At 41.2% G+C, this 57,671-nt stretch carries 44 protein-coding genes, 5 pseudogenes and 1 riboswitch (2 of these 50 cut by a window edge); of the genes and pseudogenes, 12 read left to right on the top strand and 37 right to left on the bottom strand.

Annotation, left to right across the window (positions count from 1 at the left end):
• The 3 genes from CU635_RS00730 to fdhF all read right to left on the bottom strand — a co-directional run.
• Positions 1–908 carry the 5' portion of an L-lactate MFS transporter gene (locus CU635_RS00730; RefSeq protein WP_101575256.1) on the bottom strand. Its footprint begins 355 nt before the window's first position, so 908 of the gene's 1,263 nt are visible here — the first part of the coding sequence; it begins with the start codon at positions 906–908; its stop codon lies off the left edge, out of view.
• A gap of 69 nt (positions 909–977) precedes the next feature.
• On the bottom strand, positions 978–1,520 hold the full coding sequence (locus CU635_RS00725; protein WP_101575255.1) for a helical membrane plugin domain-containing protein: 543 nt from the start codon (positions 1,518–1,520) through the stop codon (positions 978–980).
• Complete coding sequence (gene fdhF, locus CU635_RS00720; RefSeq protein ID WP_101575254.1) at positions 1,513–4,470, bottom strand: formate dehydrogenase subunit alpha; 2,958 nt, start codon at positions 4,468–4,470, stop codon at positions 1,513–1,515. The genes CU635_RS00725 and fdhF overlap by 8 nt, the downstream gene beginning before the upstream one ends.
• Before the next feature lie 346 nt (positions 4,471–4,816).
• On the opposite strand from fdhF, the gene CU635_RS23690 reads away from it, so the two are divergent.
• Complete coding sequence (locus CU635_RS23690) at positions 4,817–4,927, top strand: hypothetical protein (RefSeq protein ID WP_245917230.1); 111 nt, start codon at positions 4,817–4,819, stop codon at positions 4,925–4,927.
• 38 nt (positions 4,928–4,965) lie between these two features.
• On the opposite strand, the gene CU635_RS00715 is transcribed toward CU635_RS23690, so the two are convergent.
• The 4 genes from CU635_RS00715 to CU635_RS00700 form a co-directional block, all read right to left on the bottom strand.
• Complete coding sequence (locus tag CU635_RS00715; RefSeq protein ID WP_101575253.1) at positions 4,966–5,445, bottom strand: DinB family protein; 480 nt, start codon at positions 5,443–5,445, stop codon at positions 4,966–4,968.
• A gap of 95 nt (positions 5,446–5,540) precedes the next feature.
• Positions 5,541–6,308 carry a 3-hydroxyacyl-CoA dehydrogenase gene (locus CU635_RS00710; protein WP_101575252.1) on the bottom strand — a complete coding sequence of 256 codons (768 nt, stop codon included), beginning with the start codon at positions 6,306–6,308 and terminating at the stop codon, positions 5,541–5,543.
• 1,347 nt (positions 6,309–7,655) lie between these two features.
• Positions 7,656–8,330, bottom strand: coding sequence for a beta-phosphoglucomutase (gene pgmB, locus CU635_RS00705; RefSeq protein ID WP_101575251.1), 675 nt, complete (start codon positions 8,328–8,330; stop codon positions 7,656–7,658).
• Entirely contained in the window at positions 8,323–10,635 is a 2,313-nt protein-coding gene (locus tag CU635_RS00700; RefSeq protein ID WP_101575250.1) for a glycoside hydrolase family 65 protein, read from the bottom strand. Before CU635_RS00700 ends, pgmB begins: the two co-directional genes overlap by 8 nt.
• A gap of 595 nt (positions 10,636–11,230) precedes the next feature.
• Positions 11,231–11,416, top strand: a riboswitch (cobalamin riboswitch).
• 129 nt (positions 11,417–11,545) lie between these two features.
• Here CU635_RS00700 and CU635_RS00695 point away from each other — a divergent pair.
• Entirely contained in the window at positions 11,546–13,810 is a 2,265-nt protein-coding gene (locus CU635_RS00695; RefSeq protein ID WP_101575249.1) for a ribonucleoside-diphosphate reductase subunit alpha, read from the top strand.
• 18 nt (positions 13,811–13,828) lie between these two features.
• A pseudogene (locus CU635_RS00690) lies at positions 13,829–14,868 on the top strand (ribonucleotide-diphosphate reductase subunit beta).
• Positions 14,869–14,912: 44 nt separating this feature from the next.
• Here CU635_RS00690 and CU635_RS00685 read toward each other — a convergent pair.
• The 7 genes from CU635_RS00685 to CU635_RS00655 form a co-directional block, all read right to left on the bottom strand.
• Positions 14,913–17,633 carry a P-loop NTPase family protein gene (locus tag CU635_RS00685; RefSeq protein ID WP_245917229.1) on the bottom strand — a complete coding sequence of 907 codons (2,721 nt, stop codon included), beginning with the start codon at positions 17,631–17,633 and terminating at the stop codon, positions 14,913–14,915.
• A gap of 396 nt (positions 17,634–18,029) precedes the next feature.
• Positions 18,030–19,187 carry an MFS transporter gene (locus CU635_RS00680; protein ID WP_245917237.1) on the bottom strand — a complete coding sequence of 386 codons (1,158 nt, stop codon included), beginning with the start codon at positions 19,185–19,187 and terminating at the stop codon, positions 18,030–18,032.
• 366 nt (positions 19,188–19,553) lie between these two features.
• Positions 19,554–20,477 (bottom strand): oligopeptide ABC transporter permease, encoded by a 924-nt coding sequence (opp4C, locus tag CU635_RS00675; RefSeq protein WP_101575246.1) that lies wholly within the window; start codon positions 20,475–20,477, stop codon positions 19,554–19,556.
• 10 nt (positions 20,478–20,487) lie between these two features.
• On the bottom strand, positions 20,488–21,453 hold the full coding sequence (locus CU635_RS00670; protein ID WP_101575245.1) for an ABC transporter permease: 966 nt from the start codon (positions 21,451–21,453) through the stop codon (positions 20,488–20,490).
• Positions 21,454–21,658: 205 nt separating this feature from the next.
• Positions 21,659–23,434 (bottom strand): peptide-binding protein, encoded by a 1,776-nt coding sequence (locus CU635_RS00665; protein WP_308314942.1) that lies wholly within the window; start codon positions 23,432–23,434, stop codon positions 21,659–21,661.
• Positions 23,435–23,516: 82 nt separating this feature from the next.
• Complete coding sequence (locus CU635_RS00660; RefSeq protein ID WP_101575244.1) at positions 23,517–24,524, bottom strand: ABC transporter ATP-binding protein; 1,008 nt, start codon at positions 24,522–24,524, stop codon at positions 23,517–23,519.
• Positions 24,525–24,539: 15 nt separating this feature from the next.
• Positions 24,540–25,511 (bottom strand): ABC transporter ATP-binding protein, encoded by a 972-nt coding sequence (locus CU635_RS00655; RefSeq protein WP_101575243.1) that lies wholly within the window; start codon positions 25,509–25,511, stop codon positions 24,540–24,542.
• A 705-nt stretch (positions 25,512–26,216) separates the two neighbouring features.
• Here CU635_RS00655 and CU635_RS00650 point away from each other — a divergent pair.
• Positions 26,217–27,887, top strand: a complete 1,671-nt coding sequence (locus CU635_RS00650) for a glutamine--tRNA ligase/YqeY domain fusion protein (RefSeq protein WP_101575242.1) — start codon at positions 26,217–26,219, stop codon at positions 27,885–27,887.
• A 61-nt stretch (positions 27,888–27,948) separates the two neighbouring features.
• On the opposite strand, the gene CU635_RS00645 is transcribed toward CU635_RS00650, so the two are convergent.
• Positions 27,949–28,800, bottom strand: a complete 852-nt coding sequence (locus CU635_RS00645) for a VOC family protein (RefSeq protein ID WP_101575241.1) — start codon at positions 28,798–28,800, stop codon at positions 27,949–27,951.
• 216 nt (positions 28,801–29,016) lie between these two features.
• Between CU635_RS00645 and CU635_RS00640 the strand changes: the two genes are divergently transcribed.
• The 3 genes from CU635_RS00640 to hepT all read left to right on the top strand — a co-directional run bounded on the left by CU635_RS00640 (position 29,017) and on the right by hepT (position 30,314).
• Entirely contained in the window at positions 29,017–29,349 is a 333-nt protein-coding gene (locus CU635_RS00640; protein ID WP_101575240.1) for a winged helix-turn-helix transcriptional regulator, read from the top strand.
• A gap of 160 nt (positions 29,350–29,509) precedes the next feature.
• Entirely contained in the window at positions 29,510–29,914 is a 405-nt protein-coding gene (mntA, locus tag CU635_RS00635; protein WP_101575239.1) for a type VII toxin-antitoxin system MntA family adenylyltransferase antitoxin, read from the top strand.
• Complete coding sequence (gene hepT, locus CU635_RS00630; protein ID WP_101575238.1) at positions 29,904–30,314, top strand: type VII toxin-antitoxin system HepT family RNase toxin; 411 nt, start codon at positions 29,904–29,906, stop codon at positions 30,312–30,314. The genes mntA and hepT overlap by 11 nt, the downstream gene beginning before the upstream one ends.
• A gap of 144 nt (positions 30,315–30,458) precedes the next feature.
• Here hepT and CU635_RS00625 read toward each other — a convergent pair whose 3' ends face one another.
• Both CU635_RS00625 and CU635_RS00620 read right to left on the bottom strand, forming a co-directional pair.
• Positions 30,459–31,112, bottom strand: coding sequence for an exonuclease domain-containing protein (locus CU635_RS00625; RefSeq protein WP_373270898.1), 654 nt, complete (start codon positions 31,110–31,112; stop codon positions 30,459–30,461).
• Between the two features lie 207 nt (positions 31,113–31,319).
• Positions 31,320–32,714 (bottom strand): tetratricopeptide repeat protein, encoded by a 1,395-nt coding sequence (locus tag CU635_RS00620; protein ID WP_101575237.1) that lies wholly within the window; start codon positions 32,712–32,714, stop codon positions 31,320–31,322.
• 111 nt (positions 32,715–32,825) lie between these two features.
• On the opposite strand from CU635_RS00620, the pseudogene CU635_RS00615 reads away from it, so the two are divergent.
• A pseudogene (locus tag CU635_RS00615) lies at positions 32,826–33,085 on the top strand (NAD(P)-binding domain-containing protein); the annotation flags it as partial.
• A pseudogene (locus tag CU635_RS23685) lies at positions 33,069–33,342 on the top strand (gluconate kinase); the annotation flags it as partial. The pseudogenes CU635_RS00615 and CU635_RS23685, both read left to right, overlap by 17 nt.
• Positions 33,343–33,416: 74 nt before the next feature.
• On the opposite strand, the gene CU635_RS00605 reads toward CU635_RS23685, so the two are convergent.
• The 9 genes from CU635_RS00605 to bacA all read right to left on the bottom strand — a co-directional run bounded on the left by CU635_RS00605 (position 33,417) and on the right by bacA (position 42,332).
• Positions 33,417–34,097: an ABC transporter ATP-binding protein gene (locus tag CU635_RS00605; RefSeq protein WP_101575236.1), complete on the bottom strand. Its 681-nt coding sequence runs from the start codon at positions 34,095–34,097 to the stop codon at positions 33,417–33,419.
• Positions 34,098–34,117: 20 nt separating this feature from the next.
• The gene (locus tag CU635_RS00600; RefSeq protein ID WP_101575235.1) at positions 34,118–34,969 is read right to left on the bottom strand and encodes a hypothetical protein; all 852 of its coding nucleotides are present in this window, start codon (positions 34,967–34,969) and stop codon (positions 34,118–34,120) included.
• The gene (locus tag CU635_RS00595) at positions 34,956–35,741 is read right to left on the bottom strand and encodes a hypothetical protein (protein WP_101575234.1); all 786 of its coding nucleotides are present in this window, start codon (positions 35,739–35,741) and stop codon (positions 34,956–34,958) included. The genes CU635_RS00600 and CU635_RS00595 overlap by 14 nt, the downstream gene beginning before the upstream one ends.
• Before the next feature lie 2 nt (positions 35,742–35,743).
• Positions 35,744–36,880, bottom strand: coding sequence for a hypothetical protein (locus CU635_RS00590; protein WP_101575233.1), 1,137 nt, complete (start codon positions 36,878–36,880; stop codon positions 35,744–35,746).
• 86 nt (positions 36,881–36,966) lie between these two features.
• Positions 36,967–38,022 (bottom strand): sigma-E factor regulatory protein RseB domain-containing protein, encoded by a 1,056-nt coding sequence (locus CU635_RS00585; protein WP_101575232.1) that lies wholly within the window; start codon positions 38,020–38,022, stop codon positions 36,967–36,969.
• On the bottom strand, positions 38,015–38,605 hold the full coding sequence (locus CU635_RS00580; RefSeq protein ID WP_101575231.1) for a sigma-70 family RNA polymerase sigma factor: 591 nt from the start codon (positions 38,603–38,605) through the stop codon (positions 38,015–38,017). The genes CU635_RS00585 and CU635_RS00580 overlap by 8 nt, the downstream gene beginning before the upstream one ends.
• 262 nt (positions 38,606–38,867) lie before the next feature.
• On the bottom strand, positions 38,868–40,127 hold the full coding sequence (locus tag CU635_RS00575; protein ID WP_101575230.1) for an MFS transporter: 1,260 nt from the start codon (positions 40,125–40,127) through the stop codon (positions 38,868–38,870).
• Positions 40,128–40,514: 387 nt separating this feature from the next.
• Entirely contained in the window at positions 40,515–41,345 is an 831-nt protein-coding gene (locus CU635_RS00570) for a formate/nitrite transporter family protein (protein ID WP_101575229.1), read from the bottom strand.
• A gap of 189 nt (positions 41,346–41,534) precedes the next feature.
• A complete protein-coding gene (bacA, locus tag CU635_RS00565) occupies positions 41,535–42,332 on the bottom strand; it encodes an undecaprenyl-diphosphate phosphatase (protein WP_101575228.1) in 798 nt (265 codons plus the stop codon).
• 295 nt (positions 42,333–42,627) lie between these two features.
• Here bacA and CU635_RS00560 point away from each other — a divergent pair, with 295 nt between their 5' ends.
• The 3 genes from CU635_RS00560 to CU635_RS00550 all read left to right on the top strand — a co-directional run bounded on the left by CU635_RS00560 (position 42,628) and on the right by CU635_RS00550 (position 45,842).
• Positions 42,628–42,930, top strand: coding sequence for a hypothetical protein (locus CU635_RS00560; RefSeq protein WP_101575227.1), 303 nt, complete (start codon positions 42,628–42,630; stop codon positions 42,928–42,930).
• Between the two features lie 880 nt (positions 42,931–43,810).
• Positions 43,811–44,581 carry a 2-phosphosulfolactate phosphatase gene (locus CU635_RS00555; RefSeq protein WP_101575226.1) on the top strand — a complete coding sequence of 257 codons (771 nt, stop codon included), beginning with the start codon at positions 43,811–43,813 and terminating at the stop codon, positions 44,579–44,581.
• Between the two features lie 328 nt (positions 44,582–44,909).
• Positions 44,910–45,842 carry an MFS transporter gene (locus CU635_RS00550; RefSeq protein WP_101575225.1) on the top strand — a complete coding sequence of 311 codons (933 nt, stop codon included), beginning with the start codon at positions 44,910–44,912 and terminating at the stop codon, positions 45,840–45,842.
• A 417-nt stretch (positions 45,843–46,259) separates the two neighbouring features.
• On the opposite strand, the gene CU635_RS00545 is transcribed toward CU635_RS00550, so the two are convergent.
• The 11 genes and pseudogenes from CU635_RS00545 to CU635_RS00500 all read right to left on the bottom strand — a co-directional run.
• Positions 46,260–47,657, bottom strand: a complete 1,398-nt coding sequence (locus tag CU635_RS00545) for a M20/M25/M40 family metallo-hydrolase (RefSeq protein WP_101575224.1) — start codon at positions 47,655–47,657, stop codon at positions 46,260–46,262.
• A gap of 425 nt (positions 47,658–48,082) precedes the next feature.
• A pseudogene (locus CU635_RS00540) lies at positions 48,083–49,494 on the bottom strand (M20/M25/M40 family metallo-hydrolase).
• Entirely contained in the window at positions 49,494–49,715 is a 222-nt protein-coding gene (locus CU635_RS00535) for a hypothetical protein (RefSeq protein ID WP_101575223.1), read from the bottom strand. Before CU635_RS00535 ends, CU635_RS00540 begins: the two are co-directional and overlap by 1 nt.
• A gap of 18 nt (positions 49,716–49,733) precedes the next feature.
• Complete coding sequence (locus tag CU635_RS23680) at positions 49,734–50,183, bottom strand: MFS transporter (protein WP_245917235.1); 450 nt, start codon at positions 50,181–50,183, stop codon at positions 49,734–49,736.
• Between the two features lie 114 nt (positions 50,184–50,297).
• Positions 50,298–51,011 carry an MFS transporter gene (locus tag CU635_RS23675; RefSeq protein WP_245917226.1) on the bottom strand — a complete coding sequence of 238 codons (714 nt, stop codon included), beginning with the start codon at positions 51,009–51,011 and terminating at the stop codon, positions 50,298–50,300.
• Positions 51,012–51,291: 280 nt separating this feature from the next.
• Positions 51,292–52,404: pseudogene (gene menC / locus CU635_RS00525) on the bottom strand (o-succinylbenzoate synthase); the annotation flags it as partial.
• A 10-nt stretch (positions 52,405–52,414) separates the two neighbouring features.
• Positions 52,415–53,089 (bottom strand): GNAT family N-acetyltransferase, encoded by a 675-nt coding sequence (locus CU635_RS00520; RefSeq protein ID WP_308303532.1) that lies wholly within the window; start codon positions 53,087–53,089, stop codon positions 52,415–52,417.
• A 280-nt stretch (positions 53,090–53,369) separates the two neighbouring features.
• Positions 53,370–54,371 carry a proline racemase family protein gene (locus tag CU635_RS00515; protein WP_101575222.1) on the bottom strand — a complete coding sequence of 334 codons (1,002 nt, stop codon included), beginning with the start codon at positions 54,369–54,371 and terminating at the stop codon, positions 53,370–53,372.
• 227 nt (positions 54,372–54,598) lie between these two features.
• Positions 54,599–55,684, bottom strand: coding sequence for a dipeptidase (locus CU635_RS00510; protein WP_101575221.1), 1,086 nt, complete (start codon positions 55,682–55,684; stop codon positions 54,599–54,601).
• 5 nt (positions 55,685–55,689) lie between these two features.
• Positions 55,690–57,462 carry a hydantoinase B/oxoprolinase family protein gene (locus CU635_RS00505; RefSeq protein WP_101575220.1) on the bottom strand — a complete coding sequence of 591 codons (1,773 nt, stop codon included), beginning with the start codon at positions 57,460–57,462 and terminating at the stop codon, positions 55,690–55,692.
• A protein-coding gene (locus CU635_RS00500) for a hydantoinase/oxoprolinase family protein (protein ID WP_101575219.1) crosses the window boundary here: on the bottom strand, positions 57,459–57,671 show its 3' portion. The gene runs 1,839 nt beyond the window's last position; only the last 213 of its 2,052 coding nucleotides appear in the window; its start codon lies off the right edge, out of view; the stop codon is at positions 57,459–57,461. The genes CU635_RS00505 and CU635_RS00500 overlap by 4 nt, the downstream gene beginning before the upstream one ends.

The following is a 57,671-nucleotide window of genomic DNA, read 5'->3' as shown; positions in this document are numbered from 1 at the left end:
AACGCCACTGTTTGAATCGCAAAAAAGGCTGTATAAACATTTGGACGGCCGATATAGTCTGAAATGGACGCCCAGCCGATTCGGCCGAATCCGTTAAACAAGCCCATAATTCCAACCATTGTCGCCGCGCCAGCCGCACTTAAACCGGCAATGTCCTGTGCCATCGGCGAGGCGACAGAGATTATCGCAATCCCGCATGTAACATTGATAAACAGCATCGCCCAAAGCGCCCAAAAACGAACTGTTTTTACGGCTTCGTTGGCTGTCAGTTGGGAAAGGTCTCCCTCTCTTTGTTCGTTCGTTTCCTCTTCCGCCATTCCCTCAGGCAGCCATCCTGGTGGCGGTGGAGCGAGGTACAGGGACGAGGAAATCATCACGACAAAATATACGGCACCAAGAACATAAAAGGTGTTGGCAATCCCGATATTCGTAATCAGGTCCGCAATAATCGGACTGGCGATTAACGAGGCAAACCCGAAACCCATAATGGCAAGTCCAGTTGCAAAGCCGCGACGGTCAGGAAAACATTTTACCAGTGAAGATACCGGGGTAATATAACCAATTCCAAGCCCAATTCCGCCGAGAACCCCGTAAAAAAAGTATAAGAGATAAAGAGATTCAATGCTTTCTGCAAATCCGGCACCAATTAAACCCACCCCAAAGCAAATTGACGAAATCATTCCTGATTTACGCGGGCCATGCCTTTCGACAAAATGACCCATAAAGGCCGCAGACAGGCCGAGGAACAAAATAGCAATACTGAATGTCAATGAAATCTCGCTCAATCCCCAGCCATGCTGATCACGAAGTGGGTTTGTGAAGACGCTCCAGGAGTACACCGAACCGATTGAAATGTGAATGCCGACCGCCGCTGCGGCGATAAGCCAGCGGTTTTTCGTTTTCGCCATTGTTCCTTCCATCTCCTTTTTAAAAAAATCAAAGGGCAGACGCCAAATAGCTATCCCTAAATCCGCATATCACTCAAGGGTTTCTCCATATTTTTGCTGCTGGGCTGGCGAAGCACCGTCAGTATTGCGCTCGAACTCCTCCGTATCCTGGCCCATACCCTTCAGAAAGTTAAGCAATAGTGTAACAGCCCGGTTGATTTCCGGGTCCTTCAATGCTCCAACAAGGTCAAAATAACTTGTTTTTTCTTCTGTGTTTGCATGTTTCGCTACTCTAGCGATCCCGGCATCAACTTTTAATAAAAAAGGCTCCAGCTGTTGGACGTTAATCATCCCGAGAGTTCCGACCATTAACAGCAGGTTTTTGATGGCATTGGTGTTTTCAGGCTTGTCGGCTGCTTTCACAAGAATATTCAGGACCCTGTCTCCCTGCCCTAAAAGGCCGTTTAAGACAGAAAGAATCCCCCTTTCATGCATGTGGTGTAGGACTTGAAGCGACTGAAGGATCGCCTCCTTGTTGTCGATCAGCGCATCTTCAACCTCACGAAGATCCTTTTTACGCTTCTCTTGTTCATTTACTTCAATGCGATGGATTTTTTTGATCGCTTTAGCCATGCTGCTTCCGCTCCTTTTTCACAAGATCGCCCGGGAAAATATAATCGCTGCGGGCCCATTTCTTTTGAACCTGGACACCGATTTGCGGCTGCGGATTTCCATACCTGTGATTGATTTTTGGCAGCGGATTAATACCCTCTTCTTTTAATATTTCAAGCTTGGCTTGTACTTCTTTGTACGCAGGAGTATCTGTATCCTTATCCCCGTAGCTGCTCGTTAATAGATTGATAGCTGCTTCGCCTGCATCATTCATAGGAAGGTAAACTTCTTTTCCCCTAACCCTGTCGGTAATATGGCATTGCACTTTTACATTTCCATATGGCGACGACAGGCGGACGAGCGTGCCATCCTTCAAGCCTCTTTCCGCTGCTAATTCAGGAGAAATCTCCAAAAACACGCGCGGTGTTTTTTCCGAAATTCCCGCTGATTTATATGTCATATTGCCTTCATGAAAATGTTCAAGCAATCGGCCATTATTGACATGCAAGTCATACTCTTCACCAAAATCAAGCGGCTTCGACCAATTGACCGAAAAAAGCTGTGCTTTCCCATCAGGGAACGGAAATCCATCAAGAAATAGGACCGGCGTATCCGTTCCGTCTTCAGCAACCGGCCATTGCAAGCTATTATAACCTTGAAGACGTTCGTAGCTGACACCGGCAAATAGCGGTGCAAGCTGGGCTGCTTCGGCCATGATTTCGCTTGGATGTTCATATTTCCAGCCAGCCCCTAGTGAATTGGCAATGTCCATAACGATTTGCCAGTCCGGTTTGGAATCTCCAAGTGGGTCAAAAACCTGGTACAGCCGCTGGATCCGCCGTTCAGTATTGGTAAAAGTCCCGTCCTTTTCAAGGCTGGGGCTTGCCGGAAGAACGACATCGGCAAACTCGGCAGTGCGCGATAAGAAAATATCCTGGACTACAAAGAAATCGAGCTTTTGATAAGCTTCATGAACATAATTGATGTTCGAATCAACAATGCCCATCTCTTCCCCCTTCACATATAATGCTTTAAGTGTGCCTGCATGGATGCCGGCGACCATTTCATGGTTGTTGAGGCCAGGGTGTGCTGGCAGCTTTACGCCCCATCCTCGCTCATATTTTTCACGAACCTCTTTATCGGTTACTTTTTCATATGATGGGAAACGGTCCGGCATACTGCCAAAATCGCTTGCGCCCTGAACATTGTTATGTCCGCGCAGCGGGTATGAACCGGTACCGGGACGGCCGTAGTTGCCAGTCACTAACAACAAGTTTGAAATAGCCGTACTTGTATCACTGCCGCCAAGATGCTGGGTAACACCCATAGCCCAAAGCGCGCATACACTATTCGCGTTATGGATCATCTCGGCTATCTCAATCAAGTTTTCTTTTGAGATTCCCGTAATGTCTTCTGCGTATTCCAGAGTATAAACTTCAAGGTTCTTCCTATACTCTTCCATACCATTGACTTTCAATCTTATAAAATCTTCATCAGCCCAGCCCTGGTCGATAATATACTTTGTAACAGCTGACAGCCAAACAATATCAGTACCGGCGCCTGGATGGACAAATAAGTCAGCACGATCAGCCATTTCATGCTTGCGTAAATCTGCAACGATCAGCTTTTGTCCCTTTAACTTATGGGAGCTTTTTACTCTTGTTGATAAAACGGGATGGGATTCCGACGTATTCGATCCGATAATTAGTACAAGCTCAGACATTTCAATATCCTTAATTGAGCCAGAGTCACCCCCGTAGCCGACTGTTCGGAACAACCCCATCGTTGCCGGCGTTTGGCAATATCTTGAACAGTTATCAATATTATTGGTCCCAATAACTCCCCTTGCAAGCTTCTGCATTAAGTAGGACTCTTCATTTGTACATTTGGATGAACTGATAAAGCCCAGCGCGTCAGGGCCGTCTTGTTCCTTCATTTCCGTGAATTTACGGGCGATTAAGCTCAAAGCTTCCTCCCACTCTGCTTCGCGAAAAGAATCACCCTCCCTGATCAGCGGCTTTGTAAGCCTTTCTTCACTGTTAACGTAATCCCACCCAAATTTCCCTTTAACGCAGGTGGAGATTCCGTTCGCTGGTGCTTCTGCCTGCGGTTCAACCTTGAGAATTTTCCTCCCCTTTGTCCAAACGTCAAAGCTGCAGCCCACCCCGCAATACGTGCAAACAGTTTTCGTTTTCTTAATCCGTTCTTCCCGCATCGCCGCTTCCATGTCGGAAACCGCGAGGATCGAGCCGTAACCAGTTTCAATATTCTTCGTGATTTCGATCATCGGGCGCAACGTATCCTTATCAAGGCCTGTCATATACCCGGCTTCACCAACCATACCTTTTTCCATCATCGCATTGCATGGACAAACCGTTGAACAATGCCCGCATGACACACAGGATGATTCATTAATTGGCACATCATTGTCCCAAATGACACGGGGACGCTTTCGCTCCCAATCAATTGTCAACGTTTCAGTAACCTGAACATCCTGACAGGCTTCAACACAGCGTCCGCACAAGATACATTGATCTGGATCATATCGGTAAAATGGATGGGATTGGTCGACCTGGTATGGCTTTTGATCAAAAGGTATGCTCTGGTGGTTGATTTTCATTTCTTTAACGGTGTTATGTACTTCACATCCCCCGTTGTTATAATCACAGACTGTACAATAAAGCTCATGGTTGACTAAAATCCTGTCCATACCGATCACCTGTGCTTCGCGCACCTCCGGGGAAACGGTATCAATCACATCGCCATCGCTCATTACAGTGGAACAGGACCTAACTAATTCACCATTTACTTCAACAATGCATGTATCGCACGTTTCAATCGGTCCGAGACTCGGATGATAACAAACACTGGGAATCTCAATAGAGCTGTCGGACAGGAATTGCAGAACGGTCTGCTCTGCCTTTGTTGTTACGTCTGCACCGTTGATTTTCACATTAATGGTGTCTGACACATTGCCTCATCCTTTCTCTCTACTAATCTTTCAAAAAAAGAGTTACTCAGATTTCCACTACCCTAACGTTTTTATGATCAAACCTAATAAAATCAGACATGGTGAAAATGCTGATAACTTTAAAAATAGTTCGGACAGTAATAAAAGACGGTTGGTTTTCAAATGAAATAGATACAAGAAGAGGAAACTCTGAAGATTCGAGGTGCTAGCTAGCGCTGGATTGGCGATTCAGCCATTTTGAAGAATGCTAGCACTTTTGTAGTGCCGTTTTCTGCCGAATTCTTCTATGTTTGTTCCGGTCGAAACGCGGGAATATAAGTAATAATAAACTAGGAGGTAGACCTTCATGAAAAGATTAATTAAAACCGCCATTAAATGGGCGCCTGTCATTTATCCAATTGTTAAGAAAATCATAAATAGCCGCAAAACAAAAGGATCTTCACCTTCCCCAAGATAGTTACAGCAAAAGCAGCCGGAGTCCGGCTGCTTTTGGTATCAATCGTTCACAGGTTTTTCCATCAGGCCTCTGCCAATCAGATTAGCTGAAACCGGTCGCAAATCCAGATCTCTTGCCCAAACAGACAGCTGGCCAACATGGTGGATTTCATGGGCGATAATATGGCGCAAAACCTCTCCGCGTGTAAACTCGTCGTCCAGCCATGGTGCAGAACATCGCAAGTTCTCCATGTCACTCGTCCACTTTTGTAAAAATGCGAAAATCTCAGGATGATAGCGTTCCGATAGCTCTCTTACTCTTTGAAGTGATTCAAAACCCTTAAAATCAATCTCGATATCCGATTTCGCCTCGAGCGCTCGAATCCAGCTATATTCTACATCAATAATGTGAAGGAGCGTCTCATGAAAACTGCCAGCTCCCCCTGTGCGCTGCTTTATGTATTCTTCTTGCGGCAACTGCTCGCACCAGTCAAACCACTCATCTCTCACTTGCCAGTTATAGCGAAACAATGTAAGCATAATCTGATCACTCCTTCTTTAATTTGCTTTCTAACCGCTTTTCAGAACAACGCAAATTCTCTTTTAAAAGCACTATCCCTTGGTTACGTCGCCCTTTATTTGGGCTGCATACGGATGCCGCCGTCGAGGCGAATCGTTTCTCCGTTCAGCATTGGATTTTCCAGAATGCTTTCGACCAGCATGGCGTATTCATGCGGCTCGCCAAGCCTGGAAGGAAACGGCACTATTTTACCAAGTGATAACCGTGCTTGCTCTGGAAGAGTATCGAACATAGGTGTATGAAATAAGCCAGGAGCAATCGCCATAACGCGAATTCCAAAGGCGGCCAGCTCTCTGGCAATCGGTAAGGTCATCGCGACAATTCCGCCTTTTGAGGCACTGTACGCCGCCTGGCCAATTTGCCCTTCGAAGGCGGCTACTGAAGCAGTATTGATGATTACTCCTCTTTCACCCGCTTTGTTTTGTTCATTATTGACCATTTTTTCGGCCGCAAGCCTGATAACGTTGAAGCTTCCCACCAGATTGATTGAGATTACCCGCGAAAATGTATCGAGCCGATGGACTCCTTGTCGGCCAAGTATTTTTTCGCCGGTTGCGATCCCTGCACAATTAATGACGGTGTTTATAGATCCAAATACAGAAATGCCTTGCTGCAAGGCAGAAGCAATGTTCTGTTCATTCGTGACATCGGTTTTGACAAAAAGGACCCGCTTTCCCAACTCCGACTCAAGGCGCTTCCCACGTTCTTCGGAAAGATCAAGAATTAAAGCCTTACCTCCTTTTTGAACGATGTTTCGAACAGTGGCTTCCCCCAGTCCTGATGCGCCGCCCGATACAACCGCAATCGTTTCCTTGATCTCCATCCCGTTCCACTCCTCATCAATACTTTCTTTTTAGCTAAGAATTTCCCCAGTGATATCATTACTCCTATATTTTCAATTATTCAGATAATTTTTGCAAAAGTTATCATAATTCTCAATTATTTTTTTTGCTTGATGTGTCACTCGGTCAGGGTTTAATGCGGGTTGATTCCGACTGGGCAAGAATTAAAAAGTGAAAGCCTGTCTGAACACACAGGTTTCGTTCGGACTGAGCATGGCCAAAAAAGCAATAGCCTGTCTGAACACGGGTCTCATTCGGATTGGGCATGGACAATAAAGCAATAGCCTGTCTGAACGCGGGTCTCGTTCGGACTTGGCGAGGACAAAAAAGCAATAGCCTGTCTGAACACGGGTCTCGTTCGGACTTGGCGAGGACAAAAAAGCAATAGCCTGTCTGAACACGGGTCTCATTCGGACTGAGCATGGCCAAAAAAGCAAAAGCCTGTCTGAACGCGGGTCTCATTCGGACTGAGCACGGCCAAAAAAGCGTAAGCCTGTCTGAACACGGGTCTCGTTCGGACTGAGCATGGACGAAAAAGCAATAGCCTGTCTGAACACGGGTCTCATTCGGACTGGGCATGGACAAAAAAGCAATAGCCTGTCTGAACACGGGTCTCGTTCGGACTTGGCGAGGACAAAAAAGCAATAGCCTGTCTGAACACGGGTCTCGTTCGGACTGGGCATGGACAATAAAGCAAAAGCCTGTCTGAACACGGGTCTCATTCGGACTGGGCATGGACAAAAAAGCAATAGCCTGTCTGAACACGGGTCTCGTTCGGACTGAGCATGGACAAATAAGTGTAAGCCTGTCTGAACACGGGTCTCATTCGGACTGAGCATGGCCAAAAAAGCAATAGCCTGTCTGAACGCGGGTCTCATTCGGACTGAGCACGGCCAAAAAAGCGTAAGCCTGTCTGAACACGGGTCTCGTTCGGACTGGGCATGGACAATAAAGCAAAAGCCTGTCTGAACACGGGTCTCGTTCGGACTTGGCGAGGACAATAAAGCAAAAGCCTGTCTGAACACGGGTCTCGTTCGGACTGGGCGAGGATAAAAAAGCAAAAGCCTGTCTTAACACGGGTCTCATTCGGACTGAGCACGGCCAAAAAAGCGTAAGCCTGTCTGAACACGGGTCTCATTCGGACTGAGCACGGCCAAAAAAGCGTAAGCCTGTCTGAACACTGGTCTCGTTCGGACTGGGCATGGACAAAAAAGCAATAGCCTGTCTGAACGCGGGTCCCGTTCGGACTGGGCAAAGGCTAATAAAGCGAAACGAGTCAACCATATAAAACAACCACCTGGAATATTAGCTCCAGGTGGTTTCGTGCGCTATTCTTTCAATCGATATCTTTTCGCCACTTCTGTAAATGATAGTTCAGAAGTGTCATTATAGACGAGATCGGCTTTCTCAAACTGTTCCTTAGGACCGATCGCAATGGCAAACATTCCCGCCGCTTTTATTGCTTCCACGCCTGCTGTTGCATCTTCAATTCCAATACAGGCGGATGGTTCGGCTTCCAGCAGCTTTGCAGCAGTTATAAAGATTTCCGGATCGGGTTTTCCGTGACATATTGTTCTTGCATCGACAATGATATCAAATTGTTCCCTGATACCGAGAGCTTCAAGGACGGTCATCGCATTTTTGCTGGCTGACGCAATTCCGAGCTTTACGCCTGCCGCGTTGATATCGGCAACAAATTTCCAGATCCCTGGCAACAAATCCGCAGGTGTAATCCTGTTAATCAAGTTTAAATAATGTTCGTTTTTTTTAGCAGCCAGTTGATCTTTTTCCTCGCTTGAAAATCGGGCTTGTTTCCCGCCGTGAGTAAGAATTTTTTCAAGCGAATCCATGCGGGAAATCCCTTTCAATTCTTCGTTGAACTGGCGCGAGAACGGAATTCCAAGCTGATCGGCGAGCGCTTTCCAGGCTAAGTAATGGTACTCTGCGGTATCGGTAATGACTCCATCAAGATCGAAAATAACAGCTTCAAGCGGTTTATTCATGGCGACCTCCTTTGCCGTTAAGCGGTACATTAAGTTTCCCATTGGCGAAAATTGTTTTCGGTTCGCCATAGAGCGACAGCTGCAGCTCTGAGCCCCGCTGTGAAATAATCACTTCGTCTTTTGTTACTTCTACTTTGATTTCATGGCTTCGATAAATAATGTTAAAGCTGTAGCGATCCCACGCGTTTGGAATGAATGGGGCAAATGACAATGTTTCATTCGCCGTCCTCATCCCGGCAAAGCCTTGCACAATTGCCAGCCACGAGCCCGTCATGCTTGTAATATGAAGGCCGTCTTCCGTATCGTTATTATAATTATCGAGATCAAGGCGGGCGGTGCGATTGTACATTTCGTAAGCTTTTTTCTCCATTCCAAGTTCAGCCGCCAACACAGCATGGATACTTGGAGATAAGGAGGATTCATGGACGGTCATCGGCTCGTAAAATTCGAAATTGCGCCGTTTCTCTTCATTCGAAAACTCATGGTTAAGAAAATAAAGCCCTTGCAGAACATCCGCCTGTTTAATAAAGCAGCTGCGCAGAATTTTGTCCCAGGACCAGTTCTGATTAATCGGCCTATCGCTAGGCTCTAGCTGATCTACGGTCATTAAGTCCTTATCTAAAAAAGTATCATGCTGCACAAACACATCAAGCTCTTCATCATACGGAAGGTACATGTTCGCTGCGATGTGCTTCCATTCGAGCATTTCTGTCTCGCTAATGTTCAACTCCTGCAGCTTTGCCAGATGACTATTTTTCCGTAAAAAATCGATCACTTCAAGAGCGTAGCTAAGCGTCCACATCGCAATCCGGTTCGTATACCAGTTATTGTTTATATTATTCTCGTATTCGTTTGGTCCGGTAACACCATGAATCATATAAAGCTGTTTCTTTTTATTAAAATGAACCCGATCGGCCCAAAAGCGTGCGATACCAATCAGGACGTCCACTCCGAATTCCTGAAGATATTCGCGGTCACCTGTATAATTAACATAATTGTAAATGGCGTAAGCAATCGCACCGTTGCGATGTATTTCTTCAAATGTGATCTCCCATTCGTTATGGCATTCAATGCCATTGAAGGTCACCATCGGATACAAAGCGCCTTTAATGCCCTGCTTCCGGGCATTGCCATAGGCACCATCAAGCTGGTTATGGCGATAGATACAGAGATTACGAGCGACACTGGCGTCTGCCGTGGACAAATAAAGCGGAATAGCATAAGCTTCAGTATCCCAATAAGTTGCCCCGCCGTATTTTTCACCAGTGAAACCTTTTGGACCAATATTTAAACGGGAATCCTCTCCGTAATAGGTTGAAAATAGCTGGAACAAATTAAAACGGATTCCTTGCTGGGCCTCGTCATCACCGGAAATTTCAACATCTGCCCGGCTCCATCTCTTTAACCATTCCTGCCGATGCTCTTCAAGCAATCCGTCAAACCCCTTTTGATAAGAGTGTTCCAAAATCATTTGACCTTTGTGAACTAAGTTTGCAGCTTCATGGTCTCTATCAGTAGTAACCGCTACATACTTATAAACATGGATCGTTTTTCCTTGTGCAGCTCTTGCCTCGATCACATTATCCACGTATTCCGTGTCCATATTGGCAACCATTTTTGTCATTTCCCCCTGGACTGCCAGCTTCATGGCGACTGCAACCTGGAATGTTGGAGTTCCAAAAGGATTGTCTTTTGTTTTCATAACGAGATGGCCCTGGAAATCTTGCACATCCTTGCTTATCTCTATCCAAAAGTCCTCATCATAATTGGCGTCTTCATTGCGAACATCACCGTCCAGGTAAGGGATAAGCTTCATACTCCCTTCATAGTTGAGAGCGGTTACAGAGTAGCGAATAACAGCCAGTTCCGGTTCTGCAACAGATAAAAATCTCACCGTTTCAACCAGCGTCTCTTTTCCATTATCGACAACCGTGAATGTCCTTGTCAAAACACCATGCTGCATATCCAGCTCGCGGTAATATTCTTTTATTTTCGCTTTATTGAGGTCAACCTCTTCCCCATCAAGAAACAGGCGAATGCCAATAAAGTTCGTGGAGTTGATCACTTTGCCAAAATATTCAGGATAGCCGTTTTTCCACCAGCCGACACGGGTTTTATCAGGAAACCAAACACCGGCAATATAAGAGCCTTGATGGTGATCACCGGAAAAAGATTCCTCAAAGTTCCCTCTCATGCCCATATGGCCGTTTCCAAGACTCATGACGCTTTCAGCTAAACGAAAGTTTTCTTTGTGCAACTCCGTTTCGATGATTTTCCAGCTATTAATTTCGAATAATCTTTTCATGGCTCTATCTCCCTTTTTCAAGTTGAGCAAACGTTTGCACTAATTATAGCACGATTTCATTCCACTGGTCGGATCAACCATGGTTTTTGCGCGAAAAAAATTGCGTACTTCCCATTTATAAACGTTGACTCATTATTCGCAGAGGTTTTTTTCAAAAACTATTGCATATTAAGATAATATAATGTATAATATAGAAATTCGCCCTTCTTGAATTAATGATTGAAGAAATGATATGTATGAAAAAATAGGCGTTCTACTTTTGTTTTATAGTAATACTTATTCACACTGGATCGGCTTCGGAGCCGTAAGGACGTTAGAGAGGTAGGGCTTTCGTCGTTTAGGTTAAAAACCATCAAGTGGAATATCACCGCGGCAAATGATATCATTTAAATAAATTTTTATGTGGAAATTCAAGTTGAATCTAAAAAGCGGTCCAGGAGTTGCTGGATCGCTTTTTCTATGTAGGTTTAGACAGCTGTTTTATAATTTTTTAAAAAAATTGAGAAAATTCATTTGCGAATTTTGTCTTTTCAATTTATAATGTGATTTACATCACTATATATAGTGATTTATAACGCTAACAGTTCAATATTTTGTGTTTTCCAATGAAAAGGGTGTCGAAAGCTTCGACATAATAGGGAATCCGGTGTGAGTCCGGAGCTGTCCCCGCAACTGTAAATGCTGATGAAATAAGTGTATCCACTGTGAGAGCTCTCATGGGAAGGAACTTAAAGTAGAGTGAAGCATGAGCCAGGAGACCTGCCTTTTTTATACGTACTATCTTCTTCGGGAGTTGAGAGGATAGAGCGAGGAAAAGGTCATTTCGATAACCTGAATTCTTCTTCGTTCTATCCGCTCATCTTTACCGATGGGCGGTTTTTTTTATTGACTAGAAGGGAGAAATATAATCATGACTTTACAACTGCCAACAGCTTATTCTGATTTAGACTCGGGAAATTTGCAGGAGGTGCATCAGTTTATTCAGCAAATAACTGCGCCATACCCGGGTCTCCATGCAGCTGAATTTGCTGAAAAAATCTCAACATTGCTGTCATCAAAACAAAACATTCATAAGGACAAACTTGCCAATGACATGATTTTGGCGGCATTAGAACGAATTTCTGCTGGTGAACCGGACTGGACGTATGTTGCGGCAAGAATATATTTAGAAAGGCTTTACGAAAAAGCGTCTATCTCGAGGGGCTATCGTTCAAGCGAAAAATACGGAAGCTTTTACGACCTGATTCTAAAGCTCACAAAGCTTGGAATTTACAGCAGCAAACTAATGCAAGCTTATACAGAGCAGGAAATTAAGACTTTAGGCAGTCTTATCAATGCTGAACAGGATCTTTTGTTTACATATATCGGCCTCGTTACCCTGTCTGAAAGATACTTGGCTAAATCCCATGCAGGTGAAATTCACGAACTCCCCCAGGAACGTTTCTTAATCATTGCGATGACGCTGATGATGAATGAACCAAAAGAAAAACGATTTGACTTGATCAAGGAAGCATACTGGGCGATGTCCAATCTGCTGATGACTGTGGCGACACCGACCCTTGCCAATGCCGGCAAAAGCTACGGACAGCTATCGAGCTGCTTTATTGATACCGTTGAGGACAGTCTGCGCGGGATTTATGATTCCAACACCGATATTGCCAATCTATCGAAAAACGGCGGCGGCATCGGCGTTTACCTGGGTAAAATCAGAGCGCGCGGCAGCGACATAAAAGGCTTCAAGGGCGTTTCCTCGGGGACGATTCCGTGGATGAAACAATTAAACAACACAGCCGTAAGTGTTGACCAGCTTGGGCAGAGACAGGGAGCAATTGCCGTTTATCTTGATGTTTGGCACAAGGATATTTTTTCTTTCCTTGAATCTCGCTTGAACAATGGTGACGAACGGCTGCGCACCCACGATTTATTCACAGGTGTCTGTATACCCGACTTGTTTATGGAGCTCGTCCGCGAACGCGGGGATTGGCATCTATTCGATCCACATGAGGTTCGGACCGTAATGGGTTACTCACTTGAAGATTATTTTGATGAAGAACCAGGCAGCGGCACATTTAGAAAAAAATATTTCGAATGCGTCAACCACCAGGATTTGACAAGACATACCGTTCCCACTATCGAGGTTTTTAAAGCCATCATGATTTCGCAGCTTGAAACAGGGACTCCATACATGTTTTATCGGGACACAGTGAACCGGGCTAACAGCAACTATCATCAAGGCATGATTTACTGCAGCAATCTATGCACAGAAATCACGCAAAACCAGAGCCCGACCACGGTAACTGAAGAAAAAACGGAGGATGGAAAAATCATTACCGTTAAGGAACCTGGCGATTTTGTCGTCTGCAACCTGTCGTCGATTTCACTAGCGAAAGCGGTTCAGGAAGGCGTTTTGGAAAGGCTTATTGCCATTCAGGTAAGAATGCTCGATAACGTGATTGATTTAAATGACATTCCAGTTCTGCAGGCAAACCTGACGAATCAAAAATACAGGGGAATTGGGCTCGGCACCTTTGGCTGGCATCACTTGCTTGCATTGAAAGGAATTGCCTGGGAGACAGATAAAGCTGTCCAATATTGTGATGAACTTTATGAGGAAATCGCTTATTTGACGATTAAAGCCAGTATTGAAATTGCGAGGGAAAAGGCGGCTTATCCTTTGTTCCCGGGGTCAAGCTGGGAAACCGGAGCATATTTTGAAAAGCGGGGTTATCATTCAGCCAGGTGGCAGGAACTAAGAGCAGAGATCAATAAATATGGTATTCGCAACGGTTATTTGCTGGCAGTTGCGCCGAATTCATCAACGGCGATCATTGCCGGTTCAACATCGGGAATTGACCCGATTTTTCGCAAGGAGTATTCAGAAGAAAAGAAAGATTACAAGATTCCCGTGACAGCGCCAGATCTAAATCCACACACTAATTGGTACTACAAATCTGTATATTTGATCGACCAAAAATGGAGCATCCTGCAAAACGCGAAGCGCCAGCGGCACATCGACCAGTCAATATCGTTCAACATATATGTGCGCAACGACATTAAAGCAAAAGAACTGCTTGAGCTGCACATGCTTGCATGGGAACAAGGACTGAAAACGACCTATTATGTGCGCTCGACCTCAAGCGCTGTTATCGAAGAATGTGAAAGCTGCCATAGCTAATGAAGGAGTGTTAAGGATATGGAATCAATCAAGCAAAGGGCTCTCGTTGATCGGGAAGCGCCCAATCGCTCAACAGGGATCGTCAATGGACAAAGCTCAAATATTCTGAACTGGGATGACGTCCGCTTCCCATGGGCTTATCCGAAATATAAGGTAATGCTCGCGAATTTCTGGACGCCCTTTGAGATTAATATGAGCAAAGATATTAAACAGTTTCAAGCTCTTAATGACATTGAAAAGGAAGCATTTTTAAAAATCATTGGCTTATTGGCATTGTTGGACAGCATTCAATCCGACTACGCGAGCAAAGCCGCCGATTATTTAACGGATTCTTCTCTAAACGCGTTAATGATCATGCTCGCCCAGCAGGAAGTGATCCATAACCATTCCTATTCATACGTCTTGTCCAGTATTGTACCAAAGAAAAAGCAGGATGAAGTGTTTGAATTTTGGAGAACCGAACCAACCTTGCAAAAGCGAAATGATTTTATCACGGACGGCTATCGCAATTTTACACAAGAGTCGACAGTTGAGAATTTCCTGAAATCGATTATATATGATGTGATCCTTGAAGGATTATTCTTTTATTCCGGTTTCGCCTTTTTTTATAACCTTGCCCGTAACCAGAAGATGGTTGCTACTTCGACGATGATTAACTATATCAATCGTGATGAACAAATCCATGTCGGATTATTTGAAAAAATATATAAAGAAGTACTCAATGAAAATCCGCAGCACCGAACAGAAGATCTCGACAATTTTGCGATCGAAATCAAAGAGCCGCAGAATTGGAAATCGAGTGGGGAAGACAAGTGATTGGTGATAAAATCGATGGCATTACGATGAGTGATCTTGAACAATACATTCAATATATGGCGAACAAACGCTGCAATCAACTCGGCCATGGACGACTCGTTTTTCCCAATGCACCAATAAAAAATCCGATGCGCTGGATTATCGCCTATCAGGAAGTTGATCTCGGCAAAACAGATTTTTTCGAACAGCGTTCGCGCCAGTATACGAAGACTTCAGATGCGAATGGCTTTGATGATCTTTAAAATTAAACAGAACCGCCCGTGATCATTCCCGGGCGGTTCTGTTTTTAACGATGGCTTAGCTGTTTCCCCGCCATTTCCATCCACTCTAGCTGTCGCAGCCTTACCTCGAACATCCTTAATGGATCGCGGTACAATTCTGGATTCGTTCTGATCTGGTCCAGTGAAGCCTGCTTTTCCACGATTTCGCTTTGCGTCTCCTCGACGGTCTGCTTCAAAACACGGAACGGGTTTCGGAAGAATATTGTAACATCGCGCTGAAGCGTCCGTTCAAACATTTCAAATGGCTGCATAAAATTATTGATAATTAACGTTTTTGCTTCTTCATAATCTTCGTTTTCTACGAACTGTGTGTATTTATTATAGAGCATTACCTTGTTTTGCTGGATGGCACCGAACAATTTTCCCGCACTCTTTAATAGAAACTGGGAAGGTGTGAATCGAAGCAAAATATTTACTGTATCGACAGGCACTCCACTCGTCATCCGGTCCGCATCACGGCGCCAATCATCAAGCACTTTGAAATCACACTCAAGCTTGATCCGCTCTTCTTCAAACATCGAATTGAAGCCATCACTCATATCGGCTAAAAACGCCTGGCTTTCGCCAAACTCGTTCTTTGAAAACTCAATCCATTCCTCAAGCTCCTGATTGAATTTCGGCAACATCGTTTCAGAGAGATACTCCCGAATTCTCCTATTCATCTCATCATTCAGTTTAACATGGAGGCTGCCATAGTCACTATCCTCTTCAATGATATCTGAACAGCCCTGGAGAAGCTTTGGAATTTGATCTTCAAGTTCATTTTTTATCTTCTGTTTTCTACCGCGGTAAGATTTTTGAATAATATTAATCTTTTCTTTTTCGACATCACTAAGCTGATTGATCGCACCGTTTAACTTGTTCGCCATTTCCTCATTCCATTTGATCGATTCGATCAAACCATTTTCCATTTCGACCCTGCTTTTCAGAAGCATCGTAATCGTTTCCCGTATCAAGAACAACAAATTGGAATTACGCCTTTCCACCGTGTTTACGTTACTTGCATTTGCCTGAATAAATTCTGCAAGGTCGCTTAATTGCTGTGTGCTTTCATAATTAGACGAAAAAGCAAACAGCTTTGCTTCCTGGAAATATCCATGAATTCTTGTCCAAGTATCATCTACCAATTTGATCGCTTCCTGCTCATCTGCAATCGAAGCAATATTATTTAATAAAAAGTGGACCGGAAGATTTGGTGCTTCCCCGGCAATTTTTACAAGCATATCACGTTCCCTCTCTGTAAAAGGGGAACCCGCATCAAGCACAAACAAGAGGCTGTCTGCCAAATGCAGATACTGAACTGCCTCGTTTCTTTCACTGCGCGTTCCTCTAAAGTTAGGGATATTAAACAATGACAGCCCGTTTTCAGTTAAGAATCGGCTCGAAATCTTAAAATCGATAACAGTTCCTTCCGCAGAAGCAGACGCTAACTCGGGTATATGCCGGATTTCTGAATCATCAATTTCAGTGATTTCATTATCTTCATCACCTTTAAAAAGAACAGCTGCCTGAACATCATGTTCTAAAATATTCTCACCGAGGATCGCATTTATGAAAGCTGACTTCCCATTTCCCGGACTTCCGGCAATCAGGAGATGATGCGTGTTGAGATCAGCCAGCTCGCCCGCCAACCATTTAAATCGATTTCCTATCTCGACTTCATTCTGTTCCGCCCATGCTGTGATTGTATCAAAAAGACGCAGGCTTTCTTCATGGCCATTACCTCGCGTCCTAAACGCTGCAATAACGTTTTCTGCTTCTTCTGCCGCTGAAACCTTTATCGTCGAAGGAAATAGCTCGCTCCATGCCAGTACGGCAGACGCTGAGTATAAACCATGGCTGTTATCGGAAATTTTCAGCCAATTGCTTAGATGATTGGGAACAATCCCGGATAGTTGTTTTAACAGGTATTTTCCACTCATTAAATCGAGGAAAGATTGTTGATAAAGGGTGGAAAGCTCTGTCCAGGAGACAGACTGGTCAACTTCAATCTCAGCTAAAAAGCGGTCCATGTCGCGAATCCAGGAGAAATAGGTATCCTCGCCTTTGTAGCTGTTCCATAATGAAACAACTATTTTCTCAAGACGCTTTTTATCTGAATGGTACAGTGCCATCAAAACATCCATAAAATAGTCCGGTTGAATCTTTTTTGTTAAACCATCTTGAATATAGGTATTTAAAAGATCAAACCAATGTAGTGATTGCGTCCTGATTGCCTCATTTACTGCCAATTCAACCGCATTTCTTGCATCTCCGTGCTCTTCAAAGAAAGTTCTTGCGATTTCAGTAATATTCGGATAATCGGGATTGAGAACAACCGCTTCTTTTATCACTTTTGTGGCACTATCCAATTTGCCCTGCTGTACGTAGAGGGTAAATAACTGCAGGGAAACTTCTGTTTTTAAAATGATGTTATCAGTTTGAACTGATTTATAGATGCTCTCGGCTGTTGATAATATTTCAAGCGCAAAATAAGCATCAGCCATATTTTTTTTTGCCCATGGCTCGAGTTCATTGTCGATATTTTCCCATTTAAAAATGGCAGCTTCAAAATCATAGTTCGCGTAGTACACTTCCCCCTGGGCAAAACGGATATAGGACAAATCAGGAACATCCTTCTGCTGTTCTTTTACGTAAAGCTCACCCAGTACACGCGATGGCTGGCTGGCATCATTTTCATCGGTAAATGTTTGGTAAAATTCTTTTTTGATTAATTGCTTTTCCACAATTCGTTCCTCCGCTGATCGTATTTACAAGTCATCTTACTTGAACAAAAGCGTAAGTGCCTTGAACAGCCCTGACAAGCGCTGGAGGGCCTGACGGTGAAGTCGTTCTTTGACTTCATTGGCAGGACCGAAGCGACTCGAAGGGCTAGGCACTGGAGCTGGACGACTAGACATCGGACTCAAAGTTCCTCCAAGTCCATAGTATAATAATTGCTATATGACAAGAGAGAGGTAAATATGCTATAAGTCTTTATCCTTATTATTCTATCAGAGTTATTATTGCAAAAAGTTTCATTTAGCTTTCATTTTTAATACAAAATGATGGCGGTTTGTTACATTATTGACAATATAAAAAGCGATTAGAGAGAAGATCCGCTCTTAATCGCTTTTTATTTGTTATTGCGAAGATGCAGTGCGCCGACTGCGCATCAATCCTCTACGTGCTTCTATAAGAGTAAAGACGATGGCAATAACGAGAAAAAAACTGGAAATCTGGAAAAGTGCAGCCGTTTCAACATATTGGGCCAGTATGCCAAACACGACTCCGCCCAGGCCAATCCCAAGGTCCATTGCCGAAAAAAACATTCCGTTTGCCACTCCGCGCCGGTGCGGCGGTGTCATTGACAATGTCCATGATTGCAGCGTTGGAATTAAAGAACCAAACCCGGCTCCAAACAAGGTTCCCGCGATGATGATGAAGAGATTCGAATGGGCGAAAGAAAGAACCCACATTCCGATAAACGTTAATGACGTACAGAACAGCACAAGTCCAAACGGCCCCCTCCGATCAAACCATTTACCGGCAAATGGTCTCGATAAAGATGCCATAATCGCATTGAACAAATAAAATAGAAAGATTTGATCAATTCCGCGCTCTTCCCCAAAGATCACGATAAATGTCACAACCGATCCATAACCAAAGGTGATCATGACCGTTACAAATGCAGGATACAAGCTTGTTTTTTCAATCAGCGAACCAAAGTAGGAAAATTTCAGTTCCTCTTTGCCTGTTTTTTCAACAACTTCCGGCGTCCGGTAGCGAGCAATGGCCAGAAGCAGAATGGCAATGACTCCTAATGCCACTGAAATATAAATTAAATTATCAAAAGTGGTGACTTGAAACAAATAGATACCGAGGCTTGGTGCGATAATCATTCCAATCGTGACCGACAGGCCATAATATCCCATGCCTTCACCTAAACGTGAGTTTGGGACAATATCAACAGCCGCTGTTCCATTTACGGTAGTCGACCAGCCCCAGGCAAGTCCATGAATGAACCGCAGCAACAGAAAGATAACGACAACTTGAGAAATCGGATAAAGCACCGTAATAAGCATAAGTGCTAGTGCCCCAACTATCACTAGCGGCTTCCTTGCCTTATACTCGAGCAAATACCCGATAAACGGGCGGCTGAAGACCGCACCTATTGAAAAAAGTGCTGTGACAAGACCGATTTGCAGCCCCGACGCACCGATCGATTTAATGTATGGCGGCAAAGTGGGAATCAGCATTTGAAATGACATAAACACAAACAAATTACCGGCCATTAACATAATGAAGGACTTAGTCCAGAGCGTTTCTTTTAAGTTATGTTGATCCAAGGATCTCCCTCCCTTTGTTATGAAAAAGGAACCTTCTATCATGAAGATCCATGTACAATTAATCCTTCTAAAAGGATTATATTTCGTCCCGCTAAATATTAACACACCTAGTGAAAAAAAGGTATTTAAAAATGGATCCTAAAATATAAACAAGAACCGGTTTAGCTTCGGTTCTTTAACCTTACGTTACTTTTCCCCAATTCCGTTTGTTGATAACACAATCTAAAGCCGGAATGTTATGCCAGTTTGTTTTCCCTCTTATGTACAGCTCCACATAAATAGAACCTGCTGATAGTTTCTCATCAGCAGGTCTAGGTGTTAACGTCTATTACTTTTTGGGTCAAATGCATCACGGAGACCGTCTCCGATAAAGTTAATACAAAGGACAGTTGTTAAAATGGCAAGTCCCGGTGGTATCCATGCTTCCGGGCTGTTTCGTAAAATACGCAAGCTTTGCGCCTCGGAAATCATATTGCCCCATGTTGGCGTAGGCTGTGGAATTCCAAAGCCAATAAAGCTGAGTGCAGATTCAACGATAATCATCGTTGCCATCATCAATGAAGCATTTACAACAATTGGCCCGATCGCATTCGGGATGAAATGCTTAAAGATGATTCGGGCATCGCTGGCACCGATTGCCTTTACGCCGAGAATAAACTCTTGTTCTCGCAGCGACAAATAGGTTCCCCTGATAATCCTCGTCAGGTTGGGCCATGTGGTTAGCGCAATAATCGTCACAAATAGCCCGATCGTTACCTTTTCTAAAACGGCAACAACCGTTAATACGATAACAAGGAATGGAAGAACCAGCATCATGTCAGCAGCACGCATGATGATCGCATCAATTTTTCCGCCATAATAACCTGCGATTGAGCCTAGTGTTACACCAATTACGAGTGTAAATAACATCGCACTAAAGCCCACAATTAGAGAAATTCGTCCGCCGTATAAAAAGCGAGAAAGATTGTCCCTTCCTGAGCTGTCATTTCCAAGTGGGTGGTCGGCACTTGGCGGACGTTCAATCATCATTAAGTTGGATTTAGTCGGACTCTGGTCCGTAAAAAACGGTGCAAGAATCACCATAATTATAATCAAAGTAAGGATGATTACGCCGGCGACTGCTAATTTATTTTTCATAAAACGAGCGAGCGCAAGCTGGAAAGGCGTTTTTCCATATTCCGACTTGCCTTGCGGTTGGATTTCCGGATTTGTATTCACCGTATCTTGCGGATTAAGTTGCATATTATTCACCTCAGTCGTAGCGAATTCTTGGATCGACAATGCTATAAAATATGTCAGCCAATAAATTGCCTAATAAAATAAAGAAACCGAACATTAAGTTAAGGGCCATGATAACCGGATAATCACGATTTCCGATCGATGTGATAAACAGTGTACCAATACCGGGAAATTGGAATACCCCTTCTGTAATAATGGCGCCACTGAGCAATGTACCAATTTCAAAACCCAATAAAGTAATGATAGGAATCATAGCATTGCGGAGTGTATGCTTGTACAAAACAGATCGGTCTGTCATTCCTTTTGCTTTAGCTGTCCTAATATAATCGCTGCTAAGCACATCAAGTACTTCTGAACGCATATAGCGCATATATGAAGCTGTTCCTGCTAAACCAAGGGTAATACCCGGAAGGACTAGATGGTGAAGCCTGTCCACAAACAGTTCCATGCCTGTAAGTCCAGGAGATGAAACTGAGCCTTGCGATGGAAACCAGCCAAGCTGAATTGAGAAAAAGTAGATGATGACTAAGCCGAAAAAGAAGCTTGGAACCGCTAGTCCAAAAAAACCAAATGCAGTTGCGCCATAATCAAGCAATGAATATGGCTTACGAGCAGAATAAATACCAATCGGAATCCCGACAATTAGCGTAAGAGCCAACGCAAATGTTCCTAAATACAGTGTGTTGACGATTCGGCCGTTGATTAAATCAGATACTGAACGCCCTTTGTAAGCAATCGATTCTCCAAAATCCCCTTTAGCAGCATTCTTCACCCAGTTCCAATATTGAACATGTACGGGATCATTTAGTCCAAGGGCCTCCCTTTGCTTCTCAATCGCCGCAGGATCGATATTCGGATCTAGAAGTCTACCGGCGATCGGATCTCCCGGTGCGGCTTGAATTAATCCATAAACGGCAATGGTGAGGACGAAGAGCATTGGTATAAAAATAAGAAAGCGTCGGATGATATACTTGTACAACGTTTCCTCCTCCATTCTAAACAGCACAAGCGCACTATTTGATCCATCCAGGTAAGGATTAGACTCTCTTTTGAAGGACAAACATCCAGCCGATCATCTTTTTAATTACCGGAAAGTCGTGCGCTTGAGCAATACTTTTTATTTCTTGACAAGAAAAGAGCGTGCGGCGTTATCCACACGCTCTTTCCCGTCAGTCTTTTTCCTCTTATTCAGTTACCCACCACAAGTGTGGCTTATTAATCATGCTATACGGCAATTCATCGACACCCTGCAGACGCTTATTATGTGCCCACAAGCTGTTTTGCGCATAAAGTATTAATGCAGGCAGATCGTCCTGGAACTTTACTTGCCAGTCGCTATATACCTTGTTGCGGTATTCAGCATCAAATGCTTCCGGTGCTTTCATTGCATCTAGTAACAGCTGATCTGCCTCTGGATTGTTCCATCGGCCATAGTTATAACCTGCGTCTGTAGACCATAATCCACTAGGGTCTGGATCACCACTGTCCAAACTCCAGCCTAACAGGTAAATATCCCAATCCTGATTATCTTTTTCTAGCGCTTCTGCATAAACAGGGAATTCCATTGGCTGGCGAAGATCAACTTTGATGCCTACATCTTGAAGCATTTCTTGAATGATTGGTGCAGAACGTTCACGAAGCTTGTTTCCTGTTGGATAGTTCATTGTTAATACCCATTCATTTCCTTGTGGATCTTCACGGAAACCGTCATTGTTCGTATCAACATATCCTTCTTTGTCCAACATTTCTTTTGCTTTTTTAGGATCAAATTTATATTGGTTTGGTTTTTCGTCATCATAAGCCGGGAATTGTGTAGCAATTGGTGCATTGATAACATTGCCTTGGCCGTAGAGCAATCCATCAATTAAGCCTTGACGGTTAACTGCATAGGCGATTGCCTGACGTACATTTTTGTTGGAAAGCTTTTCGTTTGGCACCCAATTTTCAGGTTTGATTGCACCGGATGCAGCATCTTCAGGTGTACGGTGGTTCACCATAAAGCCCATGATCTGGTATCCAAAGTCAGGCTGTTCAATGATTTCAAGGTTTTCCATTGCATCTACAGTTTCATAGTCGGCAGCCTGGAATCCATTTGGCTCAGCAACAAAGTCAACTTCGCCATTTTCCAGCATTCCAAGAATGACAGCCTGGTCTACAATACGCCATACAATTTTATCAAGGTATGGTGCACCCTGCCAGTAATCTTCATTTCGTTCAAGAACGTATTGCTCCCCATCCACCATTTCAGTGAATTTGAACGGACCAGTACCAATAACTTTGCCAGCCTCCAATGTTCCTTCATGTTTAGGAATGTCAGCTATAGGAACATCTTTAAAAATGTGTTCAGGAATAATATCGAAAGATGCATCTTTAAGGGCTGTTACGTTCGGTGCGGCAAACTTGAATGTAACAGTGTGATCATCAACTGCGACAACACCCGGGAATTCAGTGGACGCGCCAGTAGAGAATTCTTCATAGCCTAGCAAACGGACCGCAAAGTCTTGGCGTACACCGCCTGCTTCAGCATATCCAGGGGTGGATAGAGTTTTATAAGTAAATACCACATCATCGGCAGTGAATGGCTCACCATCATGCCATTTTGCATTTTCTCGCAATTTAAACGTTACTTCAGTCTGATCATCATTAAACTCCCAAGACTCAGCAAGATTTTCAATAAACTCTAAATCTTTATTCTGGGTAAGTAATCCTTCATGTGTGAAATCAAGAATATTTGCTTCATAAGCTGATGTATAGTAAATAGGGTTAAATACTCCCTCTGGCGGAGTATCCATTGCACCGGTTAACGTACCGCCTTTTTGCGGCTCACCGCTTGCTTCCTCACCTTTACCATCGTCTGAAGCAGGCTTGTCTCCACCGCCATTACACGCAGCAAGCAATCCTAATACTAGAACGAACACAAGCATTTGTAACCAACGTTTCTTCTCTTTCAAAATATTCACCCCTTTTAAATTTTCGGTTTTACATGGTGGAACATCAATCTCTCCGTTCAGCACCACCTCCTTACAGAACAGTTGATTTGGATTATTTATCGTACAAATGGCACGCAACCAAATGATCGTTGCCAACATCAATTAATTCCGGACGATCAACTGCACAGCGTTCGTGGGCATGTGGACAACGAGTCCGAAATGTACAGCCTGATGGAGGATTTGACGGACTTGGCAAATCCCCTTTCAAAATAATTTTCTCCCTGCGCTTGCGGACGTCGATAGTCGGTACAGACGATAGCAATGCCTGAGTATAAGGATGAAGCGGAGTTTCATAAAGATCTTTCTTGGGAGATATTTCAGCAATACGTCCCAGATACATAACCGCTACCCGGTCACTGATATGTTTAACGACACTCAAATCATGGGCAATAAACAAATATGTTAGATCAAACTCATCCTGAAGATCGGCCATTAAGTTAAGAACCTGGGCTTGAATCGACACGTCAAGTGCTGAAACCGGTTCATCACCAATGATGAACTTTGGATTAAGGGTAAGTGCCCTGGCAATACTGATCCGCTGGCGCTGGCCTCCAGAAAACTCATGGGGGTATTTATGCCTTGCATCGGGGCGAAGCCCTACTTTTTCAAGCAAGCTGCTTGCTATTTCTTTACGCTCGCTTTTGCTTTTGTTTGTTTGAACGAGCAAAGGTTCCTCAATCAGCTCACCGACACTCATTTTCGGATTTAGTGAAGCAAATGGATCCTGGAAAATCATTTGCATATCCCGGCGGTAAGGGCGCATCTTCCGGTTCCCCAATGTGGTTATATCATCATTATTAAAAATGATTTGCCCTTCGGTCGGATCGAGCAAACGCAGAAGCACCCGGCCAAGAGTCGACTTTCCCGAACCCGATTCACCTACAACTCCAAGCGTTTCGCCTCTTCGAATATCAAGCGACACATCATCAACCGCTTTTACGTGGCCGACTGTTTGTCTTATAATCCCCCCCTTGATCGGGAAGTACTTCTTGATGTTTTTAGCCTGCATGATCAAGTCATGCTTTGTCTCTGTTTTTATCTCTTTTTCTGTAACTGACACGTATTAAGCCCCCTTCTATTCATATAGATAGCAACGCACGTTGTGGCCCGGTTCTGTTGCATAAAGGTCCGGGTTGGCCTGCCGGCATTTGTCCATCACATGCGGACAGCGGTCGGAAAAGCGGCAGCCAACAGGAAAGTTATATGCAGGTGGAACTGTGCCTTTAATGGATCCCAGTCTGTCAACGTCTTTATCCAGGGCTGGCAAGCTTTCAAGCAATCCGCTTGTATAAGGGTGCTTTGGCTCCTCAAATAGCCTTTCAACAGTCGTTTCTTCGACGATTTGCCCGCCATACATCACCATCACCCGGTCTGCATATTCTGCGACCACACCGAGGTCATGCGTAATCAACAAGACTGCCATATTAAACTTCTTCTTCATCTCGTCCAAAAGATCGAGAATCTGGGCTTGAATTGTTACATCAAGTGCAGTTGTCGGCTCGTCCGCAATTAATAATTTTGGATCACACGAAATTGCGATCGCGATCATCGCCCTCTGCCTCATTCCGCCGGACAGCTGGTGCGGATATTCCTTCATCGTTTCTTCCGCTCTTGGAAAGCCAACAATCCTTAAAAGTTCTACCCCTCTTTGATACGCTTGTTTTTTTGTCAATTTTTTATGTCTTATCAATGTTTCGACAATTTGGTTGCCAATTGTAAATACCGGGTTTAACGCAGTCATCGGCTCCTGGAAAATCATCCCGATTTCACTGCCGCGCACTGTTGACATTTCTTTATCGGACAGGCTGACAAGGTCTTTGCCGCCAAATAAGATTTTTCCTTCTTTGATTTTTCCTGGTTTGTTGACCAGCTTCATGATCGACAGCGATGTAATACTTTTTCCGCTGCCTGATTCTCCAACGAGGGCTACTGTCTCGCCGGGATTTATTGAAAAGTCAACACCGTCGACCGCCTTGGCTATCAACTTTTTGTCCAAATCAAAATATGTCTTTAACCCCTCAACATTTAATAATGCATTTTGAGCCATTTATGTCTGTCACCTCAACTTCAATTCTCTTTATCTAAAGTTCTACTAATCACTTAGTTATTACTTTATGAATGTCAGTATACCGTTAAGAAGTAATTTTTTCAATATAAAGAAAACTAAAAAATAAGATAATGTTCCTAAGATCATAAAAAAACAGTTAATTACCCTATATTTCGACATATTAAACTGGTGCAATTTACATGAAAAAGATTATGTAATGTTCGGATTTAAATGTAAAAACAAAACTTTTTAAACGATTTTTATAAGTAAAAGCATAAACGCTTTAAAGTAATAATGTAAGTTGTCGCAACATATTAATCTTGTTAGCATTCTATTAATTTGTTTTATTAGGAAATTTTTAAGCAAAAGCTAAAACCGAACTTTTTACATATACGCGAACCTTTAAAAGTAGCGAATTATGTTGTAAAAGGGATCGTCTTCCATCCATTTTTAAAGAAAGCATTTTCATTTTTCCACGTCGGAAATACACAGTTTAACTATATTAAAATTATTTTTTGCGATAACTCTTTATTCTTGACCCCTATTGTTCGTAAAGCAGGCGATCACAACTCCATTTTCTTGCGTATTGTCTGCAACACGCTTGAATTTATGTTCTTTTATGAGTAGTATATAGTTCTATGGAAATATATAAGGGATACCTTTAAAATAAGAGATAACTTACATAAAAAGAAAGGCTGATACTGTTTGGAACAAAACTCGTCAAACTTTATTCGGACCATTATTCAAGAGGATTTGGAAACAGGGAAACGCGACAAAGTTGTCACCCGTTTTCCGCCGGAGCCGAACGGTTACCTTCACATTGGCCACGCGAAGTCGATCGTCATTAATTTTGGCCTCGCCGATGATTTTAACGGGAAAACCAATTTGCGTTTTGATGACACCAACCCATTAAAAGAAGACCAGGAATATGTTGACTCAATTAAAGAAGATGTCAAATGGCTTGGCTATGAATGGGATGAACTGCGCTTTGCCTCCGACTATTTCGAAGAAATGTACAACAGGGCTGTCCTGTTAATTAACAAGGGAAAAGCATATGTGGATGACTTAACGCCCGATGAAATCCGTCAATACCGCGGCACATTAACAGAGCCTGGAAAAGACAGTCCTTATCGAAATCGTTCGATTGAAGAGAACTTGGATTTATTCGAAAGAATGCGCAACGGCGAGTTTGAAAACGGTAAAAAGGTGCTGCGCGCAAAAATTGATATGTCTTCACCGAACGTTAATTTGCGCGATCCCGTCATATACCGGGTTTCCCATGCGACACACCACAACACTGGTGACAAATGGTGTATCTATCCGATGTACGGGTTTGCCCACCCGCTTGAGGATGCTATTGAAGGCGTCACGCATTCTCTTTGTACAACCGAATTTGAGGATCAACGCCCGCTTTATAATTGGGTCGTTGCAGAGTGCGAAATGGAAAACAAGCCACAGCAAATTGAATTCGGCCGGCTAAACCTGACAAACACGGTGATGAGCAAACGAAAGCTAAAGCAGCTCGTTGAGGAAGAATTTGTCGACGGCTGGGATGATCCAAGAATGCCGACGCTCTCCGGCTTAAGACGAAGAGGCTATACCCCGGAAGCGATTCGCGAGTTTATTCAAGCAACAGGTGTTTCAAAAGGGTTTGGAATAGTTGATTCTGCGATGCTTGAACATTTTATTAGAGAAGATTTAAAACTGAAAGCGCCAAGAACGATGGGAATTTTACGGCCTTTAAAAGTCGTCATTACCAATTATCCTGAGGGCCAGGTCGAAATGCTTGATGCCGAAATCAATCCGGAGAATCCGGACATGGGAATGCGCCAAATCCCTTTTTCACGAGAAATCTATATCGAGCAGGATGACTTCATGGAAAATCCTCCGAAAAAGTATTTCCGTCTTTTCCCCGGCAATGAAGTACGCTTAAAGCATGCCTACTTCATCAAATGTGAGGAAGTTATCAAGGACGAGAACGGCGAAGTGATTGAGCTGCGCTGCACGTACGATCCCGAAACAAAAAGCGGGACAGGCTTTACCGGCCGAAAAGTGAAAGGAACGCTGCACTGGGTTGACGCAACTCAAGCCATTCCCGCGGAGTTCCGGCTGTATGAGCCATTGATTCTCGATGCGGATACAAACGAAAATGAAGATGTTGATAGCATGGAAGAGAAAACGTTCCTTGATTACGTGAACGATAATTCCTTGCAGATCGTGCAGGGGTTTATCGAACCAAACATGAAAGATGTCAAGCCGCATGATAAATTCCAATTTTTCAGGCACGGCTACTTTAATGTCGATCCAAAGCTTTCAACAGAAGGAAAAGCAGTTTTCAACCTGATCGTATCGTTGAAAAGTTCGTTTAAGCTTTAAACCAAGAAAAGAGGCGGAGCCTTTACGGCAGCGCCTCTTGCTTTTTATACTTTTGAAAGTTTCAAACTAATAACTGAATGCGATTTCCGGATGGATCCTCTGTTATGAAGACACCACTCTTTTCTTGAACCAAGGCACCCATTTTATGGAGCTGCTCGACTACTTCTTTTCTAGCTTGTTCGTTCGGCAGCACTAAAGAAAACCAATTCAATCCAACACTGTTATCAGCAGGCGCCGGTGCCCCCACTCCGTTCCATGTATTTAATCCGATGTGATGATGATATCCGCCGGTAGAGATAAACAATGCCTGATTTCCGTAACGGGTTGCGATATCAAATCCCAAACCCTGAATATAAAACTCTTCAGTTTTTTGTAATTCGGCTACATGCAAATGGATATGCCCCATCAATGTTCTTTCAGGAAGACCGTTCCACTCTTGACCGTTCCCCTCCGCAAGAAGGTCTTCTGCGTCTAACCGTTCGGTTGCCATCACTACTTCACCATTGTGCCAATCCCATGTTGAAGCAGGCCGATCAGTATAAATCTCAATCCCATTTCCATCCGGGTCTACTAAATATAGCGCTTCACTGACAAGATGATCAGAAGCTCCTTGCAATGGATAACCGTGTTTGATAAAGTGCTTTAAAACCGCTGCTAAATCGGACCGTTTCGGGAGCAACAGTGCGTAATGGTATAAACCTGTAGTGCGTGGCTGTTTCGGAACCACATTTTCCGGCTGTTCGATCGACAACAGGGGAGTTCGCCCGTCTGCTGTTAATATCGCTTTTCCGGCTGATTGCTCCAAGACGCGAAACCCAATCACGTTTTGATAAAAATTTAAAGACCGCTCCAAATTCTCTACTTTTAGGTCAACTTGACGAACGAATGTGTGTGGCTGGCGATGAAATTCCATAAAACCCTCCCATGTATAAATATTCATTCCAACTAACATATACTACATTCTTGCTTATTGTTTCCTTTTCCTTATTTTTCTCAACAATAAAGTTAGTTACTTTATGTAAGTAATTATATTTTTGTAATTTAATAATGTCAAGTAACTTAATGGTATAAAATAATGTTATTATTTTTCACAATAGGATATACTATTAACAACGGGAGGATGGAAGACATGAATACAACTGCACTTTGCCCGAGGTTTGAAAAAGCGATGAGTATTTTAAGCCAGCGATGGACAGGGCTGATCATTTACCAAATGCTGTCGGGTCCACAGCGTTTTTGTACGATCGAATCTGCGATTGGCGTGAGCGGAAGACTGCTTTCAGAAAGGTTAAAGGAATTGGAGAATCAGGGGATCGTGAACCGCGAAGTTTTTCCAGAAACTCCTGTTCGAATCGAATACTCTTTGACCGAAAAAGGTTTATCTCTGGAACCTCTGATGAGGGAAATAGAAAAATGGTCCCAAACATGGCTGGAAACTGACAGCACAGCAAAGAATGATTAAAGCCGATTGTGTCTGGGACAGTCGGCTTTTTTGTTCGAGGAACATCTATTATCTTCTTTAATTCAATTTTCTATATGATCTTTTAAAAAAAGATTTTAAAACCTTAATTTCTTGTTTAAAATTAAGTTTAACTAGGAAATAACGAGTTGGAGTGATTGAGGTGAGCGAACTGATATGTAAGAAAATCATAAACACTTTGGTGACGGAACTTGAACCAGTTTTTGTTATCCTATTCGGTTCGGCAGCGAAAGGAATAGCAAACCAAAATAGCGATCTCGATATTGCTTTTTTTAGCAATAAGTCAGTTACACCATACGATTTATTTATTCTCTCTCAGCAGCTCGCTGATCATGCGAAAAGGGATGTTGACCTTATTGATTTGTCCCGGTCGTCCACCGTCTTTCAAGCTCAAATTATTACAACGGGAAAAACGATTTATTGTGCTGATGAAGCTGCAAAAAGAGCGTTCGAGATGAAGACTTTAAAAATGTATGCAAAGCTCAACGAAGAACGGCAGGTTATATTGGATAAAATTTTTGAAAGCGGGATTATCTATGAAAAATGATGTCATCCTTAATAAAGTCAGTATTATTGAACGTTGTATAAAGAGGGTTCGTGAAGAATATAAAGACAACCCGGACAATCTAAACAATTTTACAAAGCAGGACTCGATCATCCTCAATATTCAAAGATCCTGCGAAGCTTGTATTGATATCGCCATGCACATCATTGCCACAGAAGGGCTTGGTTTGCCGCAATCAAGCAGAGATGCTTTTGACATTCTGCACTCACAAAAAATTATTAATGATGAATTAAGCAGACAAATGAAAGCAATGGTTGGATTTAGAAATATCGCTGTACATGACTATCGAACTATTCAACTGAATATTCTTCAAAAAGTAATCGAGCTTCACCTTGACGATTTTACTCGATTCACAAAAACAATTCTTAGCTTTTATAAATAGCTTTCGTATCAAATTTTAGTTCAACAAAAAAATGCTCTAAGCACTTAACAGCTCCTATTTAATGCAACACTCCCCCACTTCCGACCTTAAAGTGAAGGAGCCTCATCATACATAGTTTGCAAAAAGTTACATTATTATGAATAGTTATTCATTTATTGCATGCCTGCCATTCTCCTCCATAGCAAGTGAACGCTTGTAACTTTTTTTGGCCCCAGCCGGTTGATACTTGCTCATCGGGCGCTTTTGCAGAACCTCTTTAAGGTATGGAGCTCCTTGAGGGCTTATCTTTTTAAGCAATTCCATTAAGTATGTAATATCATCTAACGCCCTATGTGTCTGGTAGTTGGTAATACTATGTGATTTTAATAGGGTCAGAAGCTTGCTGTTGGGAAAACCATAGTCTTTCCAGGCAACGCCTTTCATTGTACAATACCATTCTAAATCGTTAACCTCCGGGTACATCCAGTATAAAAAACTCCTGTCAAAGGATGCATTATGGGCCAGTACGGTATCCGCCCTGTAAAAAAATGATGTCACTTTCGCATCATAAAAGCTTTTGCCCATCACCGATTGATAAGGGATACCATGAATTTTAAAGGCTTGGTCATAATTTTGCCGGGCAGATGTTGAGATTGGCTCTCTTAGAAAAGAAGCCTCATCAATGATCTCAAGCACCTCTCCTGTATCCTCACGATAAGAAAATAACTTTAAAGCAAGCTCAATGATTTCATCTGACTTTGGACTAAGTCCTGTCGTTTCAACATCAAGCACCAGTCCGGTCTTTAGTTGTTTATTCAAGATCATCACCCTTGTTCTATATCTTTATTATTTCTAAATTATAGCAGAACTACTGAAAGAATTGTTCTGCCAATCTTTTTCAGCTTGGGTGACTTTGAAAATATGTTTATCATTACGTGTTTAAAAAAATCATTTCTAGCAAGCTTATGCTGGAATTGTTCTTTAAAAGCCGTGACTGCGTTTTAAAATTAAGACGACCCTGCCGATTCAAGCTTTTTGCATATTGGAGTAGATGTACAGGTAATTATTCGATTCTTCAACCATCCCGAGTTCACGGTAAACCTTTGTCAACCACTGGACAGGATTCGGATCGTCGGGTTTTAATTCCATTTCCCATGTAAAGCACTCTATCGCTTTCTCGTACTGTTTAAATTTGTGATAATACTGGCCAAGTGAAAACTGCTTATCCGGATCATCTTGAATGATAAACATCGACGTAATTAATTTCATGGTCGGAATGGAATTTTCAATTTCCAACAAAGGCTGGAGCCAATTATGGACATAGGAGATGCTGTTTTCACTTAATAATAGAGGAATAATCGCTTGGAGTATCTTTTCCAAATTGACATGGCTTGTTTCATGAATCAGGTATGTGCGCAGGTTTTCCAAGTGTAATTTCTTGATGCTCAAAGAGTTTTTTTCAAATAATTCGGCTAACTGCTGTTGCTGAGGCCCGGTAATATTGGAACGCGGCTGTTCAGTGATCAGATTGATTGCATCTTCAAATTGTCCGATATCAATCATCATTTCAAATACTTCTTTCTGAAGCCGATTTCCTTTTACAACCTTTTTAAGAAAAGGATCCGATAACAAGACAGACCGCTCTTTTTCTGACAGATGAGCAGTAATTAATTGTATAAACTGGTCATAATATTTTTCTTCAGGACAGCTTGATGTGCGGAAATGATCGATGTATAGGACGAGCAGGTCATGCCATCTGGCTTCCTTCGATAAAACCGTCTGCAAATAAGCAAAATGGGGCTCGCTCTCCTTTTGATAAAAGGCATTCATCTCGGAATAAAGGGAATCTTTCGCATGCAGTTCCGGATCTATCCTGTCATAAAGGAGCTTATATTTTTGATAATACACATGGTGGGAAAGTTCTTGTGCCCACGTATTTTCCGGTTCGAAATCAATAATAATCATGAGAATTTGATAAGCAAAGCGGAGCTGGCCATTGCGTCGATATTCGTAAAAGAAAGCTTTCATTGTATCAATGATGGCGTGTTTTGGCATAAAGGAATCGAAAAAAGAGAGAATGAGTGCAGTTTCTTGTGAAGAATATTGCTTTCGGAGCATGTTCTGGACCTGTTTTTCCAACTTCAATGGGAAGGTATGCTGCTGAAGAAGCATCGTATCAATAAGCGGATGGGGCGATGAAAAGATAATGCCTTCTGTAAAAACTTTTTTCAAACGGGAATGGTCGGATATTTTCGTTGACTTACCAAGAATAAAGCGGTTTTTATAGAAAAACAGATAGATGGGCTCGTTACCGGGACTTATGACCTCAAGAACCTTCACGCGATGATAACAGGCCATTCTGTTCACCGTAAATTCGGTCGCAGCTTTTGCAGTACTGATCGTTACCGATTGTCCACTCATCGTGATCCCTCCATATTGTCAGCTTAATAAACTATATCTGATAGTTTTATTTTAGCACTGTTACAAATAAGATGGAAACCAAACATGAAAAATAAGCGCAGGGCCGCCTTTATTGACGGAGGAAATTCCAATTATAAGCAATCGATTCGCGCGCGGCGGAAGAATTAAAAGCACAAGGTGTTTATTTTCTTGATGTCGGAACGAGCGGCGGAATGGAAGGCGCCCGAAATGGCGCATGCACTATGATTGGCGGAGATAAGGATGCCTTTCAATCTATTGAACAACTGTTTCGGGATGTTTGCGTTAAAAAAGGGTATTATTATGGCGGAAAGAGCGGCAGTGGCCATTTCTTAAAAAATGGTGGCCGATATATTTGATCAAGACGTGTATGTTCCGGAAAGCTTTGAAAGCTCTTGCCTGGGAGCGGCAATCCTCGGTTTGTATGGCTTGGGTAAAATCGTTTCATTAAATGTCGTTTCAGAAATGGTCGGCGCCCATACCTACCATTAAGCCCAACCATGATAATATCTTGGTTTACAAAGAGTTAATTCCTATTTTCATCAGAATATCAAGACTGTTGGAAGATGAATATGATCATATCGCTGCTTTCCAAAAGAAAATGCTTTAAGACTGTCGGCATATTAAGTATATCTTAGTATGCCGAAACAATCTTTTTGTTGAAACTCTTTTAATTGAAATATTTTATCTGCTCTTGACTCCATACTCCAACTTATTAGGTTTTACAATTGAGTTAATAATCTGTCCACGGTCCAGTTCATGTACCGTGTCACACAGAATTTCAATATCCTCTTTACCATGGCTGGCAAGTATGATTGTTTTGCCTCTGTCTCTGAGTTCCAAAAGCAGCTCACGGATATCTGACACACCCCGATTATCCAACCCATTCATAGGTTCATCAAGAATAAGGATATCCGGGTCTTCCATTAAAGCCTGGGCAAGCCCAAGGCGCTGCCTCATCCCTAAAGAATATTTCCCCACGTGTTTTTTACTTTTGGGATCCAATCCTACTTTTTCAATAACGGCAAATATCTGTTCTTTTGAAATTTTGTTTTTGATAGCAGCCAGAAACTTTAAGTTTGTGTATCCGTCATAGTTGGGAAGAAACCCCGGAGCTTCAATAATAATCCCTACATTCTCAGGCACATCGCAGTCTTTTCCTATTTGCTGCCCGTCTACTTTGATTGTTCCGGTTGTCGGGATGACGAATCCACAAATACACTTTAACAGCATCGTTTTTCCCGAACCGTTTCTGCCGATTAAACCATGAATTTTATTTTTCTCCAGTGATAGGGTGATTCTATCTAAAACGGTCGTATCTCCAAATTTTTTTGTTAAGTTGTCGATCTCTATAGCTACCTTCATATTTACAGCTCCTCTCTGCCTTAAATGGGGGGTAAAACATTAATTGTCTGCTTACGATTTACAATAATGGCTAATATAATCATCGTCACAATAAGTAGTGCAAAACCAATATATATATAGGTTATCGATGGCATTGGTGTGGTTCCTTCAATATCAATACGGGCAAGATTGCTCCATGAAACAGGAGAAAAACGGTAGAGAAATGGTTTACCTAAAATGGTTGCATCCAATACCAGAAAGAACGATGCTGTTAATACTCCAAAAATTCTCGTATTCGTAAGGGAATTCAAAACATAAATAAGTAATCCCAAAAAAACACCGGCCAGCCATGAAAGCAAAAACGTAAACCACATGGCCTGTAATGGAGAAAAGTAGTGAGTAATACTAGGGAGGATGAGGGTTTTAAGACCTATTTCAACAGCAGCATTTGTATTTGCAAGCGTTCCAAGAACTTTTCCCCATTCTGTTGTAAACTGAATACTAGGAAAGTTTATGACAATCGTAAGGATCATCAAAAAGATAAAATAAAGGGCGGAAGCAATGATAATATAGCCTATCTGGCCGATGCTCCATGGGGTTCTTCCGCTTCTTGCGATTATGTATGGCTGATTTTCATCGATGAATGGAGCATCACTAAAGAGCAAAATCAATGGAAAAAAGAACAGCAGTTTAATAAATTTCTGGGTAAAAAGAAAAGGAAATATCCACGGAGAAACATCGATATTAACGTCTTTTGCAAAATCAACGATTTCCTTTGTGAAATTGTGTGTCAAAATGATGAGCAGGATTGCGATTACCCAAACTCTATAATTGGATGACCATTTACGAAAATTTTGATAACAAACCAATCGGGATATATTAAACAACTTCATTACGTAATCGCCTCTTTACTTGATAGTCAAACAGTAACCCTGCTAAAACAGAAAACAGAATGAAAATAAAAATGAAGTAGGTAATACTAACAAGAGGGCCTTGATGAATCACATCCGCACTCCTTGTTATATAATAAAGGTTAAGCCAATTTGGAAGAAACATAGTCATTTCTTCCAGGACATAACTCGCAATTACTGGTGCAGCGATCGCAACAAAGTGAATCGGAATGAATGCGGACACAGCCAGTCCAACCACTGTCCACAATGCAGCAGCCATACTAAAAACAAAACTTTCAGCTAATAATAATAGAATCGGAAAATCTCCCTTAGCCAGCGTTCCAAATGGCGGAAGAAATTCTTGGTCCAAATTTCCACTTGGAAATATGGGCACTTTAAACGAAAGCAATGTAATGAACAAAACTAGCCCTAAAAATACAGTTAATAATCCACTAACAAAACAGGTGAAAATCTTTGACCACACATACTTTTTAATTCCGGTTCGAATAACCACCGGTTTTATGTATTGAAATTTCCAATCACTGCAGAAGCTTGCTACATAAGGAAGGGCCGCAAATAACACGACTAATTTTTTTAACATGGTTAAACCAATGAATATGTCTAAACTATAATAGACCGTCACACCCGCTTCAGAGGCAGATATTCTCTCCCAAATACTTATGAAACATAGAAAAGTAACTCCAATGGCGGAAAGATAAAAAACCGGAGAGGAAAAAACCTGCATAAAGGACATCGCAAAGGCTCTTCTTTTCATCCTTAACGTTCACCCCCGCTGCGTAATTCTTCACCCGTTTCCGCATTGATCAAGATGCTGAAATCAGCTGACATTTTGAATGATCCACCTTTTTTATCGTCAATGGTTAAATCCTGTTTTCCTGAAAAGACCCAGGCCGGAATTAGTTTATAGTTGATTCCCTCAGTAGTGGATACGGTCGGCACATATTCCAATGCTATTCTGGATATTAAAATCGGGTCTTTTATTAAAACATCCTTATACTTGTTTTTAACTTTTTCAAGAGCCGTTTCCAAAGAAATGGGGGATATATTGTCTTTAAGTGTTTCACCTATTTCGTAGATACCCTGGACCGTCAGAAAAATTAAACCATCCTTACCGACAACGCCCATAATCCGGCTCCCGACCACCTCCATTTGATTGTCAGCATTGGAATACCCTTTGTTAGTAATGTTGGTTTTGTCAAGAACAACAGGGAAGATGACAGCATACGCTTCATCATCTTTTTCAAATTTGCGCGGCTGGCTTCCATCCTTTGTTTCGTAATCCTCCCATTCGCTTTCTAACGTTTTAAAATCGAGAGTAATGACTTCCGGATTTCCTGTCTGGAAGATTCCTAAATCCTTTACTGCGTTCCTGACCTTTTCAACCGCTTCGTTTTTATCAAGGCCCTCAAGTGTTGTCTCATTAAATACATCCTTTAAATCATTCCGCATAAAGTAGGTGGAACCGCTTATGACATTTTCGTATTCACGTTCACTATAAAAAGAATCGTCATACCTTATAGAACCTAATTGCATTGTCAAATACGATCCATCTGAAAAGCCGAAGAATTTGTCTTTATAATCAGGAAATAAGTCATTTTTAACTTCACGGTTCTCTACTATCGTTTTGTCTTTCAAAAAAGTTTTCAATATTTGATTTTCATCAAGATTTTTTAAAGAAATTGAGTAGTTTTTTAATTTTTTGCTTTCAACCCCAGTTATGTCTGCATTAATCTTCAGGTTTTCTTCCAATTCCATTTCCATAAATTTAGGTGTAGAACCACTTGCGGTACCTACGCTTACCGAACGTGAAGAATCCTTCTGTTCGCCTGTTGGAAAGCACGCGCTAAGCACAAATGAACATATACAGACCCACAATATTACTATTTTTTTCACTTCGAATCCTCCCTGGTTTAGAAAAAATAGACCGATGAAGGTAATCGGTCTATATTCAATGACTTAAGTATGGAATAATCTTGTGATTATTTATCTAATGTATAGCCTTCGGGTATAGCAATAGAAAATTTGTTTTTATCTATAGTTTTGTTTAACTCTAATTCATTTGTAACCAGGGATTCTACAACTTGATCATCTTTATATAATTCCATTTTAAGGAGAATTCCGGTTTGTCTCTCAACCCAAAATCTAAAAGATGAAGCATTGTATTTATCAGAATCATCGTCATTTAAGCTTCCCTTGATAATAATTACATTTTTATCAAGTAATGTTGAAGATTGCTTCTCTATCTCCCATTTGTCATGATCTTTCAAAAAATTTGTTGCCATTTCATATGGATATAAAGAGCTAGCAGCAGATCCGGCAAATGGATGGGCTCTATAAACTGGTGAACCGTCTTCAGTTTGGTTATACACTTCTTCTAAAGTAATCTTATTTTCCCTAGTAGAAGGTACTTCAGCAGCAGCCACTTGATATTTTTTGCTTTCATTAAAAAGCTGTAAGATTTTCTCTCCGTCAAAAACCTCTGTTCTATCCGTTTCTTCTTTTTTCGTTTCTTCATTCAAATCTTGATTTTTCATATTTACATTTGTTTTTATATAAGAACCGATTTCATCTTTTATCAAACTAACTTGATATTCGACTGTTTCTTTGTAATTTTCACTTTCATTAATGAATGAACCTTTAGCTGTCTTAAAATGATGCAGTGTATTTAACATAAGTAGTTGAGTTTCTTCCTTTGTTAATACTTCTGAATCTTCATTTTTTATTTCCTCTTCAGTATTATCCGTACTATCAGAACTCATATTTCTTTCGTTCGTCTCACTTTGAGAGTAATGGCTGTTTTGAGATGAGTCTGGTTTCAAAATATACTCCTTAGCAAATACTAATGAAGCGAAAATAAATCCAGATATCATCACAATACTAAGACTTCTAGGTATCCAATCATTCACTCTTCTATGCTTTTTTTTAGTAGAATTTATACTTTTAAAGACATATTCTTTATTTTTGTTTCCGAATTTTACATCACGTAATTCAGTAGAAATCATGATTTTTCTTAAATCTTTTAATTTCTCATTCAAAGTTATATCCCCCTTTCTCTTTCTCTATTTTTTCTTTTAGCATCGTTCTTGCTTTTCTTAATCGAGTTTTTATCGTATTTCCTTTTAAATCCAATATCTGCTCAATCTCTTTTATTTTTAAGTTTTCGAAATAATGCAACATGATAACCTCTCTATATTTTGGTGGTAAACCAAATACACATTGAATTAGAGCATTCGATTTATCACTCTCGAAATAAACTGATTCGGTTGAGGGTGAAGGCTCTTGAATAAAATTTTGAATTATATTAGTTGGCAATATACGCTTAAAATAAGAGCTTCTCAAATAATCTTTACAACAGTTAATAGCAATTCTATATAACCAAGTTTTAATTGTTGAATCACCTCGAAAAGCAGAAGCATATTTATAACATTTTATAAAAGTGTTTTGCGCTATATCTTCAGCAGCTGATTTATCTCTTACATAACTATAGGCTAGCCTGACAATGTCTTCTCCATAGTTATTCATTAATTCGTTCAACCAAATGTCTCGATTCGTAATAGGAAAATGATGATGATCCTGTATTTCAGTGAAACTAGATGCATTGCAATGATTGGTAGCCATGCCCAACCTCCCTGCCCTTCTTTCTATACATTTGACGTTACTATTAGAGATTCGGTTTTTAATTATTGTAAATTTATTATGAATCAACATTTTCATGGTAAACGGTGGCGGCGAGAATCGCCGCCATAGTGGTTTCCTAACAACAAAAAAAGAATCCTTATTCAAAGCATTCTTAAAACAAAAATAGATTGCTATAATTCCTTAATTTATTGAACATATATAGTTCCAGGATCTAATCATTCATAGAAAGCAAAACTGCCTTTTACATATTAGCAGTTTTAGCTTTTTCATGTTCAATTGTTCGAAAAGAAAACAGAACGTTTAAAGCCGGGAGGATTCCGAGCATTATAACTATTGCCCCAGCGATCATGATATAGCGAATTGGAATGCTGCTAATAAAAATACCTGATATTACAGTAGAGACAGTGGATGCTGCTGTAGGCAATATCTCTTGTAAACTCGTTATTCTTCCTTGAATATTTATAGACACCATATTTTGAGTTAGAGTAGAACTCGCTACAAAAAATGTTGTTCCTCCTATTGCCGTTATTAACAATCCAATTACTAGAGTTATAACATTTACTGAAAAAGCAAATATTAAATTTCCAATAGCAGTAATGAGGAAACCAAAAAACAATAAAGAGCCTGAACTCAAGTAGCGAGATACAAAAATGTTACAAAAACTGCTAATAATGTAAGCAATACCACCTATACTGATAATTAAACCATATTCACTTTTCCCTAATCCTAATGTTTTAGTAATAAACAATACTTCATAAGCATCTATTGCTGAAGAACCAAAAATAAATATAGTCATACTTAAGGTTATACTTCTCAGTATAGTATTCCTCCAAATATACTTAGAAGAAAATTTGATATCCTCCCAAAGATTTTTTAACCTTAATTTTTCTGTTTTTAATTCACTCGTCCCTATTGCACCGTTGGGAAAAGAAATAAAGATTAAGCTGATTGCTGATACAATAAATGATATAGATTGAGCAATGAACGGTAGTGAGTTGTTTTTTTGCATTAATATGGTTCCTAGAAAAGGGCCTATAAATTGAGCTAATGGCATAATCATGCTTAGAATTGAATTTACACGGTGTCGTGATGAAGGTTCATTCTCTGTGATCCTCGAAATTATAGGATTAAGAGATGAGGAGAAAAAGGAACCCAAAGAACTCGTTATAAAAACTAATAATAGTAGAATAAACGGTATTTCAATACAACTAGGCATTAGTAAAACTGTTATGGCACGAAGTACATCCGAAACCATAGCCGTTTGTTTATGCCCAAATCTATCAGAAATCGTGCCTGCTATGAATCCAGAAAAAAATGAAGCAAGACTCTTAGCTAACCATAAAAGCGGGATATATTGCGGAGCATGTTCTGCGAAAATCAGACTCAAGATAACCATATAGATCCAATCGCCAAGTGATGATACCAGGCGACCAATATAAAGTATAATTAATGAGATTGAAAATGTAGGTGATATTATATTTTCAGGTTTTAAATTAGTCATTTTTTAATGCTCCATTTTTAAGAAACTCCTGATATAGTTGTTAATACTTTCTTAATATGTTTTTTATCAGTTGGGCATGGTTGTTCACCTGGACAAGAGGCGCCTTGACAAGATGGTCTAAAAAAGCATTTTTGGCAACCTTCATCAATTGTCTCATTCGATGTAACCCAAAGATCAAATCGCTCTTGATTAATTTCTAAACTTCATCCACAGGTAGTCTTCCTGCTTTATTGCGCTCATCTTCTAATGCAACTGTGCATTTGTATAAAGTACCGTCTGAACCTATAACTATAGACCAACTATACTATACGTAATGTGTATTTTCCAAAACAACATCAATACGAAAAAAAGCTCTGTTTGAAAAATTCGAACAGAGCTTTCGTTATTTTACATCTCTTTCACGATCTTGAGGGTGTCCTTGCGGGCAGCGGTCTCATCGGGTATCCAAGCTTTATCCTTTTTGTATGCATGCCAGTATGCCATCGCAACAAAGACGGACCCGCCCAATGCATTGCCTAAAAATACGGGAACTAGATTTCGAATATAATCGAGCCATGTAAATGATCCAGCAAAAATGGCAGCAGGAATGACAAACATATTGGCGACGACGTGCTGGAATCCAATCGCAACAAAAGCCATCGTCGGAAACCAGATTCCGATCATTTTCCCCGCCATATCCTTTGATCCGTATGATAGCCAGACCGCCAACGCAACGAGCCAATTGCAGCCAATACCCGATATAAACGCTTCAAGATAGGATGCAGAAAGCTTATGCTCGGCTATACTTACGGTTTTAGCTAAGTAAGGACCTGTTTCGGTAAGCCCGCCGACATGGCCAAATATGTAAGCAACAAAAATCGCACCTGCAAAATTACTGATCGTAATCAACAGCCAGTTATAAATAACCTTTTTCGTCGCAATTTTATCAGCTAACCTTGCGAGTGGAACAGCCATCATATTGCCGGTCAGCAGCTCCCCTCCCGCAATCAGGGTAAGAATCAGCCCGATTGGAAAAACTGATGCTCCGATCAGGGAACTTAATCCAGCCAGCTCCGCCGGCAATGGAGCTGTGACACGTATGTACAGTAAGTAGCCAAGCGCAACAAATGCGCCTGCCTGGAAACCCAATATCAATGTTTGCTGCAACGGGTACTTGGTTTTCTTTACCCCGCTTTCAATACTAATTTTAACAATTTGCTCAGGCCGGTAAAATGACATGGAACCAGATCCTTTCAAATGAATGCCACATGAATGTGAATAATTTCACAATATTAATTTTACTGCAGATTTTCGCTTCTGGATATGAATATTTCTTTAACGTTTTCAAAGCGTTTTCATAAAAAAAACCAAAGTGACTAGACTTTGGTTTCATTTCAACAGCAAACTATTTCACCCGTATCTATTTTTTCACAGCAAGACGAATACCGTAAACAAAATAGCTAACACAATTCGATAATACGCAAATGGTGTTAAGCCCCACTTTTCAAGCAGCTTTAAAAAGGTTACCACTGCTAACATCGCGACAACAAAAGAAGTAATAAATCCTACCGCAAACATTGGAATATCACTTGCGCTCAAATGATCCCAACTTTTTAATAAATCCAATCCCGTTGCACCAATCATAACAGGGATCGCAATCAAAAAAGAAAATTCCGATGCTGCTTTATAGCTGGCTCTCGCAAGCAACCCTCCCGAAATCGTCGATCCCGCCCTTGAGAAACCAGGATAGACGGCCAGACATTGAAACAAGCCAATGGTTAGGGCCTGCCGGTAAGTTAAATCATCCAATGAAAAAGAAGTCGGCTCTGGTTTCTTCTTTTCCGCAAAAATCATCAGAATCGCTCCTGCGACAAGTCCAATCACGACTGTGGACGGCTGAAACAAATATGTTTTGATCACGTCATGCAATAATAAACCTGCAATCACTGCAGGTAACACACCCAGAATGATATGTATCGCATTGAATTTCTGTTCTTTTCGCAATATGGGCTTGATGTTGAATAAAGAAACTAGACGCCCGCGGTACAAAACCGAAATCGCAAGAATGGCCCCCAGCTGGATGACGATCTCAAAAGTTTTCGCACTCTCCCCCTCAAATCCGAGCAAATGTCCTACCAATATCAAATGACCTGTAGAAGAAATAGGCAGGAACTCCGCTAACCCTTCAACAATTCCCAGTATGAATGCTATTAATATTTCTCCCAAAATCTCAACTCCCAGATACTTAATTGAACGGTGAATCCAACATTCGAAAAATAAAAACACACTTCATTATATACTATTGAAACACTGTATCTGCTACAGTATACAATTTCAGAATTAATCACACAGCAAGAAAGATATGATATTTTAAACAGCTTGATTATTTCGTTACCTCCTGAAATTCAGGCCGTTCTACAAACTAGGGTTTATCATGTTAGAGAATTAGAAGTCCTGGTACCAACAGAATAAATAGATGCTTTAATAAACAGAAAAAACCAACGAAGGGTAAAATTACGATATGAAAAAATTCAAAGATGAAGTCCGTTTAGCAAAAATGGTTTCATTTATTTTAACTATACCGATCCCCGTTCTACTATTTCTAAAGTTTGAAGAAAAATTTAGAAACGGGTGGGAGTTTGTCCCGAAAGCAGCCGAGTTGTTACCTTATCCTTTTGGAGCATTCTTGGGATATACAATAGATTTTCTTGTCTTGTGGTTTGTTGTGCTAATAGTATACGTTGGAGTTTGGCAATTGGGTACTATTCTTTTTTCTAATTTCTTTAAAATGTTCTACAAAGCTGTGAATATACAAAAATGTTAGGGATTCACCTAACACCTCATACGTTACGTCATACATTTACTGCTTTTTAGCCATGAAAGGAATGCCGTTGGAATGTATCCAAGTTCTATTAGGACATAACGGTCCACATCAAACCCAACTGTATGCTCGATTATATAATCAAGCACGAAAAGAGATATATGATCAGTGGATGTAGGTGACTGTTAGAAGAGGAAACTATTCGTATAATATACATTAACCTGAATAAACGGTCATTTGTTAAAACGCCTAAAACCCTTGACGCTATTGGTTTTAGGCGTTTTTTAATTGTACCATGTTCTAAGTGAAAGAGACATTAACACGGTTTATTATGCGGAATCCTCCCCTTTTTCAAACTAAAAATAAGTTGATGGAAAGGTAAAAGAAAAGAGCCCAGTTCACTACCTGATTCATGTCATGAGAGTGCCTAAACTTAGGTCTAACTTTTAGTGTTCAGTTCATTGTAGGATAGTGTTTATATGTAAAATATTTTAATTATCCTTAAATTTAATTGAGGCTATTTAGAAAATATAACTACCTTTTTTTCAACACCTATTACTCCTTTAATTTTACTGATTATCTCTGTATCCTCAAAAAATAATTGTCCGTAACTTTTGGATGCGGATAAAACCTTGTTAAAAATATTTTAGACGAGTTAAATGGATTTCAAAATGAAAATAGAATCGTCTTGTACGACATATCCTACAGAGGGGGAAAAGAATTTTGTTATATGAAAATATCGGGAATTTATGTTAAAAATTGGAGGTTTTGTATAGCTTATTATTATATATTTTGAATAATTCATAATATTAAGTCTATATATCTTTATATTTTTGTCTTATAATTCCTATAAACTACAAAAAAAGTTAGAAGGTGGTATTAGATGTCTGGTCAATTTTTTAATGAATGTAGCTTGGAATGGGGAAAGCGAGGTGCTAGGAACGCCGCTAGTAGAGGAGATATCATAATAATTGTAGATGTACTTAGTTTTTCCTCAACTGTAGTTTCAGCTTTAAGCAAGGGAGCAATAATATTTCCGTATCCACCCAATCTTGATGGAAATAAATATGCTAAGCAAATTGGTGCTGAATACATTTTAGGAAGGTCTGAGGCTGCTCAATTAGGATTACCGACATTATCACCAATTTCATTTGACTATAATAATAAGAACAGGAAATATGTTTTAACTTCTCTAAATGGAGCATTTTGTACTTGGATTGCTTCCGATGTTCCAGCACTTTTGATTGGATCTTTGCTTAATGCAGCAAATGTGGCTGCTGTTGCAAATAAATTATCTTTAGAAAAAAAAGCTAATATAACTGTAGTTGCATGTGGTGAATTATGGAGTGATGTTAAAGAGCATGAAGATACTCTTCGTCCTGCTTTAGAAGATTATTTAGGTGCGGGTGCTATACTTTCTTATTTGAATGGAAAAAAGTCTCCGGATGCTGAAGTATCTATTGGTGCATTTCATTTTTCTAAATCAAACCTAGGTGGAATAATCTGGGAATGCGAAAGTGGGAGAGAATTACGAGACAGGGGATTTGAAGAGGATGTAAAACATTGTAGCCGCTTAAATGTTTATCAAACTGTCCCAATATTACATAAGGATTATTTTATCAACCTAGATAAAGATGAAGAGATATCTAATTAGATATTGGATCAGAGACAGAATTTATTCGATGTTCATGGCTCAAAAAATTGCTAACAAGGTTATACAAGAGGTACGTAATATTTATCACTTTTTATTATCGATGATTGAGTTATCAAAAGAAGCTAGTTTGATATTACTGTCTTTCAAATACAATTCTTAAATTAAAAAAATACTTGTATTGTAATGAAAAGGAAGCAAGAGAAATATAATTTTTTGTTTGAGAAATTCCTTTAATTATGAAAATGGAAATACTTTTAATTACTCAGTGTTTTATGGTAGTTAAAATAATTTACTAAGTTAATAAAATTATCATAGGGGGAGAAGAAAGTTGGAAAGTAGATTGATAAAAGAAAATAATATTCATAATAATACTTTATCGTTGTGGAAAAACCGTTTTTTCTTAAAATTGTGGATTGGTGATATTATCTCTTTATTTACATTTCATATCTTTACATTATCATTACCCATTATGATTTATGAGATGACAAAATCGACATTCGCAATGAGTGCAATGAGAGCAATCGAGTTTTTACCTAGTCTTCTTTTGGGTGTAGTAATTGGCACTCTTGTTGATCGGTATAACAGGAAAAAAATGTTGATAAGTGGGGTTGCCATACAGATTATTAGTCTAGGGTTAATGTTTCTTTTTTTACTCAATGAAAACTTATCCATATGGCATTTATATAGATTGGGATTTTTACTTTTTTCATCAGGATATGTCTTTGGTACTGCTTATACTACAATTCTTCCTTTATTAATTAGTAAAGAACAACTTACCTCTGCCAATGCAAAGATTTCTTTTTCTACAACTTTCGTAAATATGATAGGTCCTGCTATAGCTGGATTTTTACTACTAAGTATAAGTTTTAGTCAAGGAGTATTAATAACTTTAGGTGGCTTGGTAATATTACTTTTATTCATTATAAGAATAGAAATTCCTGAAGGAAGAAATAGAGTAAAAGGACTAGAAACCTCCAAGTTTATAGAAGAAATACTTGAAGGATGGAAGCAATTAATAGGAACCAAAACACTTATGGCTGCTACGCTCATGGTATTATTTGGTAATATTGCAGCAGCCTCATCTGGAGCAGTTCTTATATTTTATGCATTGGATAATCTAAATATAGGTTCCAATCGGTTAGGTTTAGTTTTCACAGGTATTACGATAGGAGCCTTTATTGCTGCTTTATTTGCAAAAAAAACTAAAGATAAAATGAATAGAGGAAGCCAATTTTTTAAAATAACGTACTATTGCAACTGACACTCTCTAAAAATCAATGAACTGCGGGATTCTATAGTAAGTGAATTATTGATTTACGGAGTTTCATATTTTAAAAGTAGACAGAGCTTTTCCCGACAATAATTTATTACTTTATGGTATTCATAGCTCACTTCTCTCATATTTCCTATAAGTTGTCGCCTTCATGAACCCTATGAAGACCATTTCTCCTATTTTCCAAATGAGTTTGGGTCTTCATGAGCCCTATGAAGACCTCTTTCCCTATTTTCCGAATCAGTTTTGGTCTTCATGAGCCATAAAAGCAGCCGCTCTCATAGCCCCATCTAAAAATAGCCAGAAAAAACAAGTTATATATTAAAATAGTCTGCCTCAGATATGCAATCACAGAAAAAATCCCCCAGCGGTAGTGCCACTGAAGGGATTATCCTTATCTCAGTCTTATTTAATACTTTGTTCGTAATATAGTTCCTCTGCCTTTTGTTTCTTCGATTTTTTCGGTTTTGGCCATTTTATATCGTATTTTGCGCGATCGTAGATGGCGGCACTGACGATTTCAGCAACATCCTGCAGCTTTTCCTTGCTGATTTTATCAATTGTATCGTCTGGAGTATGGTACCACGGCTCAACCGGGTCGTGAATGAACAGAGCCGCCGGAATACCAACTTCCGCAAATGCCACATGGTCACTTCTTCCGCCCTGTGCGTACGGTGTTGGCTGTCCATTAAATCTCGTGCTGGAAGCCTGGGCCAATTCTGTAACCAGATTGGGCTTTCCATCAAGTGTAAGCATGATCAGGTCTCCCGCATCTTTGCTTCCAACCATGTCAAGATTGAAGTTTGCGACGATCCGGTTTAGTTGGTCTTCAGGCAGATTATTCACATAATGTCTGGAGCCAAGAAGACCCTCTTCTTCCGCCCCAAACGTAATAAATCTGATTTCGGTGTCGGTCGGAATAGACTTAAGAACGCGTGCCAGCTCTAACGTCATTGCCGTTCCTGATGCATCATCATTGGCGCCTGGAGCACCGGCGACCGAATCGTGATGTGCCCCGAGAACGATGATTTCATTAGTAGATTTCTTTTTCGATGTCGGCGGTTTTGTTGCTATTACGTTATGGGAAGTTCTCTCACCCGACTCGGCTCCTGCAATTGTTAAAGCAGCTGTCAATGTTTGGCCATTATTTAGCAGGGAGGCAAGCGATTCTCCTTCGGACTTGCTTAATGAAACAGCCGGGACATATTTATCATTCGCCGTCCCAAGCGTTCCATTTAAAGGGCCATCAACATTGTTATAAATAACGACGCCGACAGCTCCCTTTTCAGCAGCATTCAACACTTTTTCGGCAAAAGGAATCTCGCCGCGTTTAATAAAGGCAACTTTCCCGGTTAAATCAAGGTTTTGCAATTCGTCTTTTTTCCCTAAACCTGCATTCACCAATGCACCTGAAACATCCCCGTTCACAGAGAAGGTAAAGGCTCCTGGATGCAGATCGCCGCTGAAACCATCTACACTAAGTTCGACCGTATCAGGAGGCGTATAACCGATAAACTTAAACTCTTGTATTTCGGTTTTATATCCGTATTTTTTAAATTGACTGTTAATGAATTCGACCGCTTTATTCTCGGACTCAGTTCCTGCGACACGCGGTGTTTTTGATAGATAATCAATATTGTTATAAATATTATCAACGTTTATCCTCTTGCTGACTATTTGCTCAAATTTATGATCCCACTGATTGTGAGCGGTTTCAGTTGATTTTGCTAAAACAGCAGGCGACCCAACTGCACTAAAAGATAATGCAGCTATCAAAGCTGCCAATAAAATTGGCTTTTTCATTCAATTCCCTCCTAACAAGAATGATAGTCTAGTAGATATTACAATATTTAGAATATTAAAATAAGGGTAAATATTACCGAAAAATGTAGGCCATTCATTCTATTTGATGGGTTTCATGTAAAATTTAGTGCGTTCGCTATGGGGAAGAATCACTATAGAAGATATAATGGCATTTCCTGCAGAAATAGGATTAATACTGTTTCGCTTAAATAAAACCCGTTTTCGCTTAATTCAGAAGACTTTCGCTTATATCATAACGAGGTTTCGCTTAAATCCCTGCATTTTTTCGCTAAATTCACTGTATCTGGATATCCAACGAGTAGGTTTGTTTGGAGAGAACAAGTTTTTCCAGTATATAAAATGTTTTTTAACCTTTTTTAGAAAAAAACATTCTACCAAAAAAAAGTAGAATGCTTTTAGTATGATTATAGACTTTCCACACTTTCCTGGTCCGCTTGAAGTGCCTTTGCAAATCCTGACAGCATATGAGCCATGTGGACAACGCCTTCTTCAAAGTCTTGAAGGCGAATCGATTCGTTTGGTGCGTGCGCCTTCGATTCTAGCCAACCCACACCGGTGCTGACAATCGGCAGCTTCAAGTATTCCCCGAAGTCATACATCGGACCGGTTCCGGCTGAGTTGGGCGCGAGCACGCCTTCATGTTGATAGACTTCTTTAGCCGTTTTCAGTACGTGAGCCACAAATGGGTGGTTAAAATCTGAGCGGTATGCTTTTTGCCCGTTTACTGAGGTTACTTCAATATCAGTAAAGCCATGCTTGATTAAGTGTTTTTTAACACATTCCTCAATATGATCCGGGTCCTGGCCAGGCACCAACCGGCAGTCGAGCTTCGCTTTGGCGCTTTTAGGCAGAACCGTCTTCGAACCTTCACCCGTATAGCCGCTGACCAGGCCGCAAATCGTCATTGTCGGCTGAAACACCATCGCTTCTCTTGGATCTTCTCCGTTAGCTGCGGTGATGAGCGGTCTTGTAAGTCCATAGAGATTTCCTACCGCTTTCTCATCAAAAGGCAGGGCTTGAACCGCTTGCCTTTCTGCGTCGGTCGGCGCTGTTATCCCATCAAAAAATCCCTCGACTAATATTTCGTTTTGCTGGTTTTTCATCGTGGCCAATGCCTGGACTAACCGCCATGCCGCATTGTCAACGTACGCTCCAACAGATGAGTGCATATCAATAGCTGCACCGACACATGTCAACTCTAAATAGGCCATCCCTTTTACCCCTGCAACCATGTTGATCCGCTCATTTTCATCTTTGCCGCCGAATTCCCAAATACAGGCGTCTGCTTGAAATAAGTCCTGATAGTTTTTAAGATAAGGAGCAAGATTTGGGCTTCCGATTTCTTCCTCACCCTCGATCAGGAATTTGACATTGCACGGCAGTCCGCCTTCTGCTTGTTGCAAAACCTTCAGAGCAGTTAAGCGGGCAACCAGGTCGCCTTTATTATCGGCTACCCCTCGGGCATACAGAATCCGTCAACAACGGCAGGGTTAAACGGTTCAGAATGCCATTCATCCAATGGATCAGGCGGCTGGACATCATAATGGTTATAAAACAGGAGTGTTTTGCTGGAATCTCCATTAGACCCGGCGGCAAAGAATCCATAGACAACAGGATTTCCACCTAAATCGTCGAGAATTTTCGCCTCCCCGCCAGCCTCTTTAATCATTTTGACTACATATTGAACCGTTTCTGGAATAGCTGTATTCTGTGCGGAAACGGTCGGAAATCTTAAATATTCCTTTAGTGTCTCGATAGAGTCAGGAACCAGTTCCTTTGTATGACTCCATAGTGCATCCAAGTTGTGATTACCCATTAACAAGCTCCTCTCAAATAAGTGTGTATGAATATTTCGACATTCGAAAGAAAAATCCCTTTTTTCCTTTTCAAAAAAAGTAATCCAAAAGCATTTCCAACTAACTCCTGAAAAATGGGTTTTTCAATTTTATCATTGGCATTATCCTTTGATTCTCTTTTTAAAGTATATTTATGAAAAAAATCGTCATTGTCGTAATATTGAGAGCCGTTATCTTTCAAATTAAACACCTCTGAAGTTTAGTAGTCTACTGTTTCTTCTTTTCCCTCTGAAAAATAAACCTGTTTTCCAGGCTTCGCAACGAGGATAGCAATAAAAACCGAAAGGAACATGTTCAATCCGACCAGGATGACGACTGTGTAGCGGAGTGGGAAAATGTCGCCCAATACACCGATTAACAACAAGAATACGATTTGCGCGCCACTTTGAATCACTCCGATAACGCTTGTCATTCTTCCCATCAGATGAATCGGAACATTATTTTGATAAAAAGTGCTAAAGCCGGTGTTTGAAAAAGCGTTAAAAAACCCGAGGATCGTAAAGCCAATCGCGACGGCAACAAATGAATCGGAAAGTGCATAAATGAGATAACCGATTGCGACCATTAGCATTCCACCTGCAATCAAATGTTTGATGCTTAAAAATCGCGTTGCCACGGTGACCAGGAAAGCACCAAGTGAGTAGCCTATTCCGGTGATACTGACAAGAAAGCTATAATCCGTTTCTGTTACCCGACTACATCTTGAATAAAGACAACTTCTTGGGAATCGTACGAGATCCCTTGTAATAGCTGGATAAGCGGATCAAAGGCATGTATTATCCTTTCTCAGCGTTAACGAAAATAAGCCAAATGCGAGAAAACAGGCATAGACAGCCAGCACAAACGACTTTTCCCTTCCAAACTGGATCACTTCTTTCCAATCATCCCGGAGCGTTTCATAGCTGCCTTTCTTCACTTCAGCGGGATTTGCCTGTTGATCTGTGTCAGGCAAAAACATGATGATGAAGGCGGAAATGAGGAATGAAACAGCATTCAACAGAATCGCTATTTTCACTGAACCGATTAAAAACAACGCACCTGCAATGGAAGGACCGACGATGAACGCCCCTGAATTCACCAAACTGTTGATTGAATTGAATTTTTTTCGCTTATTGACGGGAATAAGTTTTGCTATGTACGTGGTCGATGACGGAGCAAAAAAAGCTCTCGCAACGCTGATGAGGAACAGCAAGACATAGATGGTCCAAATGTTTGAAACAAATGGAATAATCGCGACTCCGACTGCCCTCGCCACATCAGCGATTATCATAATCTTTTTCTTATTTGCCCGGTCTATAATACTTCCGCTCCACGAATTTGTCAGCATCGATGTGACCGGACCGACAATCCATAACCCGGCTACAGCTGCTGCCGAGTGGGTCATTTCAAACACGAGAAGGTTAATTGCAATGAGATAAATAAAATCCCTAATGTAGATATTCCGATTCCTGTTAATAAGAGGGAAAACAATCGCCAATTGATCATACTCATTTTTCTAAATCACCCGTGTAATTATTATGAATATTTCTTTTTAATTTCTATGAGGTAAATAAAATGGTTATAGTTATTTTCCTATGCCTAGCAACAAAAAGGAAACGAGTTTTCCAAGTTAATATGCTCATCAATTTCCTAACAATCTCTACTTGCTTTATGTTAGAATGGCTTGTACTCGGAAAATAAAAAAACTGGGTTCGTAAAATTTCAAGGACCTGACCTCTGCGTGTGGCTGTATTAATGTGGAGCATTTTCATGTATGGAAAAAAATTTTCAGTTATTGTATATCTTTTAATGATTTCTCGATTTGGTTCATAGCCAATCCCAGGTTTTTTAGGTACTGTAATCATCCCATTATTCACCTCTACTTCAGGGTCAATAATGTCCTTTTCCCAATAGCGTGAAGAACCAGCCGTGTCACCAGGCATAATAAAGTTAGATAAGGTAGTTAAAGCAATATTATGTGCCCTTCCGATTCCCGATTCAAACATGCCGCCACACCAAACTGGAATATTGTTTTGCTGACAAAGGTCATGGATGCGCTTTGACTCCGCTAACCCTCCAACACGTCAAATCTTAATATTGATAATTTGACAGCTCCCGAGTTCAATGGCTTTTCGGGCATCTTCATAAGAATGGATGCTCTCATCAAGGCAAACCGGCGTTACAATCTCCTTTTGCAGCGTGGCATGATCCACGATGCCATCTGAAGCCAATGGCTGTTCTATCATCATTAGACCAAATTCATCAAGAGCCTTTAATGTGTTTATATCCTTTAAACTGTATGCGGAATTAGCATCAGCCATTAAAGGAATCTCGGGAAAGTGATTCCGGATGTACCTGATCATTTCCACATCCCAACCCGGTTTTATTTTGACTTTCATTCTCTTATAGCCTTCTTCATTATATTTTTCAATTAAACGAAGAAGTTCGTCAACCGTGTTTTGGATTCCAATACTTATCCCGACCTCAATCTCTTCCCGTTCACCCCCAAGAGCAGCTGCAAGAGGTATGCCTTTTTGCTTGGCAAATAAGTCCCAAACCGCACCTTCAATCGCAGATTTCGCCATATTGTTTTTGCGGATGTATGAGAAGATTTCGGAAACTTCTTCAGGATGTTCAATCTCTTTATTCATTATGCTTGGAATCAAAAAATCTTCTAGCATATGCCAATTTGTTTTAACCCTTTCCTCATTATACGAAGGAGAATGAAAAGCGACCGATTCCCCCCAACCGCTGTTCCCATTCTCGTCCTTTGCTTCAAGCAATAGAAATTCTTTATCCTGAAACGTTCCAAAGCTTGTAGTAAAAGGGAATTTCATCTTCATTTTCACATGCCTTAGATTATATTTTTTATCTTCATTTGTCTCCCCCATTACGCGAATATCAATTAATATCCAATTTGTTTCTCTTAACTAATTTATAATAATGAACAGGTTCATCCTCGCTTTTTATTAATGAAACAACAGCATACCCTATTGAAAATAAACTTTGAAATATTTCTCTTGTTTTAAGTCGCCAATCAAACGCAAGGTCATTATTTACATTTTTTAAACGCTGGAAGTCTGCGGGAACAGGCACTAAAATAGATTGGTCCTTATGATGGAGGGTTTTCAACCGCTTCTCGATATTGAGAAGTTTTGGCAGATCATTTTTTAATGCATCCCATTGAATCACTATATCATCCTGATCTTGTTTAAATCTATGCTGTTTCTCGACATGGGGACTGTTTATCCACCATTCTACTTTGAATCTGTCAGATGGCAGACCCCGGTTCAAGCTGCCTTCCATTTCTCCATAACAATTTTCCACATAAGTAGAGCAGATTGTATGCAGTTTAGATAAATTTAAGTACCCATTCTTTGTCTCAAGCGGATCATATGTCCACACGATCAGGTCATAACCCATTTCCTTTGCGATCTTCTTTTGCTCTTGTTTTAACTGAGATCCGACCCCTTTATCCTGATGACTGGGATGAATCCCAAGCATATGAGAGCACAGGTAGCTTTTTCCCCTTTTTAAAACCTGCAAAGCTGTAACTAAATCCTGCCATTTCGCCATCGATAAACGCACCTAGTAAAAGGCCCCCATTTTGGGACGCCGTAATTGTTTGGTGGAGAGGAAGAGGGTCCATATTCCATACATTTTCCTCAAGTTTTTGAACCTGCTTTAAATCAGAATAGGTACTCAGAATACGTATTTCAATTTTCGATCCCATGAAAACTCTCCCTTATTATTGCTTCTGGTTTTTCACACGATTGACAGTACATCTAAGTGTATACTGAATGATGGAGCACACGTACAAAGCCTCAAAAAGCATCTCAAGTTCACCATATCAATGTTAAATTAATAAAAAACCTTCATAAAAAGGGTCTTCACTATCAATAATAAATTGATGCATCCCTGTAACCCAGGCAGATCCAGTGATCTGGGGAATTACTGCCTGGAAATTCCCAACCTTACTCAATGAGATGATACGTCCAACAAACTTGGAATCTATAATGCTTTCATGAATAAATTCTTCTCCTACCTGCAATTTTCCTTGCTTAAAAAGTAAGGCCATTTTTGCACATGTACCAGTCCCACAAGGAGATCTATCAATTTGTCCATTTCCGAATATAACCGTATTCCTATAATCAATGTTTTGTTTTTCAGATTTTAAACTAAATTCAATTAAATCAATTGAATTGATTTCCGGCTTAAGTGGGTGCTGAAATTTTGACTGTTCATTTATTGCTTTCTTAATTTTATTGCCTAATGAAATCAAATGCTGCTGTTCTTCACTTACAAGTTTTAATCCCAATTCTCCGGCATCAACTATACCAAATATACTTCCGCCAAATACAACATCTACAAGAATATTTCCTAACCCTTCTACATTTACTTTTACCTTTTCTTCAAACACAAATGCTGGAATATTTGTAAATGTAACTTTACTAGCCTTACCATTAATAAACTCAACTTCACAATCTACAATGCCAGCTGGTGTATCAACCTTAATATATCTCTTGGGTTCAATCATTCCGATATTTAAGGCTGTTGTTACTGTACCAATGGTACCGTGTCCACACATATTTAGATATCCGTTGTTATCCATAAAAATAACCCCAACATCACACCCTTCTGAACAGGGATCTGTAATAATAGCACCAAACATATCTCTATGTCCACGTGGTTCGGTCATTAATAATTTTCTCAGCCAGTCCATCTTACTTTCTAAATAATGCTTTTTCTCCATCATTGTCGAACCCAAAATTCTTGGAGCTCCTCCTGTAATGATTCTTGTAGGCTCACCAACAGTATGTGAGTCAATCGTTTGAATATATTGTGATAAGTTGATCATGGTTTTCCCCTCCCCCTAGTGTAAGTCTGTCTTAAATTCATAAAAAATCCTTAATTCCTATACTTCGGAATCTTTCGTGACAATTAGTTTTCATAATTATAAATATAGATAAGAGGCCGCTTAAGATTTCCATACTTGTTTATAAACTCGAATAAAATGGATACTAGAGTAAAGGGAAAAGCTAAGCCTTTCCCTTTAGACCTTTGAATATTCGATATCATCAACGATTAGTATCCTCTATTTTCATCCTTACTTAACGATGAATGCTGAATAGCAGCCTCCCATACTCGAGCAAAGTTTCCCCATGTTATTCCGTCAATGTCCGATTGGGAAAAGCCCCGCTTTTCCATCTGCCCAATAAGGCGTGGCACATCGGCCGCTCCATCAAGTTCAGGGTTCTTCGGCAGACTGCCGCCGATGCTTTCAAGCGCTTCATGATCAAGATAGTCTATGAAATCAAAACCAAAACCGAGGTGCCGTATGCCAACCAGGTCGGCAATGTAACTGGCGTGGTCAATGAACCGTTCAATTCCAGGCTTTTTAGGATCAACGAATGCCGAGAATGCGTTTAAGCCAATAATACCATCCCGTTCAGCAATTGCTTTGATCTGTTCGTCTGAAAGATTTCGCGGAATGTTGCATACTGATTGGGCATTGGAGTGAGAAGCAAATACTCCTGGCCCCGGGTAAGCGTTAATCGCTTCCCAGAAGGTTCTTTCGTTCAAGTGGGACAAATCCAGCATGACTCCTGCTTCAGCCATCCGCTTTAGCAGCATTCGCCCTTTTGAGGTAAGGCCACGGACATCGCCTTCACCTGGTCCACTCAGTCCTGTAAGCCAAGACCCCTTTCCTTGAGTGGATAGTGCCCTGGCTTCCGCATAGTCATATCCTGGGAAACCGCTCGCAAAGGCATTCGCCTCATTCCAAGTCAGAAGGGCGGAAGTAAGACCCAGATCACACAATTCCGAAAACAACGCAGGGTCTTCATCCAGGGCTGCCATTCCTTCAATGGTTAGTAAGATCGCAAGCTTTCCAGCATTTATTGCTGCTTCAGCCTCAGCAGGAGTTCTTACTAGGGCGAACCATCCCGGGGATTCACTCAGTTCGGCCTCAAGGGCCGCCATTACCTCACGGGTTCTGGCTGTAGCCCGGTGTGTTTGGTCTAATTCTATCCATATCGTCAGGCCAAGTGCATTAATGCCGGCTTTGCGGAGGACAGGTAGGTGCCGCTCTTCTATTACGCGTCGTTCTCCACGGGATCTGCGCCAAATTACGTCAACTAAGATGTCGCTATGCAAATCGATGAATGGCATGGTCCCTAGGCCTCCAATCGTTCCTGTCTAAGCTTGGCCGTGCCCTCGGAATCAACCGTCCAAGAGCCCGTGTCAATGATCACGCCATAATCACGCTTTGCGCTTTCCAATGAAATATACCCGTCACGTACATCCTCAAGCACTTTTTCAAGGCTGCGGTGTAATGGATTTCCCCAACCGCCGCCGCCTCCTGCGCTGCTTATCAGAACTTCTCCTGCTTCAAGAGGTTCGTTAATGGCACCTGTGCGTTCTTCACGATCCGTTCCAGGACGTACGATGATATGGTTTGGTTCTGCTTCAAGGCCGCCCTTTAAAGCCCAAGGGCGCGTTTTGGTTTTCTTAAGAATCGTTACCGCACTGCCTGGGGCAGTGAACCGGTATACACGGGTTGCACCAACACCGCCGCGGTGTTCACCGGCACCGCATGAGTCCTGGCGAAGATAATATCCTTCAATTAACAGAGGAGCCTTGTTCTCCAAAACCTCAATCGGGTTATTGCGGCAGCCTGGTTCAGACAAGTGCATGATGGCATTTTCGCCGTCGCCTCCGGCATGGGCCCCAAATCCGACAGCCTCGTTTGTTGCTTCAAGCCAGACTTTGCCGGTAACAGGGTGTGTGCCGACTCCCATTACTGAAACAACTTCTCCGCCTGAACACGCCGGCACGATGTCTGGCATCGCTGGCGCCAATGCCTTACAAATGATTTCAGGTATGTGAATGGACGGCCAGATCGTAAAGGTGGCTGCCGGATGCTGGGCATTAACAAGAGAACCTTCAGGAGCAATGACTTTTAATGGTCGGAAGTTGCCGTCATTTGCAGGTGAATCCGGAGTTGTCAGTCCTTTGAAAGCCAGGGCTGATACTCCTTCGGTAATCCCGATTGGAAGGTTAACCGGACCTTTTACGGCAGGGTCCGTACCAGTGAAATCCACGATAAATTCATCATCTGTCACAGTAACAATCACCTTGATTTTAATCATTTTGTCCTTCTCGACTCCGTCATCGTCAACATAGTCCTCTGCTGACCAGGTTCCTTTTGGAAGTGCTTCAAGGCGTGCCCGGGCAATCCGTTCCCCGTGGTTCAGGATTTCCTGGGATGCTGTCTTAAATGATTCAAGGCCAAACTTTTCCACGAGCTCCTGTACCCGCTTCTCACCAGTGCGGCAGCAGGAAATTTGGGCGTTCATGTTTCCGACCACCCGATCCGGAATCCGTGTGTTAAACCTGATTAAATTCTCCACCTCTTGATCCCGCACGCCCCGCTTATAAATCTTTAATGCAGGAAGGATCAGTCCCTCGTTATGAATGCTGGTTGTATCAAGGCAATACCCCGGGTCCTGCTGGTTCAAGTCGAGCCAGTGCGCTTTGCAAGCAGCGTATCCCACTAATTCATCACCATAGAAAATCGGCGAGCTGACCAGTACATCAAGTGTATGGTTGGAGCTCCAGTACGGATAATTAAACAGGATCACGTCCCCTGGATGAATGTTTTCTTCTCCAAGAAACTCAACCATCTTTCTTAGAGCAAAATCATTTCCTCTGGTAAAAATCGCTAAACCCGGTGATTCTGCAAGCAATCGGCATTTACGGTCGTAAATCCCAAGGCCGAAGTCCTGAATTTCATAGATGATCGTGTCATAGGCTGTCCGCTTTAAATTTCGCATCATTTCCCGGGCTGCTGAAAGCAAGTAATTATGAATGACCTGAACCTTGATTTGTTCATCTTGATTATCGATTCCGATCTTTTCGTTTTTCTTAATTTCTGCATTCTTAGTCATGCTTTACCTCCTCTATCATTGTAAATAGCGATGGCAAGTTCCCCGTACTCCCCGACTGTCAAAACATCACCTTTGTGCAAAACAGTGGTATGGCTAGGTTCTTCAATAATGGCAGGACCGGCAACCTCATCTCCTGCTAGCAGTTCGAAACGGTCATAAACAGCATACTCAACAGTGCTATTCGTTGACGCTTGGAAGACAGGCCTGCT

The sequence above is a fragment of the Bacillus canaveralius genome (assembly GCF_002860125.1).
GTDB lineage: Bacteria > Bacillota > Bacilli > Bacillales > Cytobacillaceae > Bacillus_BJ > Bacillus_BJ canaveralius.
Note: the sequence above shows the minus strand (reverse complement) of the source record. Positions and strands in the feature narration are given on the sequence as shown.

Excerpts from the sequence above, each read along its gene's own strand:
- CU635_RS00725 (WP_101575255.1), bottom strand. The coding sequence starts at position 1,520 with ATGGCTAAAGCGATCAAAAAAATCCATCGCATTGAAGTAAATGAACAA.
- CU635_RS23690 (WP_245917230.1), top strand. The coding sequence starts at position 4,817 with ATGAAAAGATTAATTAAAACCGCCATTAAATGGGCGCCTGTCATTTAT.
- CU635_RS00715 (WP_101575253.1), bottom strand. The coding sequence starts at position 5,445 with ATGCTTACATTGTTTCGCTATAACTGGCAAGTGAGAGATGAGTGGTTT.
- CU635_RS00710 (WP_101575252.1), bottom strand. The coding sequence starts at position 6,308 with ATGGAGATCAAGGAAACGATTGCGGTTGTATCGGGCGGCGCATCAGGA.
- pgmB (WP_101575251.1), bottom strand. The coding sequence starts at position 8,330 with ATGAATAAACCGCTTGAAGCTGTTATTTTCGATCTTGATGGAGTCATT.
- CU635_RS00700 (WP_101575250.1), bottom strand. The coding sequence starts at position 10,635 with ATGAAAAGATTATTCGAAATTAATAGCTGGAAAATCATCGAAACGGAG.
- CU635_RS00695 (WP_101575249.1), top strand. The coding sequence starts at position 11,546 with ATGACTTTACAACTGCCAACAGCTTATTCTGATTTAGACTCGGGAAAT.
- CU635_RS00680 (WP_245917237.1), bottom strand. The coding sequence starts at position 19,187 with ATGTTAATGGCCGGTAATTTGTTTGTGTTTATGTCATTTCAAATGCTG.
- opp4C (WP_101575246.1), bottom strand. The coding sequence starts at position 20,477 with ATGCAACTTAATCCGCAAGATACGGTGAATACAAATCCGGAAATCCAA.
- CU635_RS00655 (WP_101575243.1), bottom strand. The coding sequence starts at position 25,511 with ATGGCTCAAAATGCATTATTAAATGTTGAGGGGTTAAAGACATATTTT.
- CU635_RS00645 (WP_101575241.1), bottom strand. The coding sequence starts at position 28,800 with ATGGAATTTCATCGCCAGCCACACACATTCGTTCGTCAAGTTGACCTA.
- CU635_RS00640 (WP_101575240.1), top strand. The coding sequence starts at position 29,017 with ATGAATACAACTGCACTTTGCCCGAGGTTTGAAAAAGCGATGAGTATT.
- hepT (WP_101575238.1), top strand. The coding sequence starts at position 29,904 with ATGAAAAATGATGTCATCCTTAATAAAGTCAGTATTATTGAACGTTGT.
- CU635_RS00620 (WP_101575237.1), bottom strand. The coding sequence starts at position 32,714 with ATGAGTGGACAATCGGTAACGATCAGTACTGCAAAAGCTGCGACCGAA.
- CU635_RS00605 (WP_101575236.1), bottom strand. The coding sequence starts at position 34,097 with ATGAAGGTAGCTATAGAGATCGACAACTTAACAAAAAAATTTGGAGAT.
- CU635_RS00600 (WP_101575235.1), bottom strand. The coding sequence starts at position 34,969 with ATGAAGTTGTTTAATATATCCCGATTGGTTTGTTATCAAAATTTTCGT.
- CU635_RS00595 (WP_101575234.1), bottom strand. The coding sequence starts at position 35,741 with ATGAAAAGAAGAGCCTTTGCGATGTCCTTTATGCAGGTTTTTTCCTCT.
- CU635_RS00580 (WP_101575231.1), bottom strand. The coding sequence starts at position 38,605 with ATGGCTACCAATCATTGCAATGCATCTAGTTTCACTGAAATACAGGAT.
- CU635_RS00575 (WP_101575230.1), bottom strand. The coding sequence starts at position 40,127 with ATGACTAATTTAAAACCTGAAAATATAATATCACCTACATTTTCAATC.
- CU635_RS00570 (WP_101575229.1), bottom strand. The coding sequence starts at position 41,345 with ATGTCATTTTACCGGCCTGAGCAAATTGTTAAAATTAGTATTGAAAGC.
- CU635_RS00560 (WP_101575227.1), top strand. The coding sequence starts at position 42,628 with ATGAAAAAATTCAAAGATGAAGTCCGTTTAGCAAAAATGGTTTCATTT.
- CU635_RS00555 (WP_101575226.1), top strand. The coding sequence starts at position 43,811 with ATGTCTGGTCAATTTTTTAATGAATGTAGCTTGGAATGGGGAAAGCGA.
- CU635_RS00545 (WP_101575224.1), bottom strand. The coding sequence starts at position 47,657 with ATGAAAAAGCCAATTTTATTGGCAGCTTTGATAGCTGCATTATCTTTT.
- CU635_RS00520 (WP_308303532.1), bottom strand. The coding sequence starts at position 53,089 with ATGGCGAAATGGCAGGATTTAGTTACAGCTTTGCAGGTTTTAAAAAGG.
- CU635_RS00515 (WP_101575222.1), bottom strand. The coding sequence starts at position 54,371 with ATGATCAACTTATCACAATATATTCAAACGATTGACTCACATACTGTT.
- CU635_RS00510 (WP_101575221.1), bottom strand. The coding sequence starts at position 55,684 with ATGCCATTCATCGATTTGCATAGCGACATCTTAGTTGACGTAATTTGG.
- CU635_RS00505 (WP_101575220.1), bottom strand. The coding sequence starts at position 57,462 with ATGACTAAGAATGCAGAAATTAAGAAAAACGAAAAGATCGGAATCGAT.